This is a genomic window from Nocardia arizonensis (genome assembly GCF_001310275.1).
In the GTDB taxonomy this organism is placed as follows: Bacteria; Actinomycetota; Actinomycetes; order Mycobacteriales; family Mycobacteriaceae; genus Nocardia; species Nocardia arizonensis.
This window is the reverse complement of record NZ_LGYZ01000068.1, coordinates 1-56,421: the sequence shown is the minus strand read 5'-3', so window position 1 is coordinate 56,421 and position 56,421 is coordinate 1. Positions and strand designations below refer to the sequence as shown.

At 68.7% G+C, this 56,421-nt stretch carries 56 protein-coding genes and 1 pseudogene (1 of these 57 only partly in view); 25 read left to right on the top strand and 32 right to left on the bottom strand.

Translation table 11 applies throughout. From position 1 onward, the window contains the following. Nucleotides 1-858 carry the 3' portion of a fused (3R)-hydroxyacyl-ACP dehydratase subunits HadA/HadB gene (locus tag APZ21_RS13830; RefSeq protein ID WP_054813705.1) on the top strand. 171 nt of this gene lie to the left of the window's left edge, so 858 of the gene's 1,029 nt are visible here — the last part of the coding sequence; its start codon lies beyond the left edge, outside the window; the stop codon is at nucleotides 856-858. A gap of 128 nt (nucleotides 859-986) precedes the next feature. On the opposite strand, the gene APZ21_RS36545 is transcribed toward APZ21_RS13830, so the two are convergent. Beyond that, a complete protein-coding gene (locus tag APZ21_RS36545; RefSeq protein WP_476739083.1) occupies nucleotides 987-1,094 on the bottom strand; it encodes an MTB12 C-terminal domain-containing protein in 108 nt (35 codons plus the stop codon). A 473-nt stretch (nucleotides 1,095-1,567) separates the two neighbouring features. Between APZ21_RS36545 and APZ21_RS13825 the strand changes: the two genes are divergently transcribed. Beyond that, nucleotides 1,568-2,815 carry a cytochrome P450 family protein gene (locus APZ21_RS13825; protein ID WP_371852360.1) on the top strand — a complete coding sequence of 416 codons (1,248 nt, stop codon included), beginning with the start codon at nucleotides 1,568-1,570 and terminating at the stop codon, nucleotides 2,813-2,815. 56 nt (nucleotides 2,816-2,871) lie between these two features. On the opposite strand, the gene APZ21_RS13820 is transcribed toward APZ21_RS13825, so the two are convergent. Both APZ21_RS13820 and APZ21_RS13815 read right to left on the bottom strand, forming a co-directional pair. After that, a complete protein-coding gene (locus APZ21_RS13820) occupies nucleotides 2,872-4,701 on the bottom strand; it encodes an acyl-CoA dehydrogenase family protein (protein WP_054813703.1) in 1,830 nt (609 codons plus the stop codon). 465 nt (nucleotides 4,702-5,166) lie between these two features. Beyond that, nucleotides 5,167-8,055, bottom strand: coding sequence for an AfsR/SARP family transcriptional regulator (locus APZ21_RS13815; protein WP_162240336.1), 2,889 nt, complete (start codon nucleotides 8,053-8,055; stop codon nucleotides 5,167-5,169). A gap of 101 nt (nucleotides 8,056-8,156) precedes the next feature. On the opposite strand from APZ21_RS13815, the gene APZ21_RS13810 reads away from it, so the two are divergent. The 3 genes from APZ21_RS13810 (at nucleotide 8,157) to APZ21_RS13795 (ending at nucleotide 11,800) form a co-directional block, all read left to right on the top strand. Further along, the gene (locus APZ21_RS13810) at nucleotides 8,157-9,227 is read left to right on the top strand and encodes a class I SAM-dependent methyltransferase (protein ID WP_054813701.1); all 1,071 of its coding nucleotides are present in this window, start codon (nucleotides 8,157-8,159) and stop codon (nucleotides 9,225-9,227) included. Between the two features lie 647 nt (nucleotides 9,228-9,874). Beyond that, nucleotides 9,875-10,369: a hypothetical protein gene (locus APZ21_RS13800; protein ID WP_054813699.1), complete on the top strand. Its 495-nt coding sequence runs from the start codon at nucleotides 9,875-9,877 to the stop codon at nucleotides 10,367-10,369. A 285-nt stretch (nucleotides 10,370-10,654) separates the two neighbouring features. Further along, the gene (locus APZ21_RS13795; RefSeq protein ID WP_054813698.1) at nucleotides 10,655-11,800 is read left to right on the top strand and encodes a DUF7373 family lipoprotein; all 1,146 of its coding nucleotides are present in this window, start codon (nucleotides 10,655-10,657) and stop codon (nucleotides 11,798-11,800) included. 101 nt (nucleotides 11,801-11,901) lie between these two features. Here APZ21_RS13795 and APZ21_RS13790 read toward each other — a convergent pair whose 3' ends face one another. Together APZ21_RS13790 and APZ21_RS13785 are read right to left on the bottom strand one after the other, a co-directional pair. Then, complete coding sequence (locus APZ21_RS13790; protein WP_054813697.1) at nucleotides 11,902-12,555, bottom strand: response regulator; 654 nt, start codon at nucleotides 12,553-12,555, stop codon at nucleotides 11,902-11,904. Then, a complete protein-coding gene (locus APZ21_RS13785) occupies nucleotides 12,552-13,664 on the bottom strand; it encodes a sensor histidine kinase (protein WP_054813696.1) in 1,113 nt (370 codons plus the stop codon). Before APZ21_RS13785 ends, APZ21_RS13790 begins: the two co-directional genes overlap by 4 nt. Before the next feature lie 168 nt (nucleotides 13,665-13,832). On the opposite strand from APZ21_RS13785, the gene APZ21_RS13780 reads away from it, so the two are divergent. The 4 genes from APZ21_RS13780 (at nucleotide 13,833) to APZ21_RS13765 (ending at nucleotide 16,765) form a co-directional block, all read left to right on the top strand. After that, nucleotides 13,833-14,549, top strand: a complete 717-nt coding sequence (locus APZ21_RS13780) for a hypothetical protein (protein ID WP_054813695.1) — start codon at nucleotides 13,833-13,835, stop codon at nucleotides 14,547-14,549. A gap of 2 nt (nucleotides 14,550-14,551) precedes the next feature. After that, a complete protein-coding gene (locus APZ21_RS32965; RefSeq protein WP_082393082.1) occupies nucleotides 14,552-15,340 on the top strand; it encodes a hemerythrin domain-containing protein in 789 nt (262 codons plus the stop codon). Continuing rightward, nucleotides 15,337-15,552 (top strand): carboxymuconolactone decarboxylase family protein, encoded by a 216-nt coding sequence (locus APZ21_RS13770; RefSeq protein ID WP_371852361.1) that lies wholly within the window; start codon nucleotides 15,337-15,339, stop codon nucleotides 15,550-15,552. The genes APZ21_RS32965 and APZ21_RS13770 overlap by 4 nt, the downstream gene beginning before the upstream one ends. Before the next feature lie 163 nt (nucleotides 15,553-15,715). Then, the gene (locus APZ21_RS13765; RefSeq protein ID WP_054813693.1) at nucleotides 15,716-16,765 is read left to right on the top strand and encodes a tetratricopeptide repeat protein; all 1,050 of its coding nucleotides are present in this window, start codon (nucleotides 15,716-15,718) and stop codon (nucleotides 16,763-16,765) included. On the opposite strand, the gene APZ21_RS13760 is transcribed toward APZ21_RS13765, so the two are convergent. The 9 genes from APZ21_RS13760 to APZ21_RS13720 form a co-directional block, all read right to left on the bottom strand. Beyond that, nucleotides 16,762-17,133, bottom strand: coding sequence for an NADAR family protein (locus APZ21_RS13760; RefSeq protein WP_082393081.1), 372 nt, complete (start codon nucleotides 17,131-17,133; stop codon nucleotides 16,762-16,764). The two genes, APZ21_RS13765 and APZ21_RS13760, sit on opposite strands and share 4 nt — an antisense overlap. A gap of 102 nt (nucleotides 17,134-17,235) precedes the next feature. After that, nucleotides 17,236-17,574: a sporulation protein gene (locus APZ21_RS13755; protein WP_054813692.1), complete on the bottom strand. Its 339-nt coding sequence runs from the start codon at nucleotides 17,572-17,574 to the stop codon at nucleotides 17,236-17,238. Further along, complete coding sequence (locus APZ21_RS13750) at nucleotides 17,571-17,933, bottom strand: hypothetical protein (protein ID WP_054813691.1); 363 nt, start codon at nucleotides 17,931-17,933, stop codon at nucleotides 17,571-17,573. Before APZ21_RS13750 ends, APZ21_RS13755 begins: the two co-directional genes overlap by 4 nt. 116 nt (nucleotides 17,934-18,049) lie before the next feature. Next, nucleotides 18,050-18,934 (bottom strand): ectoine hydroxylase, encoded by an 885-nt coding sequence (gene thpD / locus APZ21_RS13745; protein ID WP_054813690.1) that lies wholly within the window; start codon nucleotides 18,932-18,934, stop codon nucleotides 18,050-18,052. 4 nt (nucleotides 18,935-18,938) lie between these two features. Beyond that, a complete protein-coding gene (locus tag APZ21_RS13740; protein WP_054813689.1) occupies nucleotides 18,939-19,334 on the bottom strand; it encodes an ectoine synthase in 396 nt (131 codons plus the stop codon). Then, nucleotides 19,331-20,641, bottom strand: coding sequence for a diaminobutyrate--2-oxoglutarate transaminase (ectB, locus tag APZ21_RS13735; protein WP_054813688.1), 1,311 nt, complete (start codon nucleotides 20,639-20,641; stop codon nucleotides 19,331-19,333). The genes APZ21_RS13740 and ectB overlap by 4 nt, the downstream gene beginning before the upstream one ends. After that, complete coding sequence (gene ectA, locus APZ21_RS13730; RefSeq protein WP_082393080.1) at nucleotides 20,638-21,195, bottom strand: diaminobutyrate acetyltransferase; 558 nt, start codon at nucleotides 21,193-21,195, stop codon at nucleotides 20,638-20,640. Before ectA ends, ectB begins: the two co-directional genes overlap by 4 nt. Nucleotides 21,196-21,359: 164 nt before the next feature. Then, a complete protein-coding gene (locus APZ21_RS13725) occupies nucleotides 21,360-22,073 on the bottom strand; it encodes a response regulator transcription factor (RefSeq protein WP_054813686.1) in 714 nt (237 codons plus the stop codon). A gap of 258 nt (nucleotides 22,074-22,331) precedes the next feature. Then, the gene (locus APZ21_RS13720) at nucleotides 22,332-22,745 is read right to left on the bottom strand and encodes a hypothetical protein (RefSeq protein ID WP_054813685.1); all 414 of its coding nucleotides are present in this window, start codon (nucleotides 22,743-22,745) and stop codon (nucleotides 22,332-22,334) included. A gap of 132 nt (nucleotides 22,746-22,877) precedes the next feature. Here APZ21_RS13720 and APZ21_RS13715 point away from each other — a divergent pair, with 132 nt between their 5' ends. Next, nucleotides 22,878-23,159, top strand: a complete 282-nt coding sequence (locus APZ21_RS13715; protein WP_176580239.1) for a hypothetical protein — start codon at nucleotides 22,878-22,880, stop codon at nucleotides 23,157-23,159. 20 nt (nucleotides 23,160-23,179) lie between these two features. Here the strand turns inward: APZ21_RS13715 and APZ21_RS13710 are convergent, their stop codons facing one another. Further along, complete coding sequence (locus APZ21_RS13710; RefSeq protein WP_054813683.1) at nucleotides 23,180-23,605, bottom strand: anti-sigma factor; 426 nt, start codon at nucleotides 23,603-23,605, stop codon at nucleotides 23,180-23,182. 231 nt (nucleotides 23,606-23,836) lie between these two features. Here APZ21_RS13710 and APZ21_RS13705 point away from each other — a divergent pair, with 231 nt between their 5' ends. From APZ21_RS13705 to APZ21_RS13685, 5 genes are all read left to right on the top strand, one after another. Then, nucleotides 23,837-25,048 (top strand): glycosyltransferase, encoded by a 1,212-nt coding sequence (locus APZ21_RS13705; protein ID WP_054813682.1) that lies wholly within the window; start codon nucleotides 23,837-23,839, stop codon nucleotides 25,046-25,048. 100 nt (nucleotides 25,049-25,148) lie between these two features. Continuing rightward, a complete protein-coding gene (locus tag APZ21_RS13700) occupies nucleotides 25,149-26,132 on the top strand; it encodes a CAP domain-containing protein (RefSeq protein ID WP_054813681.1) in 984 nt (327 codons plus the stop codon). A gap of 145 nt (nucleotides 26,133-26,277) precedes the next feature. Continuing rightward, complete coding sequence (locus APZ21_RS13695) at nucleotides 26,278-26,562, top strand: hypothetical protein (RefSeq protein ID WP_239476617.1); 285 nt, start codon at nucleotides 26,278-26,280, stop codon at nucleotides 26,560-26,562. Between the two features lie 173 nt (nucleotides 26,563-26,735). Next, nucleotides 26,736-27,047, top strand: coding sequence for a hypothetical protein (locus APZ21_RS13690; protein WP_054813680.1), 312 nt, complete (start codon nucleotides 26,736-26,738; stop codon nucleotides 27,045-27,047). Then, nucleotides 27,044-28,018, top strand: a complete 975-nt coding sequence (locus APZ21_RS13685) for a glycosyltransferase family 9 protein (protein WP_054813679.1) — start codon at nucleotides 27,044-27,046, stop codon at nucleotides 28,016-28,018. Before APZ21_RS13690 ends, APZ21_RS13685 begins: the two co-directional genes overlap by 4 nt. A gap of 11 nt (nucleotides 28,019-28,029) precedes the next feature. Here APZ21_RS13685 and APZ21_RS13680 read toward each other — a convergent pair whose 3' ends face one another. The 9 genes from APZ21_RS13680 to APZ21_RS34015 all read right to left on the bottom strand — a co-directional run bounded on the left by APZ21_RS13680 (nucleotide 28,030) and on the right by APZ21_RS34015 (nucleotide 39,517). Further along, nucleotides 28,030-28,686 (bottom strand): FHA domain-containing protein, encoded by a 657-nt coding sequence (locus APZ21_RS13680; protein WP_054813678.1) that lies wholly within the window; start codon nucleotides 28,684-28,686, stop codon nucleotides 28,030-28,032. Nucleotides 28,687-28,689: 3 nt separating this feature from the next. Then, on the bottom strand, nucleotides 28,690-29,970 hold the full coding sequence (locus tag APZ21_RS13675) for a VWA domain-containing protein (RefSeq protein ID WP_054813677.1): 1,281 nt from the start codon (nucleotides 29,968-29,970) through the stop codon (nucleotides 28,690-28,692). Further along, on the bottom strand, nucleotides 29,967-31,226 hold the full coding sequence (locus APZ21_RS13670; RefSeq protein ID WP_054813676.1) for a serine/threonine-protein phosphatase: 1,260 nt from the start codon (nucleotides 31,224-31,226) through the stop codon (nucleotides 29,967-29,969). Before APZ21_RS13670 ends, APZ21_RS13675 begins: the two co-directional genes overlap by 4 nt. Beyond that, nucleotides 31,223-33,577, bottom strand: coding sequence for a serine/threonine-protein kinase (locus APZ21_RS13665; protein WP_054813675.1), 2,355 nt, complete (start codon nucleotides 33,575-33,577; stop codon nucleotides 31,223-31,225). Before APZ21_RS13665 ends, APZ21_RS13670 begins: the two co-directional genes overlap by 4 nt. Continuing rightward, nucleotides 33,574-34,767 (bottom strand): hypothetical protein, encoded by a 1,194-nt coding sequence (locus APZ21_RS13660; protein WP_054813674.1) that lies wholly within the window; start codon nucleotides 34,765-34,767, stop codon nucleotides 33,574-33,576. The genes APZ21_RS13665 and APZ21_RS13660 overlap by 4 nt, the downstream gene beginning before the upstream one ends. A 34-nt stretch (nucleotides 34,768-34,801) precedes the next feature. Continuing rightward, complete coding sequence (locus tag APZ21_RS13655) at nucleotides 34,802-35,785, bottom strand: glutamate ABC transporter substrate-binding protein (RefSeq protein ID WP_239476616.1); 984 nt, start codon at nucleotides 35,783-35,785, stop codon at nucleotides 34,802-34,804. Continuing rightward, nucleotides 35,782-37,053 carry a hypothetical protein gene (locus APZ21_RS13650; protein WP_239476615.1) on the bottom strand — a complete coding sequence of 424 codons (1,272 nt, stop codon included), beginning with the start codon at nucleotides 37,051-37,053 and terminating at the stop codon, nucleotides 35,782-35,784. The genes APZ21_RS13655 and APZ21_RS13650 overlap by 4 nt, the downstream gene beginning before the upstream one ends. Nucleotides 37,054-37,394: 341 nt before the next feature. Beyond that, the gene (locus tag APZ21_RS13645) at nucleotides 37,395-37,730 is read right to left on the bottom strand and encodes a hypothetical protein (RefSeq protein WP_054813673.1); all 336 of its coding nucleotides are present in this window, start codon (nucleotides 37,728-37,730) and stop codon (nucleotides 37,395-37,397) included. 17 nt (nucleotides 37,731-37,747) lie between these two features. Beyond that, nucleotides 37,748-39,517: a hypothetical protein gene (locus APZ21_RS34015; protein ID WP_156371061.1), complete on the bottom strand. Its 1,770-nt coding sequence runs from the start codon at nucleotides 39,515-39,517 to the stop codon at nucleotides 37,748-37,750. Nucleotides 39,518-40,231: 714 nt separating this feature from the next. Here APZ21_RS34015 and APZ21_RS35985 point away from each other — a divergent pair. Continuing rightward, on the top strand, nucleotides 40,232-40,357 hold the full coding sequence (locus APZ21_RS35985) for a hypothetical protein (protein ID WP_275426204.1): 126 nt from the start codon (nucleotides 40,232-40,234) through the stop codon (nucleotides 40,355-40,357). Between the two features lie 221 nt (nucleotides 40,358-40,578). Further along, nucleotides 40,579-40,734, top strand: a complete 156-nt coding sequence (locus tag APZ21_RS34010) for a hypothetical protein (protein WP_156371060.1) — start codon at nucleotides 40,579-40,581, stop codon at nucleotides 40,732-40,734. A 2-nt stretch (nucleotides 40,735-40,736) separates the two neighbouring features. Here the strand turns inward: APZ21_RS34010 and APZ21_RS13635 are convergent, their stop codons facing one another. From APZ21_RS13635 to APZ21_RS13605, 8 genes are all read right to left on the bottom strand, one after another. Beyond that, nucleotides 40,737-41,240 (bottom strand): RICIN domain-containing protein, encoded by a 504-nt coding sequence (locus APZ21_RS13635; protein ID WP_054813671.1) that lies wholly within the window; start codon nucleotides 41,238-41,240, stop codon nucleotides 40,737-40,739. A gap of 312 nt (nucleotides 41,241-41,552) precedes the next feature. Further along, nucleotides 41,553-42,497, bottom strand: a complete 945-nt coding sequence (locus APZ21_RS13630; RefSeq protein WP_162240335.1) for an AraC family transcriptional regulator — start codon at nucleotides 42,495-42,497, stop codon at nucleotides 41,553-41,555. A gap of 114 nt (nucleotides 42,498-42,611) precedes the next feature. Next, entirely contained in the window at nucleotides 42,612-43,220 is a 609-nt protein-coding gene (locus APZ21_RS13625; protein WP_156371059.1) for a helix-turn-helix transcriptional regulator, read from the bottom strand. Nucleotides 43,221-43,713: 493 nt separating this feature from the next. Then, complete coding sequence (locus APZ21_RS34720) at nucleotides 43,714-44,046, bottom strand: hypothetical protein (protein ID WP_054813668.1); 333 nt, start codon at nucleotides 44,044-44,046, stop codon at nucleotides 43,714-43,716. Continuing rightward, nucleotides 43,952-44,299 (bottom strand): SDR family oxidoreductase, encoded by a 348-nt coding sequence (locus APZ21_RS32960; RefSeq protein ID WP_275426205.1) that lies wholly within the window; start codon nucleotides 44,297-44,299, stop codon nucleotides 43,952-43,954. The genes APZ21_RS34720 and APZ21_RS32960 overlap by 95 nt, the downstream gene beginning before the upstream one ends. Before the next feature lie 399 nt (nucleotides 44,300-44,698). Continuing rightward, nucleotides 44,699-45,550, bottom strand: a complete 852-nt coding sequence (locus tag APZ21_RS13615; RefSeq protein WP_054813667.1) for an SDR family oxidoreductase — start codon at nucleotides 45,548-45,550, stop codon at nucleotides 44,699-44,701. Between the two features lie 66 nt (nucleotides 45,551-45,616). Then, nucleotides 45,617-46,657 carry an AraC family transcriptional regulator gene (locus APZ21_RS13610; RefSeq protein ID WP_054813666.1) on the bottom strand — a complete coding sequence of 347 codons (1,041 nt, stop codon included), beginning with the start codon at nucleotides 46,655-46,657 and terminating at the stop codon, nucleotides 45,617-45,619. 360 nt (nucleotides 46,658-47,017) lie between these two features. After that, on the bottom strand, nucleotides 47,018-48,007 hold the full coding sequence (locus tag APZ21_RS13605; RefSeq protein WP_054813665.1) for a YeiH family protein: 990 nt from the start codon (nucleotides 48,005-48,007) through the stop codon (nucleotides 47,018-47,020). 119 nt (nucleotides 48,008-48,126) lie between these two features. Between APZ21_RS13605 and APZ21_RS13600 the strand changes: the two genes are divergently transcribed. The 8 genes and pseudogenes from APZ21_RS13600 (at nucleotide 48,127) to fdxA (ending at nucleotide 56,413) form a co-directional block, all read left to right on the top strand. Continuing rightward, entirely contained in the window at nucleotides 48,127-49,056 is a 930-nt protein-coding gene (locus APZ21_RS13600; protein ID WP_054813664.1) for a LysR family transcriptional regulator, read from the top strand. 122 nt (nucleotides 49,057-49,178) lie between these two features. Next, nucleotides 49,179-50,006, top strand: coding sequence for a GntR family transcriptional regulator (locus APZ21_RS13595; RefSeq protein WP_082393075.1), 828 nt, complete (start codon nucleotides 49,179-49,181; stop codon nucleotides 50,004-50,006). A gap of 2 nt (nucleotides 50,007-50,008) precedes the next feature. Continuing rightward, a pseudogene (locus tag APZ21_RS13590) lies at nucleotides 50,009-52,713 on the top strand (fumarate reductase/succinate dehydrogenase flavoprotein subunit). Continuing rightward, complete coding sequence (locus APZ21_RS13585) at nucleotides 52,713-52,940, top strand: 4Fe-4S dicluster domain-containing protein (RefSeq protein ID WP_054813663.1); 228 nt, start codon at nucleotides 52,713-52,715, stop codon at nucleotides 52,938-52,940. Before APZ21_RS13590 ends, APZ21_RS13585 begins: the two are co-directional and overlap by 1 nt. 18 nt (nucleotides 52,941-52,958) lie before the next feature. Beyond that, nucleotides 52,959-54,398, top strand: coding sequence for an ABC transporter substrate-binding protein (locus APZ21_RS13580; protein WP_054813662.1), 1,440 nt, complete (start codon nucleotides 52,959-52,961; stop codon nucleotides 54,396-54,398). A 21-nt stretch (nucleotides 54,399-54,419) separates the two neighbouring features. After that, nucleotides 54,420-55,286, top strand: coding sequence for an ABC transporter permease (locus APZ21_RS13575; protein ID WP_054813661.1), 867 nt, complete (start codon nucleotides 54,420-54,422; stop codon nucleotides 55,284-55,286). After that, the gene (locus APZ21_RS13570; protein ID WP_054813660.1) at nucleotides 55,283-56,065 is read left to right on the top strand and encodes an ABC transporter ATP-binding protein; all 783 of its coding nucleotides are present in this window, start codon (nucleotides 55,283-55,285) and stop codon (nucleotides 56,063-56,065) included. The genes APZ21_RS13575 and APZ21_RS13570 overlap by 4 nt, the downstream gene beginning before the upstream one ends. 12 nt (nucleotides 56,066-56,077) lie before the next feature. After that, a complete protein-coding gene (gene fdxA / locus APZ21_RS13565) occupies nucleotides 56,078-56,413 on the top strand; it encodes a ferredoxin (RefSeq protein ID WP_054813659.1) in 336 nt (111 codons plus the stop codon). The last annotated feature ends 8 nt before the right edge of the window (nucleotides 56,414-56,421 follow it).

Sequence of the window (56,421 nt, the reverse complement as noted above, 5' to 3'; positions counted from 1 at the left end):
GGTCTGGTGGCGCCGCTGACGTTTGTGTCCATTCCGGCGATGGCGGCCAACCGCATCCTGTTCGAGACGGTGATCAGCGGTTACGACATGTTCGTGCAGACCGAGCAGGTCTTCGAACAGCATCGTCCGATCCTGGCGGGTGACCGGCTGGTCACCGATGTCGAATTGTCGTCGGTGCGCCGTATCGCGGGCAAGGATCTGATCACGGTCACCAATACCTTCACCGACGAGAAGGACGAGGTCGTGCACAGCATGCACACCACGGTCGTCGGTATCTCGGGTGAGGGGGTCGATCCGGCGATCACCGACGCGGTGGAGAACATCATGGTGCACGGGGTGAACATCCTCGGCCGCAAGGACGAGGCAACGGTCCACGAGCGCACGCCGCGGCCGGAGGGCGAGGTGCGGATCGCGAGCCCTGCCGGCACGCCGGGCACCACTTTGTCGTTCGACGAGTTGTCGGTCGGCCTGGAATTGCCGTTGCGCGAGGCTCGTGTCTCGCGCGGTGACCTGGTCAACTATTCCGGTGTCTCCGGTGACGGCAATCCGATCCACTGGGACGACCGGATCGCGGAGATGGCGGGTCTGCCCGGGGTGATCGCGCACGGCATGCTCACCATGGGTTTGGGCGCGGGCTTCGTGTCCACCTGGTCCGGTGATCCGGGCGCGATCACCCGCTACGGTGTCCGCCTGTCGAACTACACGCTGGTCGACGCCCGACTCGGCGGCCACATCGAATACACCGGCCGGGTGAAGTCGCTGGATCCGGCGACCCGAAGCGCGGTCGTCGCGATCGTCGCGAAATCGGGCGGCCGCAAGATATTCGGTCTCGCGACCGCCACTCTCAGCTTCCGCTGAGGCGCGGCTGCCAGTTCTGGTGCCGGGTGGCAGGATTCGGAGTCGGGAAGTCGATTTTCTCCGAGGCCGGCGGTGGGGGAGCCCGGCCTCGCGAGCCTCATCTGGCTTGGCAGGCCGCCGAGTCCAGCTTACTGGTTGGAGACCTTCCACTGGTCGTCCTCGGCGACGAATTCGACGTAGGCGTCCTCGACCTTCTTGCCGTCGATCGTGACGTCCGCGTCGGCCCGCAGTTTCACCTTGTTGCGTTCGGCGGCTCACGAATCGAAGCCCCTTCATCATCTATGCGGTGCGGCCGAGAGGGATTGGACACGTGGGCCGATGTCGCGGGCCGGGTCTCGACTCGGCTCCCGATGACGTGTCCAGTGAAAATGGCCGGCCCGCAGGGGAAACAAGGAGTGGGTATGATCCCCCGACGTGGAGCCTGGTGTTCGCGCAGATCGTGACATGAGAGATCGGCCGTCGGTCGTGCTGCCCTCGCGGCGGACGTTCACGACCGTTCGGCGCGTGTCACCGACCGCACCGGTCGCCGCGGCATGACCGGCATCAAGGTTCCATTCGGGCACCGAAATACGCCTCTGCGCGAATTGTTATGCGGCCGAGCGGATTCGGTCCGCGAGTTCCGTCTGCGGGAACTATAGGGGCGCTACCGCCCGCCCGAGATCTCCCAGCACGTCATCGTATTTGCGTTCCACACCCTGGAGTTACGCCATTGACAACACCATATGAACCCCACGACGCATTCTTCGACGGCCAGGCGGTCGGTGCGATGGTCGCCGACCCCGACCGGGCGCCGGTTCGTCTCTACGAGCCCGAGTTCGCCGCCGACCCCCACCGTTTCTACGCCGAGATGCGCGCCAAATTCGGTTCCCTGGTGCCGGTCGAGTTGGCGCCCGGTATCGCGGCCACGCTCGTGATCGGCTACCGGGACGCGGTACGGATCAACAACGATCCCGTGCATTTCCCCGCCGACCCGCGCGCCTGGCAGAAGGACGTGCCCTCGGACTGCCCGGTGCGGCCGATGATGGAATACCGGCCGAATGCCCTGCGCAGTGCCGGAGCGGCCCATGCCCGATACCGGAAGGCGAGCGTCGACAGCATCGACGCCGTCGACCTCTACGGTCTGCACACCGAGATCGAACACATCGCCATCCCCTTGGTGAACACCTTCTGCCGGGACGGCCAGGCGGATCTGCTCAGCCAGTGGGCGTTTCCGGTCACCTTCGCCTACCTCAACGCGATGGTCGGCTGCCCGGAGGATATCGGGTTGCAGGTCGCCAAGGGCATGGCCATGATGTTCGAGGGCGCCGACGCGGGCGAGGGCAGCGAACTGTTCGCGAGCGCCTTGGCCGAACTGGTAGCGGTCAAGCGCGCCCATCCCGGCGACGACGTCACCACTCGGCTGGTCGAGCATTCGGCGGAGCTGACCGACGAGGAGTTGGTCCACCAACTCGTCACCATCTATGGCGCCGGTATCGAGCCGCTGACGAACCTGATCACCAATACGCTGTTGCTGATGCTCAGTGATCCCCGGTTCTCCGGGCACGCGGCGCTCACGACACGAGACGCGCTCAACGAGGTGCTGTTCCGCGATCCGCCGCTGGCGAACTTCGGCATCACCTATCCGCCGCATCCGATCCCCATCGGCAAGAATTGGCTGCCCGCGAATCAGCCGGTGGTGACCAGCATGGCGGGCTGCAACAACGATCCCGATATCGTCGGGGAGTTCACGGCGAACAACTCACATCTGGCGTGGGGTACCGGACCGCACGTGTGCCCCGCTCAGAAGGTGGCCTACCCGGTCGCGCAGTACGCCATCGATCAGCTCTTCGACGCGCTCGGTGAGATCACCCTGGCGTGCCCGGCCGCCGAACTCGTCTGGCGACCCGGCCCGTTCCACCGCTCCCTGGCGGCGCTGCCGGTGACCTTCGCGAAGACCCCGCCGCTGACCATCTCCTGAATATCCCCGCGGGCGCGGTGGTGAGACCGCCGATCGACGATCTCACCACCGCGGTCTCACGCGGCGGAGTCGACCACCGACTCGGCCAGGGCGCTCGCGCACTGCGCGACATATCCGTCGGCGTCGAAAGCGGTGCGCAGCAGACCGGAATCGAGTTCGAACGCGGCCACGAGCTCGTTCAGATGGGGTGCCAGGGACTCCTGCACCCGACGACGCATGTCCGACAGCGGTTCCGGTGTGACCGGGAACGGGCCGCCGGGCAGCAGATCCGCGCCGTTGGCCTGGCACTGGCGGATGGCGAACAGCACGAGCAGCTTCTCGATCACCTCGCGTGGCCCCTCGGGCAGCTGAGCGGCGCGATCGGCCAACGCGCGCGCCGACCGGTGGGCGATGTGGGCCTCGGCCGCGGCGAGGGCGAGATCGTAGACGCCGTCCCACCTGGTCTGCCGGTCACCGGAGACCCCCGCGTACTTCTCTGCGGTCCGGTGCTGGAGATGGAGTGCGCGGGCGTCGAGCCAGTCGAGCCAGGCGCCGGGTGTGTCGACATCGCAGGGCGCGAGATTCTCGGGCTGCCGCGGCGCGGACTCCTCGCGACGGGGGAGGCGCCGGTAGGCGGCTTGGAGAGCGATGACGTAACTGTCGCCCTCGGCGGTGGCCGCGGCGTCGCGCAGCGCGCGGAACTCCACGATCTTGTTGTGCGCGAAAACGCCTTGGGCGCCGAGCCTGTCGCGGACCTCGTTGCACACCCGCAGTGCCGTCGTGGTGGCGAAATGCTTGGTGAGCGAGACGAGGTCGGTGAGCTTCGGCCCTTGTTCGTCGTCGTGCTCGTCGGCGGCCCGGACGAAGGCGTCGATGGCGACCTCCACCGCCGCGGTCGCGACATAGGTGTCGGCCACCGCGTCCAGCAGCAGGTCGCGGTGGGCGGGCAGCGCGGACAGGGGAATGCGGCCGCCGACCATGCTCGCGATATCGCGCTGGGTGGCATGGCTCACCGCGATCGACAGCGCGGCCCGCGACACGGCCGCGGACATGGCCGCGATGCACAGCCTGCCGACCCTGACGCGGCTGATCGCCCGCCACGCCTGGTTGTCGGCGGGGATGGGCGAGATCAGCTCGCCGTTGTCGTCGATGCGGGTGCCGGTGTGCGACAGCAGACATTCGCGGGACAGCCGCACGTGATCGAAGCGCGTCAGCGAGTTGTCCATACCCAGACCCGGCTTCTCGGGCAGCGGCCGGATGGTGATGCCGGGAAGCGCCTGTCCGTCCGCGTCGACCAGCCGAACGAGGAACGGATAGTTGCCGCGGTGGGTACCGTCCAGGATCAGTCCGGCGAATACGATCCCGAACCTCGACACGCCCTCGACCGGCGGCGGGGCGGTGGTCGGCATGAATTTGACCGCCGTATCCGTCGGAGTGTGCAGCACGAATCCGCCTCCGTCGGAAGGATCGTAGGTGGCGGTGGTCTCCAGATTGTTCAGGTCGCTGCCGTGGCCGACCTCGGTGAGTACGTAGGCGCCGACCGCGCGGCCCTCCGATAGCTCGGTCAGCGCCGCGGCGACCTCACCGGTGCGCGAATGCTGTTCGAGCAGCGTCCCCCGCACGAGGTTCACCTGCACCGTCAGCAACGCCCCGAGGTGCGGGTCGACGACCGTGGCCTGCTCGTGCCAGGTCACCAGCTCGCGCAGATCGGCGGTCTCGGTGGCCGCCAACTGCGGCAGCAGCGCCAAATACCGTTCGTATGCCTGCTTTCCGGGGTTCTTGGTGGCAGCCCACCAATCCTGATCGAACCCTGGTTCGCTGAAGAGCTTGTTCAGGCGTTGAGCCGAGGCCCGCCGACCACCGAACAACATGTCCGCGAACTCTTCCGTATTCCCCTGCGAAATCATCACTCTGCCTTCTACTCATCGCCGGCAGCCCCTCTGCGTCGGCAAGCCCCCCAATGAGATTCGCCACTGCTCGGTCCCGCCGAGCAAGGCATTTCAGAGTGTAGCAAGCACATTTGAATTCGCAACTGAGAGAACAGCTTTCGACGTTCTTCTGGAACCTGACGCGGGGTCGCCGAAGAACCCGCGTCAGGTTCCGACGCCGGACCACCGGCTTTCGACAACGGTAGTCGACGAGGAAGTATGGACGCTCACGGCGCAGAACCCGATGCGGGGGAGAACAATCGGCCATCCGAGAGGCAGCAGCAATCGATGTCGTCCGGCCATCACCCGCCTCTCGCCAGCAAATCCAGGGTACGGTCTCGTACATCGATTTGCGCGACCAGTGAAAGCAGGCCGCCGCGCCGTCGTTCGGGCGGCGCCGAGCCTTCGGCAGGGCGGGTGAGTGCCCGCGCGACGACTCACCTGTCAGTCGGGCACCGCGACGTGGTCGATGGTCGCGAGCGCGAATTCGACCGCGGCCTCGCCCGTCATCGCCATACCGCGCGCCCGCGCCGCCTCGAACGCGGATTCACCCAGACGTTCCCGCAGGATCCGCATGCTGTCGGCCTCGTGGGATGCGTCCGCGCCGAACACTTCGGCGTGCGCGCTGTGCAGCACGCCGAGCAGGACCGCGGCCGGTTCGTCGAGATGTAGTTCGACGAGCAGTCGGCCCAGGTTGCGCAGCGTGGTCCACTGGTGGTGCCAGACCTGCATGCGCCGCCAACCGAGGATCGCGGCTCGGAACGCGCGCAACGCGGAACCGGTTGCGCCGGTGCGGGTGTAGAGGGCAGCCAGACCGACCGTCGCGACGTTGACGACGAAGACACTGTCGACGCCGTCGGCGGTGGCCACGGCCCGCTGATAGTGCAGAACGGCCCGGTCGGGAGCCGTGCGGGAAAGCGCCTCGGCTTTGCCGTATTCGGCCCAGGCGATCAGACTCGGGGTGCCGATCCGGTGTGCGACACGCAGGTGTCGGTCCGCGATCGCGTCGGCGCGGTCCGTGTCGTCGGCGTAGGCGCTCGACAAGGTCTGGAACAGCAACGCGTCGGCTTGATACCACGGGTCCGCGATCCCGGCCAGTGCGAGCTGTTCGGTCGCGTGGGAGAAGCACTCGCCGAGGCGGCCTTCATAGAGCGCGACGGTCGCCAGGATCTTGATCAGCGGGATCCGGTCACGGTCACCGATTCCGCCGCGTGCCAAGGCGCTTTCGGCTATCGCACGGGCGCGCTGGTGCGCGCCCCGGAAGGTGAAACCCTCGGCGACGGCGGCGCACACCACCGTGTACAGCGGGTGAGAATCGGCGCCGGGCAGCCGCAGGGCTGTCTCGCCCCAGGAGATCACTTCGTCGGGGAACTGGTAGAGCGCGTAGTGATACAGGCCCGCGCTGATTCGCAGAGTCAGGTCGGTGTCGCGGCGTCCGACGGCCCAATGGTGGGCGGCCCGCAGGTTGTCCAGATCGTGGTCGACGGTGGAGATCCAACGGGCTTCGTCGGGTCCGCGGAGTCCGCGTTCGGCCGCGGTGGCCAGATCGGCGAAATGGACGGCGTGGCGGTGGTGGGTTGCATCGGTCTCGTCCCGGTTGTCGAGCTGTTCGCGGCCGAAGGCCCGCAGGGTCTCCAGCATCGTGTAGCGGGTGGCCGTGGTCCCGCCCGCGGTGATCAAGGAGCTGTCGACCAGTGAGGTGATCAGGTCGACGAGATCGCCTTCGCTGCAAACGGCTTCGGCCGCATCGAGCGAGAATCCGCCCGAGAACACCGACAGGCGCGCGAACAGTCGTTGCGCGGCGGGACTGAGCAATGCGTAGGACCAGTCGACGACCGCCCGCAGGGTGCGGTGGCGCGGCGCCGTCGTGGTACGGCTGCTCGTGAACAGGGCGAAACTCGTGCGGCTGCGTTCGGACAGATCGGCCGGATTGATGGAACGCACCCTGGCCGCGGCCAATTCGATGCCGAGCGGTAGGCCGTCGAGGCGACGGCACAGCTCGGCGATATGACGGCGATTGTCCTGCGTGAGGACCAGATCGGGGCGGACCGCCTTCGCGCGATCGATGAACAACCGCGCCGCGGGCGAATCGTCGGAGGCGAACGGCAAAGGCGCCGTGGGGTACAGGTGTTCGCCGGGCACGCCGAGCGGGATCCGGCTGGTGGTCATTACCGTCACATTCGGGCACGCGCGCACGATCCGGTCGACCAGCCGGGCGCTGTCTTCGATGACGTGTTCGCAGTTGTCGAGCACCAGCAGCAACTTCTTGGGTGCCAAGAAGGCGATGATCGCCTGCTCGAGACTGGATCGCAGACCGCGGCGCGCGCCGAGGGCCGCCGCGAGCGCGTGCGCGACCGCGGCGCCGTCGGTCAGTGGTGCCAGTTCGCACCACCGGACGCCGTCGGGGTAGTCGCCTGCGCGCCGGGTCGCGACATGCAGCGCCAGCCGGGTCTTGCCCACTCCGCCGACACCGGTCAGGGTGAGCAGACGGGTACCGGTGAGAGCTGTGCGGATCGCCGCTTCGTCGTCGGCGCGTCCGATCAGCGGGGTCGGTTCACTCGGCAACCGTGACGACGCGGGTACTGAGACAGGGTGTGCGGTCGGCGCGACCACGTCCAGTTCCTGGCGCAGGATCGCCGACTCCAGCGCGCGCAACGTCGCCGACGGCGCCACTCCCAGTTCACCGTCGAGGCGCTGACGGAAGCGCCGGAAGACCGCGAGCGCGTCCGCGTGCCTGCCGCTGTTGTAGAGCGCGCGCATGAGCAGCGCGTGCGGACGCTCACGCAACGGATGCTCGGCGGTGAATACTTCGATGGCCGCGACGAGTTCACCGTCGTGGCCGCGACCGAGCGCGGCCTCGAAGCTGTCCTCGCGGGCGACCAGCCGCGCCTGCTCGAGCCGTACGGCTTCCGCCCGAGCGAACTCGCTGTCGGCGAACTCGGCGTACGCCGCGCCGCGCCACAGTCCCAGAGCGGATTCGAAGTCCGCCGGATCCCCGGTGATACGCGCCGCTTCCACCAGGCGGTGGAACCTGGTCGCGTCCAGCTGATCGGGTGCGATGTCGAGCAGATAGCCGGGAGGCCGGGTCAACAGGATCTCGGCGCCGTCGCGGTGCAGCACGGTGCGCAGCCGCGACAGATAGGTGTGCAGTGAACGCAGCGCCGATGGAGGCGGGTCCTCGCCCCATGCCACCGCGATGAGACGGTCGGCCGACAACACCGTGCCCGCGTGCACGAGCAGCGCGGCGAGCAGCCGTCGCTGGGTGGCGCTGCCGATCGTCAGCTCACGGTCGCCGTCGCGCACACGCAGCGCGCCGAGGACTTCGAATTCCATCTCACCCCACTGCTCCGCCGCCGGTGCAACCGCGCCGCATCCGAGCTGCATGCGGTGCGATTCATAGTCGTTTCACCAATCAACCTAGTAGGAGGTACACGATGAGCACTGTCGAGTTGGTCGATGAGGCCGGGGTAGAGGAATTCGTCGGGCGGGTTATCGGTGACACCAGCGCGTGGATGGCCACCACGATGTCGATGATCGGTGACAGACTCGGCCTGTGGCAGGCGATGGCCGACAGCAGGCCGGTCAGCAGCACCGAACTCGCCGTACGCACCTCGACCGCCGAGCGCTACACCCGCGAGTGGCTGTCCTCGATGGCCGCACACGGATATCTCACCTACGATCCCGACGCCGACCGGTTCGCGTTGCCCGCCGACCACGCACCTGTCCTGGCCATCGAAGGCCCGGCATACCTCGGCGGTGAACACCACGCGCTGTTGGGGCTCACCGGCATGCTCGGCAAGGTGATCGATGCCTTTCGCACCGGTGGCGGTGTGCCCCTCGACGAATACACCGCCGACTGGTGGCACGGCCTGGCCAGGTCGACAGGTCGAGCGTTCACCCATCAGCTCACCCAGCAGTGGCTGCCCGCGTTCCCCGACGTGGTGGGGCTGCTCGAACGTGGCGCCGACGTCGCCGATCTCGGCTGCGGGCACGGACAAGCCCTCATCCGGCTCGCACGGGAATTCCCGGCGGGCCGCTATGTCGGCTACGACGTCCACGCCGACTCGATCACCGCGGCACGGGCCAACGCGCAAGCGGCCGGCGTCACCGATCGTGTCCGATTCGAGGTCTTCGATGTCTCGGCAGGTCTGCCCGAGGACTACGACGTGATCACCACCTTCGACGTGATCCACGATTCCGCCGACCCGCTCGGCATCCTGAAGACCATCCGAGCGGCTTTGCGGCCGGGCGGGCACTACCTGTGCGTCGACATCAACGCCAGCCACCGACTCCAGGACAACGCGGGCCCGCTCGGCGCGTACTTCTACGGCATCAGCGTCTTGTTCTGCATGACGAGTTCGCTCGCATCGGGCGGGGCGGGCCTGGGCACCTGCGGCTTCAACGAGCACGTGGCGCGCAAGCTGTGCGCCGAGGCCGGCTTCGCGACGGTGCGCAAGGCCGAAGTCGAAGATCCGTTCAACGTCTTGTTCCAGATCCGGCCGTGAGAGCAGGCGGGTCGGGCGGTCGGCCGTCCGACCCGCCGTCGGTGGGGGCGAAGTCGGTGTAGTCCTGTAACGCGGCGGTGGAAGCGCTCTACTTGACATAATGTAGATTATCGGCGCGGAACCTGCCCGAATTTCATCTGATGAACGAACCCATATGCCTGATCCGGGAAAAGGTGGCAGTAATCTGGAAAGGTTGGCAGTGGACTGGATTGGCGCCGGTATCCGGTAAGAGATGGCAGTAGTCGTGATCTCGCAGGTCAGATGGTGAATATTTATACGGGCAATTTATCGTCACTGTGACGAAAGTGAACGAATGTGACTGGTGTGGCGTGTTCGCGGCTCGGTTGCTCTCGATCAATGACAACAACGGTTCGACACAGGCGAGTACCGTCGACTTCCGCGGTATGCCCCTCAGAACCGCGACTCTCGACAAGGACGGCAACCCCACCTACGAAGTCTTCTACGACGAACACGGCGGGATCACGCAGTACGACACCCGATTCGGATAGCGTCGCCAGGTCCTGGAGAACGGCTACGAGATCGAGTTCAAGGACTCGTGGCGATACACGGTCTGGGCGCCGGACCATTCCCGGCTCGAATTCAACCGACTCGACAACTCCCACAAGGGTTACGACGCCAACGGCAAGGTGTTCACCGACTCGTCCGCCGGGGATCGGCGTGGTTTCGCCGACAAGAACATCTGGGAGAACATCACCTCGGTCGGAGCCGGGCTCGGCTCGATATTCGCCGAATCCTACCGAATGGGCGAAACGCTGAGCTGGGTTCGTGAACACGACCCGGGCACCGCCGCGTGGTATCTCGAACAGCAACAACACGATCAAGCACTCGCCGGACTCGCGGCCTTGATCGGCACAGGCCCCGCGGGCGGCCCGAGTGCGGCGCAGGCGTGGGGCGGTCTGGTCACCGGGCTCTTCGCCACCCCCGACTTCCAACGCGGCGACTACGCCTACGCGATCCCCAAGGCGGCGGTGAATGTCTTCTTCACCATTAGAAGGCGGAATAGGACTCGCACGCGGCGTCGGAACCGGCGCACGCCGCATCACCTCCGCGACGAGCACTGCAATCGAGACAGGCAAAGACCTGACCCGATTCGGACGGGATATAACAGCAGGAATCCGTAACAGTGCAAAATTCTCCAGCACCTATGATATTCGTCGCATCCTGAGATTTCCTGGTGTCGAACAGCATCAGCCGCACCGTGCCGGAGATATCGCCTCCTTTCTCCGGCGCGGCGTGCGACCTATGAGCCGTGCGATATGGCAGACCGGTCGCCGATATACATCGGGATCTGAGTGATCCGAATCGCTTGCACGACATAGTGATCCGTGAACCGGCGCTGCTGGGCGCCCGATGCGGACGGGTGGGTGGGTTCGGGCCGGTGACGGGCCGTCTGCGAGGATCGGGTTATGTATCGCTGGATGTGGGGGGCGGCGCTGACGGCCGTCGCGATCACGATGAGTTCCTGTTCCACCGTGCCGGGCACACCGCAGGCACAACCTTCGGCCGCACCGACGAGCACGCCCGTCGCGGTCGATCCGGTCCGCGAGGGCGCGCTCGCCGAGGGGGTGCGGCTGGCCGACGTCACGGCGCATCCGAACGACATCGATCCCGACCTGACCATCCCGGGTAGCTCCGGCCCGCTGACCCGCCCTTTCCTGTTGGTCAATGTGGGGCACAATCCCGCCATCACCGCCGCCGCCGTCGACAACGGCATGCTGGCCGGCTACCTCACCTACCATTCCGCGTCCGGCGCACATCCGCGAAAGGGGTTGACCCAGGGCGTGATCCGCTTCCCCGACGCCGTGACCGCCACGCGTGCGGCCGACGACCTCGCGGAGGCGGCGCTCACCACCAAGGGCATGCTGGAAGTCGACAACCGTGAGGCTGTCCCGCTGGCCGAGGCTACGGAGACGAGGTTCAGCCGAGTTCGTCAGACCAGTTTCTACGCGAGCATGGCCTTCACGCCGTATCGGGAATATGTCATCTACTCCGCGGTGAACGCCGTCGACACCGCTACGACCGAAGCCGTCACCGTCCGGGCCGCGGAACTGCAACGGCCCCTGCTGGACAGCTTCGTCGCGACCGACCCGGCGAAGTACGCCGGCCTGTCCCGCGACCCCTCGGGTGTTCTCGCACTGGCGACCGGCAGCGGCGGCGCCGCCACCGGCGCGTACGGTCCCGCGGGCGCCGCGCTGCTCGTCTACGATCCCCGCCGCTTGCGCTCGGTCTTCACCGATGTCGGCATGGACGTCATGGGTGTCGGGGACGCGAACGTCTTCCGCACTCGCGATGGGGCGGGCGCGATAACCCTCGCCGGAGCTCTCGGCATCGCCGCGGTGACTTCCTATGCTCTCGGCGACGCGAAGCTCTCCCCCGCCGCCTCCCCCGATGTGCCCGACACGACCTGCTGGTCGGCGACGAGCGCCGCGACGAGTCGGTGGTTCTGCATTCTGGTCCGCGGACGCTACGTCGCCGAGATCTGGGAGAAGACCGAGAACGAAGCCTTCGAGATCGCCCGTACTCAGTATCGGGTACTCGAGGGCGCCCGCTGAGGCGGTGTCCTACTCTGCTTCGGGTGCTCCGCCTTTTCGTCACTGTGGCGGTTCTCTGCTCGGTTCCGGTGCTACGGAATTGTCGAGTGCCGGCGATGTCATCACCGTCGCGGCGGCTCGAGGCCCGCGTCCCGGGCCGCCAGCACAGCGTGAGCTCGGTCCCTGAGATCGAGTTTGGCGAAGATATGACGGACATGGGTTTTGACCGTGGCCATTGTGATGAACAGTTCTTCGGCTATCTCGGTGTTGGTGCGGCCCGCGCCTATGAGGGCGAGGATTTCGGATTCGCGGGCGCTGAGGTCGGCCAAGCCGGGTGGTAGGTGGGCGGGGGTCGGTGGCCGGGTGGAGAAATGGGTCATCAGTCGAGACAGAACGGCCGGGGAGACGACGGGTTCGCCCGCGGCGGCACGGGTGACGGCGGTGATGAGACCGTCGGCGGTGACGTCCTTGAGGAGGAAACCGCAGGCGCCCGCGCGCAGGGCGTCGACGACGTGTTGGTCATGGTCGAAGGTGGTCAAGGCCAGGATGCGGATTTCGGGGCGCAGGGCGAGGATTCGGCGGGTCGCCTCGATGCCGTCCACGCCGGGCATGCGCAGGTCCATCAGGACGACGTCGGGGTGCAAGGAGGTGGCGGCCGTCACGGCGGCGGCGCCGTCGGACACTTCACCGGCCACGTCGATGCCGCCGAGTTCGAGGATGGTGCGCAGACCCTGGCGGACGAGGTCCTGGTCGTCGACCAGCAGGACTCGCGTCATCGGAGCCTGGTTTCGAACGGGATGGTCACCGTGATGTCGAAACGGCCTCGGTCCGTGTGGGTTTCAAACGTACCGCCGAGTAGTTCGGCGCGGTGTCGCATGCCGGTCAGTCCTCGGCCGGGGCACGGTCGGTCGGGGCAGGCGGCGGGGTTGGTCGAGTGCAGGGTGACTCGGCCGGCGGACCAGTCGATGGTGATGTCGACCCGCTCGCCGGGTGCGTGTTTGCCCGCGTTGGTGAGGCATTCGCGCAGGATGCGGTTGACGGCGGACAGTGTGGTGCCGCGTTCGGGCGGTGGTGTGCCGGTGACGGTGAGAGTGTTCGGGATGCCGACCGAGCGGGCGTTGTCGGCCACGGTGACCAGGTCGGGGTCGCCCGGGATGTCCCCGTCGGGCAGTGGGGCCAGGACGTCGAGGGCCTGGCGGATGCTGGTCAGGGTGTGGTGGGCGGTCGTGCGGATCGCTTCGACCGGTGCGGTGGCCTTGTCGGGTGCCAGTTTCAGGGCCGAGGCGGCGGCTTCGGCCTGGATGGCGATGAGGGTCAGTTCGTGGCCGACGACATCGTGGAGTTCCCGGGCGATGCGGGTTCGTTCGGCGGCGACGGCGGCCTCCTCGGCGCGGGCGCGTTCGTAACGCAACTCGTTGGTCAAAGCGCGGATCTCGGCATTCTGACGGCGCAGACGGGCGACGATCCGGCCCGCGATCACCGGCGCGGCGACGACCAGCACCGCACCGATCGCCGCCACCGGCTCCTCCGGACCCAGCAGGGTGCCGATCACGGCCGCGGCCGACGCCCAGACGGTCACCGCGGTCACCGCGACACCGGGCCGTCCCCATGCCCCCAGGGCATAGAACTGGAGGATCACCGTGACGAATCCGAGGACCGGGAAGCCGTCGAGCGGGATGAGCCAGGCCGGTGCGGAGATCAGCGCCGAGGTGACCGGGTAGGTGCGGCGCCAGGCCAGCGGGAGCGTCGAAGCGAGGACGTAGAGCTCGCCGATACCGCGCGGCGCGATGGGGAACACCGCGGTTTGGACCAGTCCGGCCGCGACGAGGACGACAGCCGCCACCGCATCCTGCCATGTGGTGCGCAGTCGTTCGGCCGGGGTCACCCAGCGAGGGTAAGGGAGTGCAGGGGCGATCGTCGTCATCCCACGGGATGAGCGGGTGATCAGCCCGTACGCCGAGAGGGCGCCCGCCCATCGGTCGATGTGTCGGACAGGCGGCGGTTTCTAGTCTTCGAGCATCGGAATCGACAGCCCGACCTGCAGGAAAAGCCCATGCACACAACATATCTCGATACCGGATCCGTCCGCGGAGATCGCGCGGCCGCGCCGCTGCGTCAGAGCGCGCGGTGCGGGGTCGCCTTTGCGGCCTGTCAGCTCGCGGTGGTGGCGGCGATGGCGGTACTCGTGCTGCCGAAAGGGGGATCACCGAGCACCGCGCCGCTCGAACGCGGTGTGGCTGTACTCGACGCGCAGCAGTTCTATCGGGTCGGCAACTTCGCCCTGATGGTCTCGGGGATGCTGCTGCTCGGATTTCTCGGCGTGGTCGGTGCGCGGTTGCGCGACGGTGACCGGTCCGGTGCGACGGCCACGGTGGCGGTCGCCTCGGGCACGCTGGTAGCGCTGCTCTGGCCGTTGGCGGGCATGCTGCACGATGTCGCGCTCGAGACCGCGGACACCGGTGCGGATGCGCGAATCCTGGCTGGGTGGGATGCGGTGGCACCGTTCGCCCTCGCCTTGTCGGCGATGCCGCGTGCGCTGTTCATCGGGGCGATCGTGCTCAGCACGCAGTCGGTGCCCGGCGAGCGATGGTTGCGGCGCACGGGCGTGGTGGTGCTTGGCGCGAGTCTCGCGGGAAGCGCGACGCTCGTGCACTCCGGGCTGTTCCCGGCGCTGGCCGTGAGCACGCTCGCTTTCCAACTCTGGGTCGGCGCGCTCGCGTGGCGCTGGCTACGGACCGAATCCCGAATCCCCCGTATCGATGAGGAGTGACAATGCACGAGACCCCGACCCGTCACGCCGCCCAGGTCAGCCTGCCGGGCCAAGCATGTGTCGCCGACGGACCCATCGACCACACCGGCATGTACATCATGCACTTCGCGCTGCGCCGCGATATCGCCGATCTGATATCGGCCGCCGCGCTCACTCCCCCGGCCGACACCGGCGCCTGGCGGGCGCTCGCGGACTACTGGGCACTGTTCGCCGAGTTGCTGCACCACCATCACGCCGTCGAGGACGAGCACTACTGGCCCGCGCTGTCGATCGCGGTCGCCGATCGCGGCACCGACGCCGATCGCGGTGTCATCGCCGCCATGGAGCGCGAACACGCCGAGATCGGGCCCGCGGTCGCCGGATGCGATTCCGGGTTCGTCGATGTGCTCGCGCGGCCGGACGACGAGGGCGCCGGTCGGATCCGGGCGCGGCTCGCGGCGCTCGGGCGCATTCTCGCCGACCACACGGCCCATGAGGAGCGCGAGGCGTTGCCGCTGGTGCAGCGGGTGGTGACGCCCGAGGAGTATGCGCGGATCGAGCGCGCGATCGGGCGGTCGTATTCGCTGCGCATGGTGTGCACGATGCTGCCGTGGGCATTTCACGGCCTGCCCGCGCCCGCGGCGGCCGAACTGCTGTCCAGGGCGAGAGTTCCGGAGCGGGTGTTGTTGCGGTTGACCCGGCGTCGGTTCGAGCGGCGGCACGCGGCTGCTTTCGGGGTAGTACCCGCCGGGCACCTCGACGTATCCCGTACCGCACCAGCACGGCCTATTCGGAACTCGAGAAGGCGGTGATCGCCTTCGCCGAGGCCATGTCCGCCACGCCCGCGGTGGACGTCGAACCCCTGCGCGCGCGACTGCTCACGCGGCTGTCCAGGGCGCAGTTGGCGGAACTGGCGACGGCCGTCGCATGGGAGAACCAGCGGGCGCGACTCAATCAGGGGCTCGGTGTGCGGCCGATGGGGATGGCAGAGGGGATGGTGTGTGCCCTGCCCGAACGGGCGTGATCGCGTCCCGAACAAGCGAACAACTCACTTTCATAACAGTCCTGGATGGCCCTGGGACTAGGTGACCCATTGGTGCGCCGACTCGTGCGACGGCGAGTAGGTTGAACCCGCCGAACAGGGCATCCGATGGCGATGAGCATCGCGGAAAGGTGGGACGCGACCGATGAACGAGCCGTATTCGCGCAGATTTGCCCGGAATGCGGCCGAAAACCAACCACTCGCCGCCCGTTACACCTCGGCCGAACCGATCCGCTGGAACGGCAGCATGATCTACCCGATGTACACCGAACCGCTGGGTCGGGAACCGAAACTGCTGACCATGGCCCTGCTGTCGGCGGCTCCGCCCGCGGGGCTGCGCGGCCAGGGCATCGGACTGTCGATGGTCGACGGCTACATCGACCTCGAGGGCAGGCGCCTCGGCGGCGTCGACGTCTGGAGCGACGCGCTCTACAGCGGTGTCACCTTCGAACTGACTCCCACCGGACCGGAAGCCCTCTTCACGCTCACTCCGGTCTGGGTGGACGCGCTCGGCGTGCAGAAATCCTGGACCGGCAACTACGGCATCCTCGTCGAGGATGTGCCCGACGGGCGAATCGCCCTGTGGTGCAGTATCGGTGAGGGGCCGCCCAATTTCGCCAATCTCGTGGTCGCTCTGTTGACCACGCCCGCACCGCTGCGTCCCGCCCGCGAGATTCCGCCGCCGGAAGCGGACGGATCACCGGAGTCCGTGGCGACCTCGAACTCCCCCGATCTCGAGGCGACCGAACAATATCGTCTCGCGGACGTGCGCCCTCCGCCCGCCGATCCGGTGCCCGCGCGACCACCAGCGGCCGATCTGCCCGTGCCCGGCACCGGACCGGAGCAGCAGCAGCGCCACGCCGGACCCGACCCGGGATATCGCAACGCCCTCTACGATCTCGGCGTCGAGATGTACAAAATGGGCGAGGAGGAACAGGCGTGCGGGCTGTGGGCGCAGGCATCGGCCGCCGGGCACTCCCCCGCCGCCTATGATCTGGGCGTCGTCCGCTACCGACGCGGTGATTTCGCGGGCGCCGAACACTGGTGGCGCACCGCCGCCGAACTCGGCGAGGCGCGCGCGATGGCCGGACTGTCGGAATTGCTCGACCGGCAGGGCAACCACGCCGAAGCTCAACTGTGGCGCACCCGCGCGGCCGAGGAGGCCGGGCGCTCGGCGCGGCCACCCGAAGGCTAGCGCGACGCCGGCGCCGACCTGGCCCGCACGAGGGCGAAGCCGAGCAGGTTCAGACCCCGCCAACGCGCGGGATCCTCGACCCGAGGATCGTCGGCGGCAAGTCCGATGCCCCAGACCCGGTCCACCGGACCGGCTTCCACGAGTACCCGCCCACCGGTGTGCCGCAGATAGTCGCCCAGGTCGGGATGCTGGTCGAACTTGGCGGTATTGCCGGCAACCACGATCTCGAAACGGTTCCTGTTCCATACGGTCTCGTCGAAATCGCGCACCTCGCGGCCGAGATCCTTGGCCTGTTTCGAATGACCCGCGGCCAGTACCCGCTCGGCGGTGGCGGCATCGTCGAACAGCATGGCCTTGCGCCACATCATGTAGTGCTCGGCGGTGGCGAAGTCGACAGCCGTTCCACCGAATCCACATCCACGCGAAGCAGTCTGCCCGAGGCAGGCGACCGGCGCTCGGAGAATGTCCTCCTATCGGTCGAGCACCTTCCTGACAATGCCCGCGGCCGCCAACACCGTGGCGACCGCGACGCAGCCTGCCACGGTGATCAGCCGGTTCACGTCGAGGGCGGGCTGCCACCGCGCGCGGCCGTCCTTGATCACGTACGCGCCCACCGGCCTGCCGCCGAGCCCGAACCCCGCGCCCGCGCCGCCTTGGCCCTCCTTGTCGTTGCTGCTCCCGCCGCCCGCGCCACCGGACACCGCGGCGGCGGTGATCACCGTGAGGCCGTCGTGCTCGACGGGTTCGGAGTACACCCGCTCGGCGGTCACCGCATCTCTCGCGCCGGCCAGTATCTCTTCGACCTTCATCCGTGACTCCCTGCTGTGGTCGGATCGCCCAGGCGAATGCCTGCCGTCGTTACAGTTTCGAGGCGAACCAGTCCCCGGCGGCAGGGGCGATCGTCCTCGGATTCGGTGCCCAGTGACCCGCCTCCATCGGAGGTGAGCGTGTCGACCAGGCGCTGTCGGGCCAGTCGCTCGCCGAGTTCGGGCAGCGCCCCGAGCGGGCTGCCCGCGAGCTCGTCGAGGCAACCACGGACCACTATTCGTATCGACGGCCGTGAGACCGTGCCACGAAATTCCGCTCCGAGTCTCGCCACCATCAGTTCGACTGCCTGCTCATCGAGTTCGAGCCGCGCGAACACCGCGGCCTGCGACGCATTGATCACCGCCCCAGCCTGCGGCACGCACCGAACACGGCGACAGGGCCGAAAGCCCCACTCCCGGTTCTCGAAGGTCCGTGCCGAGGCGGTGGAATTCGATGTCGAAGGACAGCGGACGCGTGCTACACCGGGGTGAAGTCGCGAGCCGCGATGTAGGTGGGTCGCGGCGCGGGCGCCGCGTACGGCTCGACGAGGGTGTTCTCCACGCTGTTGAACACCAGGAAGATGTTCGAGCGTGGGAACGGGGTGATGTTGTTGGACGAGCCGTGCATGATGTTCGAATCGAACAGCAGTGCCGAACCGGCGCGGCCGGTGAATTGCACGATGCCGTGCCGATTGGCCAGTTCGGCGATGTCGGCCTGGCTCGGCACACCGATCTCCTGCTCCTGCAACGACTCCCGGTAGTGCTCGGCCGGAGTGCTGCCCGGGCATCCCACGAAGGTGCGGTGCGATCCTGGCATCACCATCAGGCTGCCGTTGACCGGATAGTTGTCGGTCAGCGCGATCGACAGACTCACCGCGCGCGGGGACGGCATCCCGTCCTCGGCGTGCCAGGTTTCGAAATCGGAGTGCCAGTAGAAGCCACCGCCGCGGAAACCCGGCATGTAGTTGATCCGGGTCTGGTGCAGGTACACCGGCGAGCCGAGCACCTGGCGGGCCAGGCCGGCGATTCGGTTCTCGCGCACCAGATCCGCGACCGCGGCGCTGAGCCGGTGCACCTCGAAGATCGACCGTACCCGCCGGGAGGTCTTCTCCACGATGACGCGATCGTCCTCGGCCAGTTCGGGATCGGTTGCCAGTCGCCCGATCTCCGCACCGAAGTCGGCGACCTCGGAGGGAGTCAGCAGATCCTCCACGGCCGCGAAGCCGTCGGCGTCGAATGCGGCCAGCGCGGGATGTCGCACCGTGCCCCACACCGTGGGGTCGGTGCGCGGGGTGCGCCGACCGGGTTCCCCGGTGCGGGTGGGATAGCGGTCGGACAGGTCGGGAAGGTGGTGGGTCACCATCGCATCACCCGGCCTGGGCGGCGATCAGCGGGTAGACGCCGTCGCTGTCGTGGACCTCCTGCCCGGTGACCGGGGGATTGAACACGCACATCATCCGCATCCGGGTGCGGGCGACGAGGCGGTGCCGTTCGTGGCCGTCGAGCAGATACATCGAGCCGGGCGCGAGCGTGTAGGTGACATCGTTGTCGAGGTCGTGGAGGGTGCCCTCGCCCTCTACCAGCCATACCGCCTCCACGTGGTTGCGGTAGTGGAAAAGGTGCTCGCTGCCCGCGTCGATGGTGGTCTCGTGGAAGGAGAAGCCGACGCCGTCGCCGCCGAGCACGATGCGTTTGCTGCGCCATCCCTTGCCCGCGACGTCGCGGTCGGTGTCGGTGATCTCGGCCGTGGTGCGAACTATCATGCGCGTTCGCCTCCGTTCGCGGTGCCGCGGTGGTGCAGGCGGCCCCAGCCGGTGCACACGGTGTCGATGGCGCCGGTCAGTACTTGCAGTCCCCGGTCGATCTCCTCGTCGGTGATGGTCAGCGGCGGCAGCAGTTTGACCACCTCGTCGCTCGAGCCGGAGGTCTCCACCAGCAGACCGCGCTCGAAGGCGACCTGGCAGACCTTGCCCGCCTGCGACGGATCCTCGAAGGCGATGCCCTGCACGAGGCCGCGGCCGCGGACGCTGATGCCGGGGAAGTGGCTCGCGGCCGCGCCGAGCACGGTCGCGATGCGCTCGCCCTTGGTCATGGTCGCCTTCTGGAGGGTGTCGTCGGCCCAGTAGTGCTGCAACGCGGCGTGCGCGGTGACGAAGGCGGGGTTGTTGCCGCGGAAGGTGCCGTTGTGTTCGCCGGGCGACCACTGGTCGAGTTCCGGTTTGAACAGCACAAGCGCCATGGGCAGGCCGTAGCCGCCGATGGACTTCGACAGGGTCACGATATCGGGGGTGATGCCCGCGATCTCGAAGGAGAAGAACGGTCCGGTGCGGCCGCAACCCATCTGCACGTCGTCGACGATGAGCAGGATCTCGCGCTCGGCGCACAGGTCGGCGAGGTGGCGCAGCCACTCCGCGCGGGCCACGTTGACCCCGCCTTCGCCCTGGACCGTCTCCACGATGACCGCGGCGGGACGGTCGAAGCCGGAGGAGGTGTCGTCCAGGACGCGTTCCATCCACTGGAAGTCGGCGGTGGTGTTGTCGAAGTAGCCGTCGTAGGGCATGTGCGCGGCGTGCACCAGCGGCACACCGGCGCCCGCGCGTTTGGCGGCGTTGCCGGTGACCGACAGTGCGCCCAGCGTCATGCCGTGGAAGGCGTTGGTGAAGCTGAGTACGGTTTCGCGGCCGGTGATCTTGCGCGCCAGTTTCAGCGCGGCCTCGACGGCGTTCGCGCCGGTCGGGCCCGGGAACTGGACCTTGTAGTCGAGTCCGCGCGGGGTGAGGACGGTGTCGCGCAGGGTCTCGAGCAGGCGGCGTTTGGCGGCGGTGGACATGTCGAGGCCGTGGGTGATGCCGTCGCCGGCGATGTAGTCGAGCAGTGGTTGTTTGAGCACGGGATTGTTGTGCCCGTAGTTGAGCGCGCCCGCGCCGGCGAAGAAGTCGAGGTAGTCCTTGCCCTCCTCGTCGCGCAGCCAGCTGCCCTTGGCGGTGGTGAACACCGTGGGCCAGGCCCGGCAATACCCACGCACATTCGATTCCAACTCGTCGAACACGGTGGTGTCGGCGTTGATCATCGGAGTTCCTCCTGAACTTTCGGTGCGATTCGATAGAGGTCTTCTGCGGCGTGTCGATCGGGGAACGCACCGGTGTCGAACAGTGGTTCACGTGTCATCGCGGCGCCGCGCCTGCGGGCGACCGAGGCGAACATCGCGATCGATGCGGGGTTGTCGGGTGAGACCGTCGTCTCGAGCGCGGTCACGCCGTGTTCGGCGACGGTGTCGAGCAAGCGCTGGATCAGGGCGGCGCCGGTGCCGCGGCCGCGTTGGCCGCGGTCGACCGCCACCTGCCAGACGAAGACCGTGTCCGGTCTTTCGGGCCGCAGATAGCCGATGACGAAACCCACCACCCGGCCGTCCACCTCGGCGACCAGCGAGGTGCTCGCGAAATCGCGGCACCACAGCAGGTAGGCGTAGCTCGAATTCACATCGAGCACCTGCGAATCCTTGGCGATCCGCCACAGGTGGGCGCCGTCTCCGACCCGAGGGGGCCGCAGCACCGCTGTGACGTGCCGATCGGATTCCGGTCGAGCCGAACCGCTCGTTTCCGTGGACAAAGTTGGCGTTGACATACAACTCCCCGGTCGGGTCTTGCAGTACTCATCCAGATTTGCCCGGTTACATTGAGGTGAACTGGTCGAACTCTTTGCGGTTGTTTTACGAACAGATCACCATCGCAGGCCCGAGCGCATTTTTTGTGACCTGTTCGACGTTTGGTGGCCGATTGAATGGGAAACTATCTTTGGATATCCAGTCGATAGCCGAGTCCGCGCACGGTGACCACCAGGTTGGGTTGGGACGGGTCGCGTTCGATCTTGGTGCGCAGTCGTCGCATATGGACGTCGACGATGCGCTCGTCACCGAAAAATCCCTCGTCCCATACCCGTTCGAGTAGTACGGCGCGTGAGAGGACCCGTCCCGGGGTCTCCGCGAGTTCGCACAGCAGCCGGAATTCGGTGATGGTCAGACGAATTTCCTCGTCGCCGCGGCGGATCGCGCCGCCGTCGCGATCGAGAATCAGCGGGGCATTCCCGTCGGTCTCCAGTACGAGTTCTCGTGCCGCCGATTCCCGGTCGGCCGTGAGCCGTGCGCGGCGACGCAAAGCGCGCATTCGCGCGGATATTTCCTTGATTTCGAACGGTTTCGTGACGTAGTCGTCGGCGCCCGCTTCCAGCGCCGCCACGACATCGTGGGTATCGTCACGTGAACTGACGACGATTATGGGTACGTCGTGATCGCGGCGAATTTCTCGAATACAGTCGAAACCGTCCATATCGCCGAGCATCAATTCGACGATCATGACGTCGGGAACGCGGTCGCTGCGCAACCGGGACAATGCCGCTTCCCCCTTGGCGGCCTCGCTGACGTCGTAACCTTCGTCCTCCATGGCCTCACGCAGAGCGCCACGAACCTCGGGGTCGTCGTCCACGATCATCAGGTTGACCGTCATGACCGCACCTCGCTGCGCACTCGAGCCCTCTATCCCTTGCAGACACGCAGACGCGCGACCCGGTGCGGAACATCGCGTTCCCCTGACCGACGCGACAATCCGCCTTCCAGCTACTTGCCAACATCCCGATTACCCGACCCGCCTTGCGGTAAACGTCACCTACCTTCGCAGGTCAACGACGTGCGCGAGGTGACAGCGCGCCGCCGCCCCCGCGGTGAGGCCGCGGGGGCGGCGGTTCGGCAAATCCGGTCGGCCCGCTCAGGCGGGGTCGACGGGGCTTTCCAAGCGGTTGAAATTGCTCTGGCTGCCGTCGGCGCGGCGATCCTGATAGCGGAACTCGAGCCGTCGCGCGTCGAAGGTGGCGAACCATTCCTCCCAGTCCACCGGGCGCAGCACCGCGCCCCCGTAGCCGGGAAAATCGAAGCGCAGCACACCGAGGTGACCGTCGTACTCGCTGCCGGGCATGGTGGCCGGGCGGGCGCCGCGCTGCTCGGCCCAGCGCCGGATCACCTCGTGATTGCGCGTGACGTGGGTCTGCACCGTGCGCGGCGCGCGTTCGATCACCTGATGTCTCTCACCTGGCGCATTCTGGTCCTGGCTGGTGGGCAGCGACCGTGAGCGGCCCGGTCCGGGATTCGGATTACGGGTGCTCGGTCGTCGCTGATAGTTCATGACGACCCTCCTGAGCCCTGAACGACGGATATCCGGTTGGGTGTGGCATACCCGCTCGATCGCACCGACAAACGCGGACGAACTCCCACGGAACCATCGGTTTGCCCTTCGGCGATCGGGTACTCGCTGTCGATGACGGCTATGCGCAGTCGCGTCACCGGCTCGGATCCGGTGGCGCCGATCCCGAGTCCACCCGATCCCGTTCCGCCCGGACCCGACCCGGATCCGGTTCCCCCGCAACCGAATCCGAGCCCGATTCCGCCGGTGCCCGCCCCCGACCCACCGCCGGACCCCGCCCGGCCCGCACCGCCGGATCCGCTGCCGCCGGTGCCCGGACCCACGCCCGATCCCGATCCGCTGCCGCCGGTACCGGGACCGGGCCCGATTGATCCGCGACCGCCGCAGCCGGTCTGAGTGGACACGGGTCCGTGCCGTCACCGGGGCTGGTCGGCGGTGACGGCACGGACCCGGTTGAACTCGATCACCGTCGGATAGCCGCCCGCGGCGGGGTCGAAGGCCGACCGTGTCACGGTGACCGACTCGGTGAGCGTCCGCACGATGTGGTGGCCGAGTCCCGCCTGCGCCGAGACCGTGTCCGAGGCCGCGACCGCGGCCACGTGCACGCGCATCTGGCACTCGTCGTAGGTGAAATCGCAGTACAGGCAGGTGTCGGGTGCGGCGTCGAGCACAAGCGAGGTGGCCACCTCGTCCAGCGCCAGACGAATGTCGGTGACCTCGTCGAGAGCGAAATCGGCGATGAGGGAGATCGTTTCGGCCAGCGCGCGCACCATGATCAGCTGATCGATCCGGGCGGGCACACGCACCGCCGTCGTCGAGGAATGCGATACCGGCTCCCGCATGTGCCCATCACCACCTTGTCTCGGGCCGCGGGGAGAGACGCCGCGGAAGAAGCGGCCGAGCATCGGTGACCGCGGCATCGTGCTCTGCCCGCCGCGTACCCAGCCCATCCACCCCGAAACCGCGCAACCGGTCTCCGGCGCCGGGGGTGTTTGCGTCACAGCGGGCCCGGGCATATCCGCCACAATGCCGGGAAACGGCTCGGGACGGGCCGCAACAGAACGGAGTCAGCCGTGAAGATCGCGATGGTTTCCGCGCACGCGGGCCCGCTCGCCGAACCCGGAGGTTCCTCGGCGAGCGGACGAAACGTCCACGTCGCGGCGCTGTCGGCGGCACTCGTGCGGGCCGGACACCAGGTCACCGTCTACACCCGCCGCGACGACCCGCACGTCAGGACCGAGGTCGTGACCCGCGAGGGGTATCTGGTGGTGCACGTGCCCGCGGGACCGGCGGCGCCGCTGACCCGCGACCGGGTACTGCCGCATCTCGGCGAATTCGGCACGTTCCTGCAACGGCACTGGGCGGCCCACCCCGCCGATCTGGTGCACGCCCACTACTGGATGTCGGCGTTGGCGGCCGAACTGGCCGCCCGCGCGCATCGGCTGCCGGTGATCGTGTCCTTCCACGGACTCGGCACGATCGCGCGGCGCCACAACGGGCTCGCCGACACCAGTCCGCGTTCGCGTATCCGCTTCGAACGGCTCATCGCGCTGCGTGCGGCGCATGTGCTGGCCGGATGCTCCGACGAGGCCGCCGAACTGGTGCGCATGGGCGTGCCGCGCTTCCGAACCTCGGTGGTGCCCGCGGGCGTCGATCCCGACGCGTTCGGCGCCTCCGGCGGCGCGCCCGCGCGCGGCGCAAGGCATCGGCTCGTCGGTGTGGGACGGTTGTTGCGGCGCAAGGGATTCGACGTCGGCGTTCGGGCGCTGGCGGAGCTTCCCGATACCGAATTGGTGATCGCGGGCGGCGCGGTCGGCGACGACGTGGACGACGACGGCGAGGGCAGACGGCTGCGGCGTATCGCTGTCGAACACGGCGTGCAGGAGCGATTGCGGGTGCTCGGGCCGGTGTCGCACGTCGGCATGGCGCGTCTGTACCGGTCGGCCGATGTGGTGCTGTGCACCCCCTGGTACGAGCCGCTTGCGCTGGTGCCGCTCGAGGCGATGTCCTGCCGTAGACCGGTGGTGGCCACCGCCGTGGGCGGCTTGCGTGACACCGTCGTCGACGGGGTGACCGGGCGGCTGCTCGACTCCTCCGACCCGCACGAGGTCGCGCGGGCGGTGCGCCAGTTGCTCGACGACCCGATCCTGCGCGAGACCTGGGGTGCGGCCGCCGAGGATCGCGCGCGCAGCGGCTACAGCTGGGACCGGGTGGCGGCGGCGACCCTGCACGCCTACCGTCGGACGGTCCCCGAACACGGTGGCGCTGTCGCGTCGGCGCGTTGACCCGCGCCGACGTGGGCCGTTGGTGAGTGCTTGGCAGCTCGTTGGTCACCGGTCGGACCCTGTGTGCAACCCACCCGACACCGCACACAGGGGAACACCGATGAAGATCCGCACCACCACCACCACCGCACTCCTCGCCCTCGTCGTCGGCGCCGCCGTCGCCGTCGCGCCCGCGGCGTCGGCCGCGCCTTACACCAACTGCGATGTGGACCCGGCCGCGCTCGCCCTGCGCGGCGAGGAGACCACGGTCTTCGACGCGATCAACACGATGCGCGCCGACAACGGACTCGCGCCGCTCACCCACACCGACGTGATGGCGCGTCCGGCCGAATGGGCGGGCAACGACAGCGCCGCGCGCGGCAGCTCGCCCGCCGATCACGTCGACACCCTCGGCCGTGACGTCAAGACCCGCTTCGCCCAGTGCGGCGTGCCGAGCAACGCGCCCAAGATCGCCGAGATCAACTTCTACGGCACCGACGTCGAACCCGCCGACGCCATGAAGTTCTGGTCGAACTCGCCCGGACACCGCGCGATCATCCTCGACGGCGCGCTGACCGATGTCGGCGTCTCGGTGATCTACCAGGGCAACCGCCGCCACTGGACGGTCACCTTCGCCCAGAGCGCCACCGCACCCGCGGCCACGCTCACCCGGCAGAACCTGACCGGCGCACAGCATCAGGCCGAATTCGACAGCCTGGTCGCCCAGGGTTACCGAATCACCGACATCCAGGTCACCGGCGGCAACGACCCCCGCTACAGCAGCACCTGGGTGCGCAACGACGGGCGCGCCTGGCAGGCCCGCCACGGCCTGGACTCGGGGACCTATCAGTCCGAGTTCGACAAGCTCGTCGCCGGTGGCTACCGCCTGACACTGGTGCGCGGCTACGAGGTCGACGGAACCTCCCGCTTCGTCGGCATCTGGGAGCGCAACGACGGGCGCGCCTGGCAGGCCCGCCACGACATCACCGTGCAGGCATTCGACGCCACCTCCGCCCAGCTCGCCGCCGAGGGCTACCGGCTGGTCCACCAGCACCGCTACTCGGTGAAGGGCCAGACCTTCGTCGCCGCCATCTGGAACAAGTAGTCCGGCGTCCCGTGCCGCGGTCGCTCCCCTGGGCGACCGCGGCACGGGCGTGTCCGTGGCGTGCGGAGGTGATTGCGGTTCGCGAGCGCGGGTATGGCGCCGGACAGAGCGAATCGGACAGCCGCAGGCAATCGAGGAGGGCATCGTGACCGAGGAGAACTTTCCCGACCACAACCGGACGACCCGCACCCATGCGGGCGAGGCCATCGAGGACACCCGCAACTGGCCGGGCATCGTGCTCGCGGCCCTCGGCATCGTCGCGGTCGCCGCGACACTGACCGCCGCAGGCTACGGCTATGAGGGCTGGGCGGTGATCGGCGGCATCGTGGCCGCGGTGTGCCTGATCGGGGGCGGGCTTCTGCTGTGGGCCGAGCACCGGCGGCTGCGCAAGGTGCAGGACGACACCCTGTTCGACGACCGCGGGCACTGAGGAGGTCTCGCGCCGATACGCGGTCGGGCGATTGCCGCGGCCGCGACCGGGTATGCGTCGCGGTAGCGGAAGCCGATCCCCGCCGATCCTCTCGGTCCCGCGTCGCGGGCGCCGAGACCGGGCAACGGCCCGGACGCGCGCGTCCGAAACATTATCAGTATCAGGAGTTTTCGATGAAACCGAGCACGTTGATCCTCGCCGCCGCGGCTGTGGCGGCCCTTCTCACCGCGGGCTGCGAGGAAGCCGAGAAAGCGCTGAACCAGGGCGGCGACACCAAGTGCAGCGACTACCTCGGCCAGGACCAGGACGAGCGGCGGGTCACCGTCACCAAATTCCTGGAACAGGACGGGCGCACGGGCGATTCTCCGAGTCCGCAGGTCGTGGACGCGTCCATGGCGGCGATCCAGGTCATGTGCTCGGCGCAGGCCAACCCCGACACCCCCATCCGCGACGCGGACCTGACCGGGATAGTGATCCCACGATGACCGCGCGCGCCCCGGCGGTCACCCTGGTGCTGCGGGCGCGCGGGCTCGGCGGACTGCTCACCGCGGTGCCCGCCCTGCGCGCGGTCCGCGCGGCCCGGCCGCATCACCGCCTGGTGCTGGCCGCGCCGGGCCGTCTGCGGCCGATCGTCGATCTGACCGGCTGTGTGGACGAATTGCACGCCACACCCATGATCGGCGATCTGCGTTGGAACGCGCCGCCGCCCACGTCCGCCATCAACCTGCACGGCGCGGGTCCCGACAGCATCGCCGACCTGCTCGACACCGGCGCCGAACAGCTGATCAGCTACCGCCATCCGCAATTCCCGCGCCTACGCGGCCCGATCTGGCCGGTGCACGCGCACGAGACCGTGCGATGGTGCCGACTGCTCGAATCGGCCGGAATCCCCGCCGACCCCACCGATTTCGCGCTCAGCCCGCCCGCGGGGGCGCTCGCCGAGCGCGGCGCCGTCGTCATCCACCCCGGCGCACACCCGGCGCGGCGGTGGCCCGCCGACCGGTTCGCGCGTGTGGCCGCCCATCTCGCCGAATCCGGCCATCCCGTGCTGATCACCGGTTACGCCACCGAGGTCGGTCTCGCCCGCCATGTCGCCGACACCGCCGGACTGCCGCGGTCCTGCGTCGCGGCCGGTGAACTCACCGTGGAGCAGTTGGCGGCCACCGTGGCGGGTGCGGTGCTGCTGATCGGCGGCGACACCGGTGTCGGTCATCTGGCCACCGCCTTCGGCACCCGCTCGGTGCTGATCTTCGGCCCGGTCGCCCCCGATCGCGCCGGTCCGCCGCCCGAACGCGGCGTACACGTGGTGCTGTGGTCCGGGCGCTGCGGTGACACGAACGCCGCCGAGCCGGATCCCGGACTGCTGTCGATCACCGCGTCCGAGGTGATCGCGGCCTGCGAACGTCAGCTCGAGCGCGTGCCGCGCGAGGCCGCCCTGCTCGCCGACGCGGGCTGACCGCCGAGCCCTCACCCCGGTTCGGTGGACAGGGTGATGGTGGTCCAGGCGCCCAGGTGGATGCGGTCGCCGCTGCGCAGGCGAACGGCGGTGTGCGCCGGGATGAGGTCGTCGCCGCCGTTGAGGCTGGTGCCGTTGGTCGATCCGAGATCGGTGATCGTGAGTTCGGTCGCGGTCAACCGCAACATGGCATGGGAGCGCGAGACGCCCGCGTCGGCGGGGGCGAGACCCAGATCGATATCCGGGTGCACGCCCTGGGAGACACTGCGTTTGCCGATCAGGATCTCGTTGCCGCGCAACACGATCCGGCGCTCGGGCACGAAGGACGGGAATTCGACGCCGTCGGCGTCGGGTCCTTCGCGGGCCAGGACGCGGTCGTAGTAGCCGCGGTCGGCGGCGATGGCGGCGATCCAGATCACATGGCGCGCCTGGGTCGCGGCGGGAACCGATGTCACGAGGGTCGCGTGCGCGGCACTTCGCGGCTGGACCGCGCCCAGTGCCGAATCGTGGCCGCACGCCTCGCAGAACCGGCCGCCGCTCGGCTGTCCGCAGGCCGGACACGGCGACTGCGGCGTCACGGGCGACGCGGCAGCCTGCCGCAACGGCGAGCCGCACACATCGCAGTAGTCGGTCGACAGCGACCGGTGTCCGTCCGGGCATACCAGCATGTCTCAGCTCCGAACCCGTTTCGTCTTGGTCGAGCGCGCGTCCAGGGCCATGGCGTCCGCGGCGGCCACCGACTTGCGCAACCGCACCGTTCCGTCCCGTTCGTCGACCTCCACCACGCCGCGCAACAGCTTCGCGGTGCCCTCGTTGCCCGACTCCGCCGCCAGTTCCACCGCGCGCCGCAATTTCGCGGTGGCCGTTTCCACGTCACCGGCATCGCGGGCGGCCAGCCCGTCCTGCACCGCCTGCGCCAGTTCCGCCTGCCCGGTGTAGTGCGCGACCCGGCGACTGATCCGTGCCGACAGCCCGGTCTCGGTGGTCCACAGCGCGCGCACCAGCCCCTGCCCGACGACCTCGCCTGCCGCGACCACACTCACCCGCGCGGCCAGCTTCTCCCGTCCCGGCGCGGCCGGTTCCAGCTGCACCTGGAGGTGATAGTCGCGTTCCTCGTCGCCCCACGCGCCCAGCGGATACTCCCCGACCTGCGCGCCGGTCTCGCGGCGGCGGCCGGTCAGATCCTCGATGGCGGGCGCCACCTGTTTGACGAACCGCACGCTCGCGCCCGCCGGCGTCCACACCCGCAAGGTCAGCTCCGGGATCGCCTTGGCCATCGATGACTGCGCCATAGCGGCGAAATCCTCGGCCAAGCGGTCGGGATCGGCGACGATGTCGACGCTGCCGTGCAGCGCCGAGGCGATCGAGCGCAGTTCCTCGACCCGCCAGTCGGTGCCGACGCCACGGCAGTCGCAGGTGAACGCGCCCTCGGATCGAGCGATCTCCGCGGCCAGCGTCTCGGGCTGCTCGTGTTCGTTCTTGCCGTCGGTGAGCAGGATGGCATGCACCATCGCGCCGTCGTGTTTGCGCGAGAGCTGCCGCGCCAACCCCAGCCAGGTGCCCATCGCGGTGCCGCCGGTGGGGCGCAGCGCGTCGAGATGGCGGCGCGCCTGCGCGCGGGTGGCGGGATTCGCCGGAACCGACGGCACGTCGGTCGGGTAGATCAGTTTCGCCAGCGACGTCCCGGCGACGATGGCGAAACGGGTGCCGTCGGGCAGCACGTCCAGTGCGGCCAGGGTGGCATTGCGCGCGCCGTCGAATTTCCGGCCGGTGCCCATCGACCCGGAGCAGTCGATGATGAGGATCTCCACCCGCTCCGGCGGTTGTTCGGCCGCGACGAACGCGGCGCCGGGGGCGACGGTGATCACGGCGTCGACGGTGCCCGCGCCCTCGGCCAGATATTCGTTCTGGTCGACGGCGACCGAAACACCTTTGTCGGCAACGGAACTCACAGTTGTTCTCCTGGCTGGTCGGGGGCGGGCACGGGGGCGAGCGCGACGGTGATGTTGTCGTTGCCGCCGCTGCACATCGCGAAATCCACCAGTGCGCGCGCCGCGACCGCGGTCTCGGCGTCGACGGCCAGACCGGCCAGGCCGGCGGGATCGGGCCGGTAGTTCCACAGTCCGTCCGTGCACAGCAGCAGCAGGCCGGGTCCGCCGGTGCGGAAGGTCCGCACGCAGCTGTCCGACCACGGCTCGGGTCCCGAATCCGCACCGAGCCACCGCAACAGGGTGTGCGCGCGCGGATCGTTCATCGCCGACCGTTCGTCCATCGCGCCCGCGTCGACGAGGGCCTGGGCGTAGGAGTCGTCGACGGTGAGACGCTGCGAGGCGAGTGCCCGGGTGCCCGAGGACACCTCGCCGCGCAGCCAATACGCGCGCGAGTCACCGACATTGGCGACGGTGATCTCGACGCCGTGGGTTCCGTATCCGCGCACGATCGCCGAGACGTAGGTGCACGAGGGCGCCTGCCCCGCGACGACCGCGACCTCGCGCACCGCCTGCGCCGCCGCCGCCAGACCCGCGAAGGAGGCCGCCGCCGCGTCGCGTCCCTCGCGCAGCGCCGCCACGCACGCCTCGACACCCGCCCGGCACGCCGCGCCCGAGGCCGCCTGCGGATCCTCCGAGGTCGATACGCCGTCGCTGACCACGATCACCGTCGTCGACGCGCCGTCGCCCTCGTCCAGCACCGCCGCGGCCACCGCGTCCTCGTTGCGCGCGTGGGCGATACCCCGGTCGGTGACCAGGCAGACCGTGCCGAGATCGGCCTCGAACCGGTCCGGCTCAGGACGCAGCCCGCCACAGCCCTCGCAGTATCCGTCGGCGTCGAAGGCCGTGCCGTCGCAGCCGTCGCAGCGCGCGTCGGGCAATGGTTCGCCCGTCGGCAGCGCGACCCGGCGCGCCCCGAGTTCGCGGCCGCAGGATTCACAGAAGCGGTCGGCGGCGTCGACCTCGTAGGAGCAGCCCGGACAGCGGATCGTGGCCGTGATCCGCCGATCGGCGGTGGCTGTGTCGATGGTCACGGTCGGATTCACGTCGGCGCTTTCGGGGGACCGGGCAGGTATGGGGATCTTGGGGTTCGCGGCGGGCCGCGGGATGGGCACCCCGCCACGGCGGCGCAGCCAGGGCGGCGGGCCGAACTCCAGGGTCGGATCGTCGGGGGCGGCGGCCGGTGCGGCGGGCACCGTCGGGTCGGTCGGGTCGGTCACAGCGTCGTCCTCGGGCGAACGGCATTGGCGCGGTCGACCAGCTCGATGCGGGTCCAGGGATCGGCGGCCTCGCGCGCGAGATCGCGGTAACACCGTTCCAGGCCGGTGCGCACGCCCACCGGATCGAAGTCGACGCCGAGCAGCGGGCGCTGACCCGCCGGACGGCCGCCCGCGGTCAGCCAGGTCAGTGCCGCCTCCAGCACGCGCTTGCGGATCTCGGCGCAACGGCGTCTGTCGTCCAGGCGCAGTCGCGTCACGCGATCTGCCGCCGCGCGCAGCACCTGCTCGTCCAGTTCACCGACCGCGCGGCGCGCCAGCATCGCCTCCACGGCCGTGACCTGTGCCTCGGCGAAGTGCGCCGAGGACGCGTCGACCTGGTCGAGCACCGCCACCGCCGTGTCGCGGGCACCGGCCGCGCCGTGCAGGCGCGCCAGACCGAATGCGGCGCTGACGAATCCGTGGTCGGTGCGCCAGACGGTGTCGTAGAGCCGGGTCGCCCACGCGGCGTCGTCCGGGTCGGAAGTGGCCTCGCCGAGTGCCGCCAACGCCAGTTTCGGTGCGGGCTCGCCGGGCAGCGCGTGGTAGACGGCCTCGAATTCGGCGCGGGCGCGCTGGGTGTCGCCGCGCAGCAGCAGCGCTTGGCCGCGGTACCAGGCCGGTCGCCAATCCCCCGCCGATGCCTCATCGAGCGCGTCGAGTCTGCGCAGGGCGTCCTCGGCGTCGCCGATGTCGAGGGCGGCGCGCACCAGCCGCAGCGGGATCTCCACCGACTCCGCGCCCGCGGTCACCACCGAGCGCAGTCCCGCCTCCAGCACGGGTTCGAGTTCGGCCGGTGAGGTGCCCGCGGCCGTCGCCAGCAGCGCCGCACCGGAGTCGGCGGGATCGACCAACGGTATCGGCAGCGCGGCCACCACCTGCGCCGGGCCGGTATCCGCGCCGATCCCGAACACCCCGCGCGGCGGCCCGAAATGCACCGACATCCCCGGTCGCGGTGTGCCGTCCTCGGCGGACAACACCTCACGCAGCACGCCGGTCAACTGATCGGCCATCTCCTCGGTGGAGGTGAAACGCGCGTCGGGACGCGGATCGGTGGCACGCGAGAGCAGCCGGTACAGCGAATCGTGGGTCGCCAGCAGCGGTTCGGCGCTCGGCTCGGGCAGCGGACCGAAATGCCCGTCCCGTTCGGGAATCCGCATCATGAGCACGGCGAGCGTGCGCCCGACGGTGTAGATCTCGGTGGCGACGGTCGGTCCGGTGCGCGCGATCTCCGGCGCCTGATAGCCGACGGTGCCGTAGATCGGGCTGTCGCCGTCGTCCATGGCGATCACCGCGCCCATGTCGATGAGTTTGAGCTGTTCGTCGGTCTGCATCACGTTGGCGGGTTTGAAATCGCAGTAGGCCAGGCCGAGGGAATGCAGATAGCCGAGGGCGGGCAGCATTTCTAGGACGTAGGCGATGGCCTGGGCCGGCGGCAGCGGACCGCGGGCGCTGTCACGGCGCGCGCGCAGGATCTGCTCGAGGGAGGTGCCGCCGACGTACTCCATGACGATGTAGCCGACCTCGGCGCCGTCGGGCCCCCGGTGCTGGACGAAGTTGAAGATCTTGACGATGCTCGGATGTTCGACCTCGGCCAGGAATCGGCGTTCGGCCACCGCCGCCGCCATGGCGTCGCGGTCACCGGAATTGAGCAGGCCCTTCAACACGACCCAGCGATCGCCGACATTGCGGTCGGTCGCCAGATAGATCCAGCCGAGACCGCCGTGCGCCAGACAGCCCGCGACCTCGTACTGTCCACCCACCACGTCACCCGCCGACAGTGTCGGCGCGAAAGAGAAGCGGGTGCCGCAATGCGGGCAGAACCCCTCCACGCGACCCGGCCGCCCGTCGCGGCCGCGGCCGACGGGACGTTCGCAGGCGCCGCAGTAGCGCTTGGACTCCGCGACCTCGGGATCGGTGAGAATCGCCGAGAGCGGATCGATGCGTGGCACTCTCGGCACGTCGACCATGCCCGCGCCGAGTCGCCCGCGTCCGCTGGACCGACCCGAGGTCGAGCGTCCGGTGCGCGCCGACCGGCTCGAGGCGCGCGTATTCGCGCTCGGCGTCGCGACGGTCGCGGTCGGTGCCCCGACCGCGACCGTCGCGGGCGCGGCGCCGCAGACATCGCAGTAGCCGTCCGAAATCGTTCCCGCGCAGCCGGGTTCGGCACAGGCCGAGCCCTCGACCGTTGGCGTGACGGCCTGGGTCTGCGCGCTCACCCCGGCCCGCCCGGTCGCCGCGGCGGGTGCGGTGCCGCACACGGTGCAGTAGCCGTCCTCGACGGTTGCCCCGCACCCGGGTTCGGTGCAGATCATGAATTCCTCCCCGACTTCGCCCCGATGACACGCTGGTAGTCGGCGACCGCGCGGGTCACCGCCGCCAGGTCGCACGGCCGCCGCGACAACAGTTCCGCGGCGAGCGCCTCGGCCGCCAGCGCCTCGGCGTCCTCGGCCACGCCCAGTCTGGCCGCCTTGGCCCGATACGCGTTCAGCCGCCCGCGCAATTCGGTGCGACGATCCAGCAGACCCCGATACAGGTCCTCCTCGGCGGCGGCGCGACGCGCGGCCTCGGCGATCCGCCGCCGCAACGCGACCAGCTCGGCCACCGCACCCGCGGCCACCGCACTCTCGGCCACCGCGGCCGTCGCCGCGATCGGATCGAAACCGGCGTCCTCGGACGGCGGAAGCGGTCCGGTGCTGATCTTCGCCTCGACCTCCGCGCGCGCCCGCGCGGCGCGTTCGGCCGTCGCGCGCAGCGCCTCCCCCATGGCGCGGGTCTCGGCCACCGCCGCGGGCCAGTCCGCGCGTAGCGCCGCCGCCTCCGCCAGCCGCTGCGAGTGCAGGCGCAGCGCGGCGTCGAGTTCGGCGACCCGCGCGTCGATCTCGTCCGGGGTGAGCTCGAGCGGGTCGGTGGCCGAGCGGCGCAGCAGATCCGCGATACCGGACTCGATATCGGGCAGTTCGCCGGGCGCGGCACCGCAACCGTCGAGGCGATCCTGGACGGGGCCGAGACCGGAGATGATCCTGGTGTTCACCGCGTCGACCGCGTCGAGGAATTCCGCGATCGGTCCGAACGTGGCGCGCATGCGGTCCACCGTATCGGCCAACCCCACCATCAGCACATATTCGCTCGGACCGGTGAGCGTGCGCTGGGCCATCGGGATCGCGGTGCGCGAGAGTTCGTGCGGTCGCCCGCGCAGCAGCCTGGTCACCTCGGCGCGGTCGGCGTCGTCGAGTCGCGCGCGTGTGCCGCGCACCGTCCGCGCCGAATCCAGGATCGCGCGCAGGCGGCCGTGGTCGCGCCACATCAGCTCGAGCGCCTCACGCACCGGTATCCAGGCCCGTTCGGTCGTGCCGGTCGGCGGGAAACGCCGGATCAGCAGCAGCCCGGGATGCTTGTCCAATTCCAGCAGGGTGGCGGTGATGCGGTCGAATTCCTCGGCGCGGAAACGCAATTCGGCGTCGATTTCGGTGAGGGTGAGAATCTGCACGGCGGCCCCGGTCATCCGACCGCACGCGTCGCCGGCTGCACGGGCGCGCTCAATCGCTGTACTTCGGGGTCGGCGGGGTCGGGGTCGGGCCGAGCACGCTGAGTCGCTGTTCGTAGATGCGTTGCCAGGTGCCGTCGGAGCGTATGCGTTCCAGCACGGCGTTGACGAAGCGGACCAGATCCGCGTTGCCCTTGGCGATGCCGACGGCGTACGCGCCGTCGCCGATGGGATCGCCCACCACCGACAGGTTGCGGTCCTGGGCCACCAGCCCGTACAGAATCGGGTCGTCGCCGCTGACGGCGTCCACGTGGCCCTGCTGGAGCGCGGCCAGGCAGTCGGTCCAGTTCGTCACGCCCAGCACCGTGACCCGCGTCGGCAGCGCGAACAGCGGACCCGCCGAGGTGGTGCCGTTGGCCACGCACACGCGTTTGCCGCGCAGGTCGTCCGTCGAGCGGATCGACGAACCGGTCGGCACCAGAATGCGTTGGGCCGCACGGTAGTAGACGGCGGAGAAGTCGACGTCCTGGCGGCGCTGACAGGTCGCGGAGAAGGTGCGCACCACCAGGTCGACGGTGTGTTCCTTCAGCGCGGTGGTCCGTTCCGCGGCGGTCACCGAGCGCAATTCGACGCGATCGGGGTCGCCGAACAGTGCGCGGGCGATCTCGCGCGCGATGTCGATGTCGAAACCCTCGAGCCGGCCGGTGGTGGGATCGCGGAACCCGAACAGATAGGTGTTCTGGTCCACGCCGATCCGCACGCGGCCCCGCGCGACGATCTCGGCCATCGGCGTTCCCGCGGGCATCGCGGCGGGGCTCGGCAGTGCGCCCGGACGCAGACTGGCTTCGGCCGAGCAGTCCTGCTCCGATTGCGGGGCCATCGTGATCGGGGCGAACTCGTGCGGTGTCGGGTCGACCGCGGACAGCGACAGCGGCTCCGGCGTCGCCACCCGCGCACCGCACCCGGCTGCCGCGAGTAGACAGATCGCGGCCGCCACCAGCCTTATCGCCCTGTGCTCGATCACTGCGCGCTTCACAGAAACTCCTTCAGCCGCGGCCACAGCCCCACCACGATCGCCCCGGCCGCGCCGAGCATGAGCAGCAACATCACGACGGGACTCCAGCTCAGCGCGTCACCGGCGTCGTCGACGTCGCCGCGCAGTTCGGCGCGCACGCGGACAAGGTCCTCGCCGAGGGTGTTGTCCACGGCGGCGAAACGCAGCGCCGAACTCTGCGGTTCGGTGCCGATCGCCTGCCGCAGCGCGGCGTTGTAGTCGGCGGCCTGATATGCCCGCACCTGGACGAGATGGCCGTCGGTCCAGGTGTCCACGCTCTCGCGGGCCCTGGAATCCGCGCCGAGTACCGCGATCACCTCGCTGCGCAACCGGCCGGTGTGATCGGTGTAGCTCTGCTCGCCCTGGGCGATGTCGCCGCGCACGATGAGTTGCAGTGTCTCGTCGGTGCGCGCCTGCTGGGCCAGGATCCGCGCCTCGGCCAGGGATTCGAATCGTTCGCTCGCCCCGGATGCACCGTTGTCGAGCGTGGTCCCGGCGACCGCGGTCGAGGCCAGCGCCCACAGCAGCGCCGCCACCGTCGCGCCCGCCGCGCCCGCGACCCCCGGATTCACCCACCGATTCGTGCGCCGCACCAGCAGATACGAACCCGCCCCGCACGCGAGCAGGACCAGCAGCAACAGCACGACCGTGGTTCCCGGCGTCGCCTCGATGTCACGTTGATCGGAGCGCAGCGCGGCGAAGCGATCCGAACTGAGCTGTTCGGCGTTCTTCAACAGCGAATCCTGCATGAGCCCGGAGGCTTCGCGCAGATAGGCCGAGCCGACCGGATAGCCGAGCCGGTTGTTGGCCCGCGCGGTCTCCACCAGTCCGGTGTAGGCGGGCAGTTCGGCGGCGATGCGGGCGACGATCTGCCGGGTGCGGTCGTCCGAGGCGCCCGCGGTGGCGTCGGCCAGCGCGGCCGCGGCGTCGGCGAGCGCCCGCTGATAGCGCTCGCGCACCTCGGAGGTCTCGATACCGCCGGACAGGAACGCCTCGGCCGCGGCCGCGTCGGCGCTCGACAGGGCGACGTAGAGACGCTGTGCCGCGAACGCCACCGGTTCGGTGTGGGCGAGCACCCGCTCGTGCCGGGATACCTTGGCGTCGAGTTGATTCGCGCCGACGAACCCCGCCAGCAGGCACAGCACCACCGAGACCACAGCGACCGAGACCAGCAACCCCGGCGTGGTGACCGCGAAGCGCCGCAACCACGCGGCCGCGTCGCGCACGGTCGCCGGTAGGCGAGATCCCACATCGTCCCCCTTCGATATCCCCGCGGACTCTCCGCACGCGATAGTACGGGAGGAGGTTTCGGCGTGCGCGTCTTCGTATCCGGTGTGCGGCGCGCGAACTCGACATCCGGGATCACCGCGCGCCGTCGCCGAGCCGAAATCCGCGACGGCACCGCGTGGAGACCGCCACGCGCGCCCGCGAAGCCGGCGCGCCGGTGGCGGAAAACGACCGCGAACAGGCAGGAAAAAGGTGGAAATGGCGCGGCGGTCGGTCCTAGCGTTGGAGCCAGGCTTTCCGAACGGCAGGAATGGAGGGGATCTGCCGTCGGTAGCCGCTTTCGTCCACGGCCGGCACCGTCGACCTATGCCTGCGGGCCCGCCGACGGATCGTCGCGCGATGTCCTGTCGCCGCTTGTCGTGACGGTCCGTTGGAACATGACGGCGGCGATCGCGGATGTCCCGTTGAACCGCCAGTACGCCACGAAGTAGGCGAGGATGCCGACAGCGAGTCCGATGGCGTACCAGGCGAATGCGTTGGCGTCGCCGTAATGGCCGGTGACGACTCCGCCGCCGATCGCGGCGAGCACACTGGTGAGGTCTCCGATCGCGGTCTTGTCCGCGGTGCGGACCAGGGTCCGATAGGTGATCGCGCCTACGATGACGCCGAACACGACGGCGCCGATCTCAGCGAATTTCATTGAGCACTCCAAGGGAATCAGGGGCGCAACCGTAGGTCGGCGACGCCGTAGAGGGTGTAGGCGAGACCGAGGGTGTTTCCGCGACCGATCAGCTGCCACCGCAGCGTCCGAATGGCCTGTCCTACAGTTGAATCGTTCTTCAATACCAGGCCGAGCAGTTGTCGAGTCGCCCACCCCGCCGCGCCCTGCTCGACAGCGATCTCGGTACCGACCACCGCGGCCGCCCCTGCACGGTTGACAAACGCGTTGACCAGGTTCGACAGCGAGGAGGTGGTGAATTCGGCGGTGTGGCAGCCGTTGAGCACCACGAGCGGCTTACGGATCGCCCAATGTGGATACGGCCAGGGTCCGCCGGGCAGGCGCCAACCGGCGATGTCCTCCTCGCAGATCACGGTGTCGCCGAAGCACAATCCGGCGGCCGGTCTCTGCCCGGTGGCGTGTTTCAGGTAGCCGCCGTGACAATAGAGGTAGGCCAGATCCATCCAGTCTCCCGCCAGTGCGGCAGCCAGTTGGGAACCGTCGCGGACGACATCGACGACAATCGAGTCCGAGGCGAACAGTCCGCGCAGCTCGGCCAGATGTGCGGCGGTCAACGCGGCATCGAGGTTGCGGTCCACCACAACCGCGGCCGCGGGAGGTTCGGGTCCGAAATGGACGTGCCGCACCATGTTGTCCACACGCGGTGGCTGTTCGAGCACACTCGACAGCCCCCAGAACCCGAACGGACACAGCGTATTCCCGCTGTGGTCGGGTTCAGGACAATACGCGGGGATACCGTCGGCGCGTCCGCCGGGGCCGAATCGATCCACCGAAGGACACACCCGGTAGGGCGTATTCGGGTCTTGCGGCATCGGCATGTCGTAGACCAGTGCCCACGGGATCGACAGCCGTGCCGCGTCGAGGTCCGTGGCGACGGCCTCAGCGATGTTGAGCACCGGCGGATGCCCCCGCGCTCTGGCTTCGTGGCGCACCAGAGCGGCCATCGTGTCGAACACGACGTTATCGGCGAACAGACGGTTGTACATGGTCCATCCGAACCGCGCCAGACCGGCGAGATCCGACTCGAACTGCGCGGCCGACTTGCTGTAGGTGGCATCAGCATTGGCGCGTGGACCTCGCGGTGTGTCGGTCAGGTGCTGGTCGTAGAGCAGTTGACGGGCGGCCCGCGCGGCATTGTCGGCGGCGTTGAGATTGATGGAGACGGGGTTGTCGACGAACGGCAGGGCGTTGACGATGGCCCTGCCGCTGCCGCCGGGCACGAACACGCTGGCCACCCGATCCGACAGTGGGCCGATATCGTCGAATCTCGAGGTGAGTCGGTACATCAGCCGCGCTCGAACACCACCCGCTGTCGAATTCGAGGACAGGCGCGTGATCGGCAACGTCAATTCCTGGACGTGCACTGCCACCGCCTCGAAATACACGGCCAGGACACCCGTCCACTCGACACCGTCGACATCAGGGGTCCGCAATGGAAACCGTGCCCAACTCGCACGGTCGCAGTGGGGGCCATGGACAGGACCGGCACAATCACAACCCCACATCGGCGCGGGATCGCGCACCGTCAGCTCTCGCACCGTCGGCCCGCCACCGCCCTCCATGTCGAGCAACACACGCAGTCTCGACGCCCGCTCGGGCAGCAGTTCCCGTGGCCACCGCCCATCCGGTTCGGGCAACAGACTCGCCGGATGGTGCGGACCGATATTGACGGCCAGCGAATAGGCGGTGGCCGGGCGCAACGCGGACCCGCTCGGAATCGTCTGCCCGGAGTCGGCGGCCGTGATCATGGTGTTGACGCTCCGCACGCCCGAACCCGATACCTCGGCAAGTCTCGGATCGACTCTCGAGTTCCAATCGGTCGTGGAAGTACCGCCGTTGGTAGATCGACTCTCTCTCGATCCGTGTCGCGCCAGATGGTGAATCCGTTCCGTCACCGGGTTCCGGTGATCGGAACCGTCCGGCATCCGCTGCGATGGACTTTCCGGCTCACCGCCCCACCGCGGCGGTCCTGCCGCCGGCTCCCGTTGCGGGACCCCTCCGGCCTCCGGCCGTGGCCCTCCGTCCACTGTCGGCGTATTCGGCCGAGTGGCTCTCGGGCGCCCGCGCGGTCGCGGCAGCTTCCGATACCCACCACTGTCTGATTCATCCGGCCGGGGCCGGTGCGACGCGAGGAAGTCGAACTCGGCCGTTCGAGCCCCGATCGCCACCACCGTGGCCGCAGACCACGGTCGTCGCGCGAGTTCGAGATTCCGGGCAGCCTCGACGAGCGTCGCCGACCGATGCAATACCGAGGGCAGTAGCCCGCCCCGCTGCGACACCACCGCGAAAGTCGTGATCTCGGTGGACGAGCGGGCCAGATATCCGATTTCCGCGGCGACATCGTCAGGCTTCTCACCGCCGGCTACCACACAGTCCATCAACAGCACGACGGGTCCGGCCCGTCCGCTTTCCAGCGCCGCGAATACATCCTGAACCGACAACTCGCCTCGGGAACTGATGAGGTGCAATCCCCCACGCGCCCCGGTGATCTCACCGACGACGTAGACCACCAGCGGACCGACTGGGCGTGCCGCATCGATCAAATCCTCGATATCCGCCGGGCGTATCGATACTTCCAGGTCGCGTGACCGAAGAACCTCGATGGCGAGCCCGAGCATGTGACGGGGCCTGTCGCGCTCGCCCGACTTCAGCAGCAGCGCCCGCGTGTCGGTCGGCGACCGACCGCCGCTGTCCCTGACCATGGGCCTCCCCTCCCGATCGCAAGCGCACCGACCCCCGATGGATTTTCGCACGTACCGCGACCGACAACGCCGGCCACACGCGAATGTGACCCGCCGTGCGGGGATTCGTGACCCACGGCATCGTACCGGCGACCGAGCGGCTGGTCCTCACAGCTTGGCTGCCGTCGGATCTCGATGAACCGGCCGAATTGCACTCCGATCCGATAACGAAGCAGCACGCCCTCCCCGAAAACGGGAAGGGCGTGCTGGGTATGGTGTTCTGAGATCACACTCCGACGCGTGCACGGGCTTTCGAATCCGCGAAAGCCATCGTTGCGCCCTTCTGGTAAGGCGTCCACATTTGAGTGCGGTCACCGCTGGGCACGTTGGGCTGAAGGGTGACCGGACAGTCCTTACCGTGTCCGGTTATCACATAATCCATATACTTCATGCTCAGGATGACTGTCTGATCGTATTGCGGGCGCAGCAGCCAGCGCTGAGACAGCTTGCCCGGTTCGGCATCCGCCAATCCGATCGGTTCGGACTCGATGGTTGCCTCGATGTTCTTGCCCAGAAAGTTCGGATTCGTGGGGTTGGCGGATGTGATCGTATACACATCCTCCTCCGCGTAGGTGCCGACCTTTGTCAACCGCCAAACCTGGTTGACAAAGGTCGAACTACGCGTCCAGATCTCCGCCAAGCTGTATGCGTCGAGATTGGTGTCGTCCGCGAAGTTCTGGAAAGTGACCTGGTCGGGATTGATCCCGGCTAGCTGAGGGTTGCTCGACATGATGTTCCCCTTCTGTCGCGGTCTGAGGCTGTCAGTACTGTCCTGGAAATATTGACAGGATGTAACTCAGCGAAGATTGGCTTCAGTTGGATGGAACTGTCTGACGTGTACGCATCGGTAGTAATACCTACCGGCAAAATCTTCATAAGCATCGCAGAGTTCAGAGCAAGGCGCAAGACCCGCCTGACCTGCGAAAAAGGGGTGTGATGCGCCCGAACGCCGATCGGTGAGGAACGTGTCATTAGCGCGGCCGACGAGGTCGACGGGCCGCGGCCGACGGTATATCGCTTACCGGCCCCGTCCGCGCGGCGGCTATTTCTCGGCGGTGTCACCGAAGAGTTGTTCGCGGGTCTCGGCCGGGGTTCGCCCGTAGTGGTCTCGATATGCCTCGCGGAATCTGCGCAGGCTGGGAAATCCTTCCTGACGCGCTATTTCGGCGATGTCGACCGGTAATGCGCTGCGCAATCGCCGATGCGCGCGTTCGAGACGAACCGTGCGCAACATGACACCCACCGCCGGGTACCCGGCCTCTTTCAGCGCCCTGTACAGCGTCCGCTCCGCCAGGCCCACCATCGCGGCGATATCGGCCGGGGTGACGGTGCGGTCATGGGCGCACTCTTCGATCAGCGCTCTCGCGCGTTCCACCTCTCTCGCACGTGGACCGGAGGTGATGGCCGGGTACGGATTGAGTGCCCCGTCCAACTGTGTGAGCACACTGGCGTAGGCCACGCTGAAGTCCGCTGCCGTCCAGCCGACAGCCGCGTCGAGCCATCGGACCTGGGCCGCGAGTCCGCCCACCAGCGGACGTGTCTCGTCCATCACCAACGGGGCGTTCGCGGCGCGTACCGGATCGACCATGCCTTCGGGGACGGTCAGGATCAGTGCGGTGATGTCCTGGTCGTGCGTCATATACAGCGGTCTGCCCCAATGGAAGAAGCTGATCCTGCCCGGGTGGAGGAGTTCCCTGGAATCACCTTGTTCGAATCGAAAAGACCCGTGCAGCGGAACGAGCAGGCGGTAGCTGTTCTCGCCGTCGCCGCGACGAATATGGCTTGTCGAACGTCGGTATTCCAGTGCGGCGCTGGTGAATCTGACCAGTTGAAGTCGCCCGACGTTCTGGGCGGAGGCTTCTGACCGAAACGCGTTGTCGGGGAACGTCAGCCCGACCGGCCCCTGCCTGCTACTGAGATACCAATCCCAGGATCCGGTCGGGTCGGCGACATCGGTCGAGAAATCCTCTCGACGATATTCGGCCACGCGGACCATCCTTTCACCACGGCCCGCCGGTCGACGACAAACAGCTATCGGATTGCCAGAAGTACAATACATCCCACGAACTGCGCGGTCGGGGATGGGTCCGCGCGCCGACGGCTACGACGGCCGCGCCTTGCGGGACCGATCGCCCACCCGGCGTGGTCGTTTCGCCGCTTCGGCCTCGACCTCCTCGATTCGCTCCTCGGGCACGAGGTCGATGATGTCGGCGCGCGAGGTGATCATGAGTTTCTGAAGGGTCGAGGCCATCTGCGCGTCGACGGTCTTGGAGGAGCTGCCACGGCGAACGGCGATCGCGCTGTTGGTCCAGCCCGCCGCCGCCAGGACCGCCACCTGTCGTTCTGCCACCGACAAATGGTTCCACAGTGGGCGAATGCCCTTCTCGGCGGCGGATTCGCGCCGGGGCAGCCGGTCCTCGGACAGCGTGCCCAATGCGAGGTGTTGCACTTCGCTTCGTTCGGGACGCAGCCCGCGGCCTCGGCGTTCGGCGACGGCGTATCGTTCCGGTCCGAGCGTGTCACGGGCGATGTCGACGACCCGACTCGACACGTCCGCGATCGGACCGAGGGCGCCGATATCGATCCCCATCTGCGCCATCTCCCGCGCGGCCCCGCCGGCGAGATGCGCGATCTCCGTGGCAGATTCGACCGATGCCGCCCGGTCGGCGTCGGTCGCGGCGTCGGTGATGATCCGAGCCGACGTGCCCATGCGCACGTACACCGCCAATGCCGCGCCTCATCGCTCCCTGGCCGCGATTTGATGTGCCAGTGCGGTGCGCCCGAGGGCCAGGGCTTCGCTCGGGTCGTCGCCGTACCTGGTCAACGCGATCGCCCTGGTCAGTTCCGCTCCTGCTCCGGCTCACGTCCAACGAACCTGTCCGTCGCCGCCATGACATCCTCAACACGAGTTCGGCGCGTCGCCCGCCGACGGAGCGGCGGTGTGGGCGCCCAACGCACCCGGAAGCGGGATTTCGCGATGGGACAGTCCAGGTCCGCTGACCAGCAGACAACGCGAGCTTCATCGCGATCGTCGTTGATACGCGAGCAACCCGGACCGTCCCGAGTTGTGGCAACGACGTTGCTACTGGACGCACGATCTGTCAAACCAATTGTGGCCGAGCACAATACGGCCGATACCCCCTATTCCACGCTCGGCGCTGGACCCATGTCGGACCTGTTACCGCCGAGCGGCTGCCCGGCAATCACCCCGTCTGCGTCGGAAAGGGACCGGATTCCGCGGTACGCGCAACGGTCTCCAGCTGGTTGAGCGGCAACACCGAGCGGGGCGCCGGACTCGCCGCGATCGAATCCCTCACCCGGTCGGCCTCGACGTCGGCGAGCCGTGTGCTCTCACCCGGCGGTCGACCATCGACCGAGGCGGAAGACGCGGCCGGACCAGCCGGTTCTGGGCGCGCGGCGGCGAATTCGGCACGGTCGTCGTCACCGTGCTCCTCGGTCGCGACGACGGACTCGCCCGCCCGGGGCGGCGAGAGCGGCGCATAACCGGTGGACAGCACGCCGTCGGCGAGGATCACCTGACCACGACGCGCGCGGTGAGGCGAGAAAGGCGACGACCTCGGCGAAATCCTCAGCGGTGCCGAGACGGCGCAGCGCGGTGGCGGCCGTGATCGCCCGTCGCATGGCGTCCGCGTCCGGGGACTGATCCGCCACCGGGCCGACCGGTCTATCCGCAGCGGCGATGTTCACCCGGATGCCGCGCGCGGCGTATTCGACGGCGAGGTGGAATGTCATCGCTTCCACCGCCGCCTCAGTGGGGGCAACGTTCATCGGAGCAACGTTCATCGGACCGACTCCTCACCGGAAGAAATGTGGACGCCGAAATTCTGGAAGTCGGAACAGCCGTAGCGCATCGGTAGATCACGGAGTGCGCATACCTATGGCGGCGGTGGTGGCGGCCCGACGACCACCGACGCGTCCTGCTCCCACCGGGTTCGACCACGGCCTCTTCCCGAACGAGCCGGTCGGGAGCTACCTACGTATGTCCATCACGGCAACCGTCGAGCGATCATCCCTGTCGACGGCGCACTGGCCCATCTCGTGACCGTGATCCACCGGCGACTCGAGTTGCGGCGTTGTCAGGCGGCCGAGGGGCAGATTCTGGCGATGACGTAGTTCTCTCGGGCCACCGGGCTCCCGAGCCGGTAGCTCGTGCCCCCATGAACACGCCTACCGCGCGACGTCGCCGCGGAGTGCGTAATGGAACGCCCGGTTCATGCCGTGCATGGCAAGGGTGTAGGCGGGCGGGAAATGGCGCTGGGCCCAGTGGCCGAGGCGGATATCGTTGGAGGTGAAGACCATGTACCTGTTGCGTTCCACCCCGCGCACGACGATCTTCGCCGCCTTGTCCGCTGTGACGGCGTGGCGGCGGAATGCGGTCATGGCGCGTTGGATGGTTCGGTCCTGTCGGTCGATGCCTGCGATGTCGACGCTGTCGACCATGGGCGTCGCCATCGCCCCGGGGCATACCAGGCTCACTCGGATTCCGTGACGGCGCAGGTCGAATCGCAGTACCTCCGACACCCCGCGCAGGCCGAATTTGGCCGCGCTGTACGGGGCGTGCCAGGGCAGGCCGAACAATCCGGCCGCCGACGAGACGTTCACCAGATGTCCGCCGCGACGCGCGGCGATCATGCGCGGCACGAACTCCTCGATGACGTGGATGGGCCCCATGAGATCGATATCGATGGTGCGCCGCCACTGCTGGTGGGTCAGTCGCTCCACCGTGCCCCAGGTGGCGATACCGGCGACGTTCATCACGATATCGACGCTGTCGACCACGGCGTGCGCCTCGGCGGCCAGCGCCGCCACCGCCTCGCGATCGGTGATGTCGATGGCCTTGTCGAGGTGGACCTTGGCGCCGGTGGCGCGCAGTTCGGCGGCGGTGTGAGCGAGGCCGTCGGCATCGATATCGGTGAGCATCAGCGACGCGCCCTTGGCCGCGGACGCGAAGGCGATGCCGCGGCCGAGACCGCCGGCCGCGCCGGTGACCAGGCAGCACTTACCGTCGAATCTCGTCATGGCATGACCCTAACGTCTACGAACAACCATGTCTATTAGAGACTCGGCGTCGCGTCTGAGACGATGTCAATTCGCGCCGACCGGCCGGTATCGGCTATCGCACAGCCGGATTCGGTACTCCTGCGGCGGACAGCCGTTCCAGCGGCGGAAGGCGCGGATGAAGGAGGCGGCCTCGGCGTATCCCAGCCGGGCGGCGAGCTGTTCGGTGGTCATATCGGTCTGGGCGAGCAGTTCCTCCGACAGGGTCTGGCGGACCTCGTCGAGCAGGGCGCGAAAGGAGGTCCCCTGCTGATGGAGTCTGCGCGAGAGTGTGCGCGGACTCATGAACAACTCGGTCGCCACCGCGACCTGGTCCGGGATCGCACCGGGATTGCGCACCAGCAGATCTCGCACGGTCGCGGCCATGCCGTCGCGGGGGTGCGCACGCGCCAGCAGATCCCGGCACAGTTGCTCGCAGGCCGCGCGGGCGCGTTCACTCGGGCGCGGCAGCGGCAGATCCACCCGGTGCCGATCGAAGACGAGCGCGTTGACCGCCGCGCCGAAGGAGGGCGCCACCCCGAAGATCTCGCGATGACGGGCGGTATCGCGCGGGGCGGGGTGGCGGAATTCCACCCGCGTCGGCGCGACCGCGGCGCCGAACATCTCGTGTCCGATGGGGCCGAAGCCGGCCAGCGCGCGTTCGGCGAGGAATGTGCGCAGCTCCGCGGGTAGGTCGGAGTCGTCGAGTCGCAGGCCCACCTGCGCGCCGGATTCCTCGAGGGTGAGCCGTCCGCAGACGAACCTCGCCTCCAGGTAGCGCCGTGTCACCTCGATCATCTCGCGCACGGTCCGGCTGCTCAGCATCGCCAGACCCCACGGCCCCGACGGCGAAAGCCGGGTCCGGCTGCCGGCCAGCGCGCCCAGCCCGGGTTCGTCGCAGCGCCGCACCAGATTCGCCACGACCCGCAGTTCTTCGCGCGCGGTGATCTCCAGTGACGTATCACGGCCTGCCTCCGGCGGCACCGAGGTACCCGCCAGACACGCCGTCGCGGATATCCCGCGTTCCTCGGCGAGCTCGATGAGGTCGTGAACGCTGGAAGTATGGCGGCGGAGATCCCAGTCGAGCATGTAGTCGCATTCCGATCGAACGTGTACCAGACGGTTTGGCGCAACCTATCAACGACCGGCCCGCGATTGGTGTGAAACGACGAACTTTCGCGTTATCACACGTAATTCCTGCACTCGGGAGCCCCGGAATTCGTCGTCTTTCCGGTTTCGGAGTCGCTCGGGCGCACCGCGATCCCTACCCGACGGACGCCGGACAGACGGTGCCGCGGATGTCGGGCCTTCGAGGGCTCGAACGTGAACGGACACAACGGGTCTGACGGCCTCGCGGCCGAGCCTGCGCGACCGGTCGGATCCCCGCGTCCGTTGACCGCCCGAGACCCCGCGCCGAACGCCACGACACCGGTGTCCGCGGCCCCGTCCTCATCGCCACCCGAAGGCCGATTGCAGGGCGAGACTGCCCACCGCGAGCACCACGGCCAACACGCCGCCGTAGAGCAGAGGTCCGGCACCTGCCTCTCGCAGCCTGGCCCAGCTCAGGCCGGTGCCGACGGCCGCGAGCACCGCCGCGATGAGCCAGGCGCTGAGACGGGCGAGCGGCGGCGTCCAGTTCGCGGGCACCAGACCGAGACCCGCGAGCGCCGACGCCGCGACGAACAGAACGACGAACAGCGGAAACGACCGCCACAGCGGCCTGTCGTCGCGGCGCCGCGACGACAGTTGCAGCCCGAGACACAGCGGGACGATCATCAGGCTGCGGACCAACTTCACGACCACCGCGAAATGCGCGGCGACGCCGCCGTAGACGACACCCGCCGCCAGGACCGAGGACGTGTCGTTGATGGCGGTGCCCGCCCACAGCCCGAACGCCTCCTGCGACAGCCCGAGGAGATGACCGATCGGCGGGAAAACCAGCACCGCAACGATATTGAACACGAAGATCGTCGTCAGCGCATAGCCGACCCGGTCGCGATCCGGTTTCATCACCGCGGTCACCGCGGCGATCGCCGATGCGCCGCAGATCGTCGTACCCGCCGCCACGAGGGTCGCGGACTCGGGGTCGAGGGCGAGCAGCCGGCCGACGAGCACCGCCGCCACCGCGCCGATGATCAACGTCCCGATCAACACCCCCGCGGTGCGACTGCCCACCGACACCACCGAGCCGAACGGAAGCCCGAGCCCGAGCAGCACGATCGCGGTCCCGAGAAGGCGCCCGCGGGCCATCGTCAGGCCCGGATCCACGGCGTCGGCACCGAGGGCCGACCGCCGCAGCAGCAGTCCCGACAGCGCGCCGCCCGCGAGCGCGAGCATCGGCACGCCCACCGCGGGCAGTGCGCCGCCGATGATCGTGGCGGCGGTGGCGATGAGGGCGGCGAGCGCGAGCCCCGGGCCGTATCTGCGCGTAATCGTCATCCCTCAGACGATCGCCGGCGCGCGACGCGACCGGTAGACGGCGAAAAACGAGGACCTCATAAGCGTTGCTGATGGGTCGGGGATGCCGCCCGCACGAGCTGTGCCCATAATCGGTGCCCATGCCCCTTCCCCCGGGTATGCCCGACCTGGCCGTGCTCGATCTGCTCGTCTCCGTCTCGGAGCTGGGCAGCCTCGGCGCGGCCGCGCGCAGGCACGGCATCACCCAGCCCGCCGCCAGCATGCGCATCACCGCGCTCGAGCGGCAGCTCCGGCTGCGGCTGGTGGAGCGGGGTCCCACCGGTTCGACGCTCACCGAGGCGGGACGTGCCGTCGTCGCGCAGGCGCTGCCGGTACTCGCCGCCGCCGCGGCATTCGGTGCGGGGGTGGCGGCCGTGCATTCCGCCGAGGTGCCGAGATTGCGCATCGCGGCCTCGAAAACCATTGCCGACCATCGCATTCCACAGTGGCTGACCGCCCTGCGTCAGACCTGCCCCGATGTCGCGGTCGCCTTGGATGTCGACAACACCCGGCAGGTCGAGGCGCTGGTGCGCGACGGCACGGCCGAGATCGGCTTCGTCGAAGGGCCGCATCCGCCACCCGGACTCGGCAATCGCGTGATCGGCGCCGACGAACTCGTCGTGGTCGTCGCCCCCGGTCACCCGTGGGCCGACCGCGACGAACCCCTGTCACTGCGCGAACTCGCCACGACTCCGCTGCTGTGGCGCGAACCGGGCTCGGGCACCCGCGACACCATCTGGGAGATCCTGGTCGCCGAATGCCAGCCTGCCCGCCCGGCCGCTGAACTCGGCTCCGCCGCCGCCATCGTCGCGGCCGCCCGCGCCGGAGTCGCGCCCGCGGTCCTGAGCCGACTGATCGCGGGCGCCGATATCGCCCGCGGTGCGCTGCGGGCGGTCCGATCGGCCGAATCGATCACCCTGACCAGACGTTTCCGCGCCATCTGGCGACCGGCGAATCCCCCGTCCGGTGCCGGTCGAATATTGACCGAGCACGCGGTGAGTATCGAACGCTACCGCGAAGACAAGTGGTAATACTCCGCACAGTGAAGATGTCTGCGCAGGTCAGAGCCTCGTCGCAGAAGCCGGAACTGGCGTAACCGCCCGGTAATTGCAGGAAACTTCGCGCGTAACGATCCATTTCCAGCATTTGCCGCATGACAGGCAACACGCATCAGGGAATGGCGACCCGGGGCGAGACCCGGGATCCTGCGCCCGGTCGTCGCTCGGCGCCTGCGCGGCGGATAAGGGATATTCTGCGGGCCAGAATCCGCAGCGGCGTCTACGGAAACCGGCCACTGCCCGCGGAATCCCAACTGGCCGCCGATTTCGGGACCAGCCGCAATATCGTCCGCGACGCGCTGACACTGCTGCGCGACGAGGGACTCGTCGACCGGGTCCCCGGTGCGGGCACCTTCGTTCTGGCGGACAAGGCGGTGCAGGGACTGGACCGGCTGCGCGGGCTGGCCGAGACCTTCGAGACCGGCAGCGACCGCGTGGTGAACCGGGTGCTGCTCGCCGAGATCGTGCCCGCGACCCCGCTGGTCGCCGAACGTCTCGAGCTCGAACCCGCGACTCCGGTCGTCGCGCTGGAACGCATCCGCTACCTCGACGGCTCCCCGCTCTCGCTCGACGCGAGCTATCTCACCGCGGACGTCGGCGAACCGCTGCTCGGGCTCGACCTCACCGGCTGCGACGTCTTCGGACTGCTCGAGGCCGAACTGGGCCTGCCGCTCGGATCGGCCGCGGTGTCGATCGAGGCCGTGGCGGCGGATCCGACGGTGGCGGGGCTGCTCGAGGTCAGGTCCGGCTCGCCGCTGCTGTTCCTGGAACGACTCACCTACACCGATTCCGGCCGACCCATCGACCTCGAGTACGTCCGCTATCGCGGCGACCGTTTCTCGCTGTCGGGTCGGCTGCACCGCACACCGGTCACACCGAATCGCGGTGCGTCCGAACCGAGGAAAGGGGCTGATCAGCGATGACCATGACGATCCCACCGGTCGCGCAGCGCCGGGAGATGAGCTGCGACGTACTCGTCGTCGGAGGCGGCACGGCCGGGACCATGGCCGCGCTCACCGCGGCCCGCAACGGCGCGAACGTCCTGTTGTTGGAGAAGGCGCACGTGCGGCACTCCGGGGCGCTCGCCATGGGTATGGACGGGGTGAACAACGCCGTCGTGCCGGGAAAGGCGAGTCCGGAGGACTACGTCGCCGACATCACCATCGCCAACGACGGCATCGTCAACCAGCGCACCGTCTACCGAACCGCCACCCGCGGATTCGAGATGGTGCAGCGGCTCGAGAGCTACGGTGTCAAGTTCGAGAAGGACGAACACGGCGAGTACGCGGTCCGCAAGGTGCACCGGTCGGGCAGCTACGTGCTGCCCATGCCCGAGGGCCGCGACGTGAAGAAGGTGCTCTACCGGGTGCTGCGCGCCCGCGACGTGCGCGCCAAGGTGACCATCAGCAATCGGGTGATGCCGGTGCGGGTGCTCACCGTGGACGGCCGGGCGGTCGGCGCGGTGGGATTCGACACCCGCAGCGGCGAATTCGTCACCATTTCGGCGGGCGCGGTGATCCTGGCGACGGGCGCGTGCGGCCGACTGGGACTGCCCGCCAGCGGCTATCTCTACGGCACCTACGAGAACCCGACGAACGCGGGCGACGGCTACGCCATGGCCTACCACGCGGGCGCGGAACTGTCGGGCATCGAATGCTTCCAGATCAACCCGCTCATCAAGGACTACAACGGTCCGGCCTGCGCGTATGTCGCCAATCCATTCGGCGGGTACCAGGTCAACGGCGAGGGCAATCGTTTCGTCGATTGCGACTACTGGTCGGGCACGATGATGGCCGAGGTCAAACGCGAACTCGACAGCGCGCGCGGGCCGATCTACCTCAAGCTCAGCCATCTCTCCGATGCCACCATCGCCCAGATCGAAGGCATCCTGCACACCACCGAACGTCCCACCCGCGGCACCTTCCACGCCGGTCGCGGCACCGACTACCGCACCCGTGACATCGAGATGCACATATCCGAAATCGGTTTGTGCAGTGGGCATTCCGCCTCGGGGGTGTGGGTGGACGAACACGCGGCGACCACCGTGGCCGGACTCTACGCCGCCGGCGACATGGCCCTGGTGCCGCACAACTACATGATCGGGGCGTTCGTCTACGGCGACATCGCGGGCGAGAGCGCCACCGAATACGCCGCGGGCGCCGCGCGAGCGGCGCTGCCCGAAGACCAGATCGAGGCCGCGCACGCGCTGATCTACCGGCCGCTGGGCAATGCGGACGGTCCGCCACAGCAGCAGGTCGAATACAAGTTGCGCCGGTTCGTGAACGACTACCTGCAACCGCCGAAGACGCAGCGCTACCTGACGTTGGGACTGGAGGCATTCGAGCGCATGCACGGCGATATCGCCCGCATGGGCGGGCGCACACCGCACGAGCTGATGCGCTGCGCCGAGGTGAGTTTCATTCGTGACTGCGCCGAGATGGCGGCCCGAGCCTCGCTGCGCCGCACCGAGAGCCGGTGGGGGCTCTACCATCAGCGAGCCGACCGTCCCGAACGCGACGACACCGAATGGTTCTGCCATCTCAACCTGTTCCGCGGCGAGAGCGGCGACATGCGTTTCACCACTCGGCCGGTCGCGCCCTACATCGTCCCGGTCCCCGGTTTCGTCCGCCCCGACGGCGTCGCCGATGTCGCGGCCCCGGAACTGGTCGGCGCGTGGAGCGCGCGGTGAGCGCGGCCGCCGACGACGCCCGGCGGGCTCCGGCAGGCGGTGCGCGCCTGGTGGAACTGATGGAGCTGGCCGAGGAATGTCCTGACCTGTCGGAACTGCGACCGTACCTGACCGATCCGAATCCCGAGGTCCGGCGAACCGCGCTCTCGGTACTGAGCGAGACCACCGAGGAGTGGGCGCAGGCATCCCCGCTCATCGCCGCGGGCATGGCCGACGAGGACGTCACGGTGCGGCACGCGGCCATCGGCCTGCTGACCGAACTGCTCGAGGTCATCGTCGCGGGCCCGGAATTCGACGCGGCACTGCGCGGCTGCCGCACCGCACCCGAACCCGCGGTGCGCGGCGCGGCCGTCGAGGCGCTGTGGCGGCACCGCCGAATCGGGGCCGCCGAACTGGCCGGGTGGCGCGGCGATCCGAATGCCGAGGTGCGCCGCGCCGTGATCGGCGGACTCACCTCGCTGGACGCACTCGGCGAACTCGACGACGCCGCCGCCGACCCGGCGCCTCTGGTGCGCATCGCCGTGGCGAAGGGCATCGCGGCGGTGGGCGATCCGCGGGGCACGACGACGTTGCTCGTGCTCGCGGCGGATCCCGATCCGCTGGTGCGCGCCGCCGCGCTGACCGGATTCGCCGCCACCGGATGCAGCGCCGAGGCCGCCGCGGTGGCGGCCGCGGCATGCGCGGACCCCGCGTGGCAGGTGCGCCAGGGCGCCGCCGTCGCCCTGTCCGTCGCGGATCCCGAATTCGCGGCACCCCAACTGATCTCGGCCGTCACCGACGACAACCTCGACGTCCGCAAGGCCGCCGTGCGCGCACTGGCCGAGCGCATCGCCGAACATCCCGAAGTCACCGCGGCCCTCCGTACCGCACTGGAGGACCCGGACGCCGATGTCCGCGCATTCGCGCGCATCGGCATCGCCAACGCTGGAAAGGACATCTGATGGCTCAGGTCGACACCAGAATCGACGTGCCGGTCACGATCGACGAGGACAAATGCATCGACGGCTGCACGCTGTGCGTCGACATGTGTCCGCTGGACTCGCTCGCGATCCACCCCGACACCGGCAAGGCGTACATGCACGTCGACGAGTGCTGGTACTGCGGCCCGTGCGCGGCGCGCTGCCCGGTCGGGGCCGTCACCGTCGACATCCCCTACCTGCTGCGCTGAATTCGAGCGAAGGACATCATGATGAGGCTCGACCACATACGGGCGCGCGGAGGCAGACTCGGCGCGCTTCTGCTCGGCGTCGCCGCCGTCGCCACCACTGTCGCGGGCTGCGGTTCCGGCGCCGACGACGGCACCGTCGTCGTGAACGTCGGATACCAGTCCAAGACCATCAACACCGTCACCGCGGGCACACTGCTGCGTGACCGCGGAACCTTCGAGGCGAAACTGGCCGAACTCGGCGCGGCCAAGGGCGTGCGCTACCGGGTGGAGTGGAAGGACTTCGCCTCGGGTCCGCCGCTGACCGCGCAGATGCTGGCCGGTCAGGTCGACATCGGCTCCATGGGCGACGCGCCCGTCCTGGTCAACGGGTCCAAGACCCGCGATCACGCCGACGTCCGGTCCGAGCTCATCGCGGTCACCGGCTACAACCTGCGCGGATCGCTGAATCAGGTGGTGGTTCCGGTGGATTCGCCCGCCGCCACGCTCACCGACCTGCGCGGCAAGGTGGTCTCCACCAGCATCGGATCGGCCGCGCACGGCATGCTCGCCACCGGACTGTCCGCCGCGGGCCTGAGTCTCGACGACGTGAGACTGCTCGGCCAGGATCCCCCGGTCGGCGCGTCGGCGTTGCAGGGCGACCAGGTGGCCGCGCTCGCGCAATTCGTGCCGTGGCCACAGAAACTGGTGTTCGACGGCACCGCGCGACTGCTCTACGACGGCGGCAGCGCGAACATCCCGACATTCCACGCCGTGGTCGCCAACGAGCGCTTCGGTGAGCGCAACCCCGATGTGATCGCCGCGTTCCTCGCCGCCCAGCGCGAGACCACCGACTACGTCAACCGCGAACCACTCGCCGCCGCCCAGCGTGTCGCCGAGCTCACCGGAATACCGGCGGAAGTCGTGTATCTCTACAACGGGCCCAACGGATTGGTCAGCTTCGACCCCACCATCAAACAGCCGCTGGTGGAGGCCCTCGCGAAACTGCTGCCCTTCCTGAAGGGACTCGGCGCGCTGGCAGATCTCGATCTCGGCGAGTTCGTCGACGACCGTTACGTGCGAGCGCTGTACGGATCCGACTACGAGACCCGGCGCGCCGACACCCGACCGCCGAGTCCGCTGACCGGTGAGGACCCGATATGCGGTGGCTCCGTGCGGGATTCGGCGACCGCTTCGGAGGTGTGGTTCGACGGTGCGACAACCACTTCGGTGGCGCGCACCCCGACCTGCCTGCTGCGCCGGATCAACGGCCAGAGCGCCCGGGTCCGCGCCGCTTACGTCCCCGACGCCGCCACCGGCACCAGGGTCTTCGCCTCGAGCGCGACCTGGGTGGACGATCCGACCGCCGGTCCCGACGACCGGATGCGGCCGTTCGCCGTGCGCGCCGAAGCGCAGTCCTACGCGAACGCGCACCCGGGCAGCACCGTCGTCGACTACCGGGCCGCGCTGCTCGCACGCTAGCAACCGATCAGGAGAGTTCCCATGACCCTGTCCACCGAGACGATGCCCGTCGCCCGGCCGACACCCACCGACCCACCCGCCCGCGCCGCGGTCGCGGTCCCGCGATTCGCGGTCCCCGCCCGGCTGCGCAGGACCCTGCTCACCGCCGTTCCCTTGGTCGCCTTGCTGCTCCTGTGGCATCTGCTGACGGCCAACCAGGTGGTCTTCTGGCTGCGTTTCGACAAGATCCCCACTCCCGGTGAGGTTTTCGACGCGCTGAAGACCCAGTCGGTCACCGCATCCTACTACCGCGACATCCTTTCCAGCACCCGCCGCATCCTGCTCGGATTCGGCTTGGCCACCGTCGGGGGCGTGCTCGTCGGCATGGCGATCGGACGCTCGCCGCTGGTGAGCGCCCTCGTGCGACCGGTGCTCGAGGTCTTCCGGCCGATACCGGCCATCGCCCTCGTCCCGCTGGCGATCCTGCTGTTCCCGACCGGCGAGCAGGGCATCGTCTTCATCACCACCTTCGCCGCGTTCTTCCCCGTCGCGGTCAGCACGATCCACGCCATGCACGCCCTGCCCAAGGTGTGGGAGGAGGCCGCACGGACGCTGGGCGCGCGCCGTAGGGAGATCCTGTTCCGTATCGCGCTGCCGGGCGCGCTGCCCGGAATATTCTCGGGACTGTCCGTGGCGATGGGCGTGGCGTGGATCTGCGTGATCAGCGCGGAGATGATCTCGGGACAGTTCGGAATCGGATACTTCACCTGGCAGTCCTACGGATTGCTCGACTACGCGAGTGTGATGGTCGGCATGCTGACCATCGGTGTGCTCGGCTGGGTCACCGCCTGGCTGGTGGAGATGGCGGGCAGGCGGGTCAACCGCTGGCTGCCGAGGGCCGCGCGATGAGCGGCGGTGCCGCGGTGCGGATGCGTGGACTGCGGATCGCCTACGGCGACAGTCCGGCCGCCGAGGTGGATCTCGACGTGGACGCGGGCGAGATCGTGGTGCTGCTCGGTCCGTCGGGATGCGGGAAGTCGACGATCCTGCGCGCGCTCGCCGGATTGTTGGCGCCGGTCGCGGGCACGGCGTCGATCGACGGCAGCCCCGTCGCGGCCTCGACCGCGCGGTGCGCCATGATGTTCCAGGACGACGCCCTGCTGCCGTGGCGCACCGCGCGCAAGAACGTCGAATTCGCCATGCAGCTGCGGCGGGTGCCGCGCGGTGCGCGGCGCGAGGCGGCGGGCGAGCTGTTGCGGCAGGTCGGGCTGGACGGATTCGGCGACCACCTGCCCGGGGCATTGTCCGGCGGTATGCGCCAGCGCGTCCAGCTCGCCCGCACGCTGGCCGCGCAGCCGCGGGTACTGCTGATGGACGAACCCTTCGGCGCGCTCGACGCCCAGACCCGTGCCGAGATGCAGCGACTGCTCGTCTCGGTGTGGCAGCGCCACCGGACCACGGTGCTGTTCGTCACCCACGATGTCGATGAGGCGCTGCTGCTCGCCGACCGAATCGTGCTGCTGACCGCGCGACCCGCCCGTATCCAGCAGATCATCACCATCGACAACCCCCGCGCACCCGGTGCGCGGTTCGAACCCGAATTCGCCCGCACGCGTTTCGAAATCCTGGCCGCACTGGGCGAGTCGACCGAACCGGCCGCCCTGGCCGGTCACGAGACCGGGCATTGAGAGGAGACCATCGTGACCTTCGTCATCGGCGCCGCCTGTGTGGACGTGATGGATCGGGCCTGCGTGGAGGAGTGTCCCGTGGATTGCATCTACACCGGCGACCGCATGGCCTACATCCAGCCCGCCGAATGCGTCGACTGCGGTGCGTGTGAACCGGTCTGTCCGGTCGAGGCCATCCACCTCGACTCCGAGATCCCCGCCGGGCAGGAACAATTCGTCGCCGAGAACGCCCGATTCTTCGCCGAACCGCTTCCGGGTCGGGACGCGGCGCTCGGCTCGCCGGGCGGCGCCGCGGCGGTCGGCGAGATCGGTGCCGATACCGCGTTCGTCGCGGCGTACCGATCATGATCGGCACC

Bases quoted from the DNA above. Each gene is read 5' to 3' on its own strand.
- APZ21_RS13780 (WP_054813695.1), top strand. From the start codon at position 13,833: ATGCACACAACATATCTCGATACCGGATCCGTCCGCGGAGATCGCGCG.
- APZ21_RS13700 (WP_054813681.1), top strand. From the start codon at position 25,149: ATGAAGATCCGCACCACCACCACCACCGCACTCCTCGCCCTCGTCGTC.
- APZ21_RS13615 (WP_054813667.1), bottom strand. From the start codon at position 45,550: ATGACGAGATTCGACGGTAAGTGCTGCCTGGTCACCGGCGCGGCCGGC.
- APZ21_RS13815 (WP_162240336.1), bottom strand. From the start codon at position 8,055: ATGGAATTCGAAGTCCTCGGCGCGCTGCGTGTGCGCGACGGCGACCGT.
- APZ21_RS13580 (WP_054813662.1), top strand. From the start codon at position 52,959: ATGATGAGGCTCGACCACATACGGGCGCGCGGAGGCAGACTCGGCGCG.
- APZ21_RS13725 (WP_054813686.1), bottom strand. From the start codon at position 22,073: ATGACGGTCAACCTGATGATCGTGGACGACGACCCCGAGGTTCGTGGC.
- ectB (WP_054813688.1), bottom strand. From the start codon at position 20,641: ATGATCAACGCCGACACCACCGTGTTCGACGAGTTGGAATCGAATGTG.
- APZ21_RS13790 (WP_054813697.1), bottom strand. From the start codon at position 12,555: ATGACGCGAGTCCTGCTGGTCGACGACCAGGACCTCGTCCGCCAGGGT.
- APZ21_RS13810 (WP_054813701.1), top strand. From the start codon at position 8,157: ATGAGCACTGTCGAGTTGGTCGATGAGGCCGGGGTAGAGGAATTCGTC.
- APZ21_RS13740 (WP_054813689.1), bottom strand. From the start codon at position 19,334: ATGATAGTTCGCACCACGGCCGAGATCACCGACACCGACCGCGACGTC.
- APZ21_RS13755 (WP_054813692.1), bottom strand. From the start codon at position 17,574: ATGAAGGTCGAAGAGATACTGGCCGGCGCGAGAGATGCGGTGACCGCC.
- APZ21_RS13710 (WP_054813683.1), bottom strand. From the start codon at position 23,605: ATGCGGGAGCCGGTATCGCATTCCTCGACGACGGCGGTGCGTGTGCCC.
- APZ21_RS13690 (WP_054813680.1), top strand. From the start codon at position 26,736: ATGAAACCGAGCACGTTGATCCTCGCCGCCGCGGCTGTGGCGGCCCTT.
- APZ21_RS13625 (WP_156371059.1), bottom strand. From the start codon at position 43,220: ATGGGCACGTCGGCTCGGATCATCACCGACGCCGCGACCGACGCCGAC.
- APZ21_RS13645 (WP_054813673.1), bottom strand. From the start codon at position 37,730: ATGAAATTCGCTGAGATCGGCGCCGTCGTGTTCGGCGTCATCGTAGGC.
- APZ21_RS13820 (WP_054813703.1), bottom strand. From the start codon at position 4,701: ATGATTTCGCAGGGGAATACGGAAGAGTTCGCGGACATGTTGTTCGGT.
- APZ21_RS13720 (WP_054813685.1), bottom strand. From the start codon at position 22,745: ATGAACTATCAGCGACGACCGAGCACCCGTAATCCGAATCCCGGACCG.
- APZ21_RS13600 (WP_054813664.1), top strand. From the start codon at position 48,127: ATGCCCCTTCCCCCGGGTATGCCCGACCTGGCCGTGCTCGATCTGCTC.
- APZ21_RS13765 (WP_054813693.1), top strand. From the start codon at position 15,716: ATGAACGAGCCGTATTCGCGCAGATTTGCCCGGAATGCGGCCGAAAAC.
- APZ21_RS13660 (WP_054813674.1), bottom strand. From the start codon at position 34,767: ATGACCGGGGCCGCCGTGCAGATTCTCACCCTCACCGAAATCGACGCC.
- APZ21_RS13575 (WP_054813661.1), top strand. From the start codon at position 54,420: ATGACCCTGTCCACCGAGACGATGCCCGTCGCCCGGCCGACACCCACC.
- APZ21_RS13635 (WP_054813671.1), bottom strand. From the start codon at position 41,240: ATGTCGAGCAACCCTCAGCTAGCCGGGATCAATCCCGACCAGGTCACT.
- APZ21_RS13715 (WP_176580239.1), top strand. From the start codon at position 22,878: ATGACGGCTATGCGCAGTCGCGTCACCGGCTCGGATCCGGTGGCGCCG.
- APZ21_RS13570 (WP_054813660.1), top strand. From the start codon at position 55,283: ATGAGCGGCGGTGCCGCGGTGCGGATGCGTGGACTGCGGATCGCCTAC.
- APZ21_RS13685 (WP_054813679.1), top strand. From the start codon at position 27,044: ATGACCGCGCGCGCCCCGGCGGTCACCCTGGTGCTGCGGGCGCGCGGG.
- APZ21_RS13605 (WP_054813665.1), bottom strand. From the start codon at position 48,007: ATGACGATTACGCGCAGATACGGCCCGGGGCTCGCGCTCGCCGCCCTC.
- APZ21_RS32965 (WP_082393082.1), top strand. From the start codon at position 14,552: ATGCACGAGACCCCGACCCGTCACGCCGCCCAGGTCAGCCTGCCGGGC.
- APZ21_RS34015 (WP_156371061.1), bottom strand. From the start codon at position 39,517: ATGATCACGGCCGCCGACTCCGGGCAGACGATTCCGAGCGGGTCCGCG.
- APZ21_RS13795 (WP_054813698.1), top strand. From the start codon at position 10,655: ATGTATCGCTGGATGTGGGGGGCGGCGCTGACGGCCGTCGCGATCACG.
- APZ21_RS13680 (WP_054813678.1), bottom strand. From the start codon at position 28,686: ATGCTGGTATGCCCGGACGGACACCGGTCGCTGTCGACCGACTACTGC.
- APZ21_RS13595 (WP_082393075.1), top strand. From the start codon at position 49,179: ATGACAGGCAACACGCATCAGGGAATGGCGACCCGGGGCGAGACCCGG.
- APZ21_RS13760 (WP_082393081.1), bottom strand. From the start codon at position 17,133: ATGATGTGGCGCAAGGCCATGCTGTTCGACGATGCCGCCACCGCCGAG.
- APZ21_RS13665 (WP_054813675.1), bottom strand. From the start codon at position 33,577: ATGATCTGCACCGAACCCGGGTGCGGGGCAACCGTCGAGGACGGCTAC.
- APZ21_RS13585 (WP_054813663.1), top strand. From the start codon at position 52,713: ATGGCTCAGGTCGACACCAGAATCGACGTGCCGGTCACGATCGACGAG.
- thpD (WP_054813690.1), bottom strand. From the start codon at position 18,934: ATGGTGACCCACCACCTTCCCGACCTGTCCGACCGCTATCCCACCCGC.
- APZ21_RS13610 (WP_054813666.1), bottom strand. From the start codon at position 46,657: ATGCTCGACTGGGATCTCCGCCGCCATACTTCCAGCGTTCACGACCTC.
- APZ21_RS32960 (WP_275426205.1), bottom strand. From the start codon at position 44,299: ATGAACGTTGCCCCCACTGAGGCGGCGGTGGAAGCGATGACATTCCAC.
- ectA (WP_082393080.1), bottom strand. From the start codon at position 21,195: ATGTCAACGCCAACTTTGTCCACGGAAACGAGCGGTTCGGCTCGACCG.